Below are 55,120 nucleotides of genomic sequence, written 5' to 3' on the forward strand. Positions count from 1 at the left end.
GCCGAAGAAGTCGACGGAGAACGTCCGCAGCTGCTCGCCCTGCTCGGCGAGGTGCGGCGCGGCGAGACCGGTGACGGCGCTGGAGTCCAAGCCGCCCGACAGCAGCACGCAGCGCGGGACGTCGGCGACGAGCTGGCGGTGCACGATGTCGGTCATCAGCTCGCGGACGCGGGCGACCGTGGTCTCCTGGTCGTCGGTGTGCTGCTTCGCGTCGAGCTTCCAGTACGTGCGGGTGCGGACGCCCTCGCGGGACACGGTGACGATCGTGCCCGGCTGGACCTCCTCCATGCCCTTCCACAGCGACCAGCCGGGCCGCTTGGTGAACGCCATCAGCTCGCGCAGGCCGTCGGTGTCGACCACCTTGCCCGCCAGCGGGTTCGCCAGGATGGCCTTGGGCTCGGAGCCGAACAGGACGCCGTCGCGGGTCGGGTAGTAGTAGAACGGCTTGATGCCCATCCGGTCGCGGATCATGACGAGGCGGTCGTCGCGCTCGTCCCAGATCGCGAAGGCGTACATGCCGTTGAGGTGGTCGACGACCTCGTCGCCCCACTGCAGGTAACCGTGCAGGACGACCTCGGTGTCGCTGTCGGTCTCCCACTTGTGGCCGAGCTTGGTCAGCTCTTCCTTCAGCTCGGTGAAGTTGTAGGCCTCACCGCTGTAGACCATCGCGACGTCGCCGTTCGGCGTGTGCACCGACATCGGCTGCCGGCCGCCGGGCAGGTCGATGATGGCCAGCCGCCGGTGGCCGAGCGCGACGTGCTTGCGGACCCAGGTGCCCTCGTCGTCCGGGCCGCGGCAGGACATGGTCGCCGTCATGGCGTCGACCACGTCCTGGCGGCGGGTGAGGTCGGCGTCGTAGGAAACCCAGCCGGCGATACCGCACATAGGTGATCCCCTCTCCCAAAGATTTACTTAGCCGATACAACTATCGGTAACACAGGTGTAACACGGCCCGAAGATCTTGTCTGCCCGAATTGCACGTTCCGCACTTGTTCGGTCACTCGTTGTGTCGCGAGTCACTAACCAACTGCATACAGTGATTAATCGGCAAACGTTTGCGTGACGCCCGCCACCCGCCATAAAGACGGCGTAAATGGGTGTCAGGAACGCATCAAGAGGCCGTCAGCCGCAGGTCGGGACGGGGTCCCGCAGCCGCACAGTGAACTGTCCGGTCACCGAACCCGGTGACCCGTCTTGAGAGGTGCCCTGTGGCCGACTTGCTCTACGCCGTCCTGCTGATCGGCGTGTTCGTGGTGCTCGCGCTGGCGCTGCGCGGGCTGGAGAAGCTGTGAGCGGCGCCGGGACCGTGGCCAACATCGTCGGCGGGCTGCTGGCGCTCGGCCTGCTCGTGTACCTGTTCGTCGCCTTGATCAGGCCGGAGAAATTCTGATGTCCGACACGACGGCCGGGCTCATCCAGCTCGGCCTCCTCCTCGCCGCCCTCGCCGCGGTCTACAAACCGCTCGGCGACTACCTGGCGCGCGTCTTCTCGACCGAGAAGCACTGGAAGCTCGAGAAAGGGCTGTACAAGCTCTTCCGCGTCAACCCGGACTCCGAGCAGCGCTGGCCGACCTACGCCGCGGGCGTGCTCGGCTTCTCGTTCGTCTCGGTCGTCCTGCTCTACCTGCTGCAGCGGCTCCAGCCGCTCCTGCCGTGGAACCTGGGCCGCGGCTCGGTGAGCCCGGGCGTCGCGTTCAACACCGCGGTCTCCTTCGTCACCAACACGAACTGGCAGTCCTACGTCCCCGAGACGACGATGGGCCACTTCGTGCAGATGGCCGGGCTGACCGTGCAGAACTTCCTGTCGGCGGGCGTCGGCCTGGCCGTGGCGATCGCGGTCACCCGCGGGTTCGTCCGCGCGAAGACCGACCGGCTCGGCAACTTCTGGGTGGACCTCACGCGCGGCACGGTCCGCGTCCTGCTGCCGATGGCGTTCGTCTTCGCGATCGTGCTGATCGCGCTCGGCGTGGTGCAGAGCCTCAAGGCCGGCGTTGCCGTGACGAACCCGGACGGCAGCCACAGCACCATCGCGCTGGCTCCGGCGGCGAGCCAGGAGGCGATCAAGGAGCTCGGCACCAACGGCGGCGGCATCCTCAACGCCAACTCCGCGCACCCGTTCGAGAACCCCACCGCCTGGACGAACCTCATCGAGCTGTTCCTGATCCTGGTGATCCCGGTCAGCCTGACCCGCGCGTTCGGCAAGATGGTCGGCAAGCCCAAGCAGGGGTACGTCCTGCTCGGCGTGATGAGCCTGCTCTGGGCCGCGTCGCTGGCGATCATCTGGTTCTCCGAAGCCAACGCGAGCAACCCGGCGGCGCTGGCCGCGGGCGCGAGCATGGAAGGCAAGGAGCAGCGGTTCGGCATCGGGTTGACGTCGATCTTCGCCGACACCACCACGGGGACCTCGACCGGCGCGATCAACGGCGCCCACGACAGTCTCTCGGGCCTCGGCGGCGGGGGACCGCTGCTGAACATGCTCTACGGCGAGATCTCGCCCGGCGGCGTCGGCACCGGCCTCTACGGGATCCTGGTCATGGCGATCATCGCGATGTTCCTGGCCGGCCTGATGGTCGGGCGCACGCCGGAGTACCTGGGCAAGAAGCTCGGCAAGCGCGAGGTCACCGCCGCTGCGATCGCCATGCTCGCGATGCCGACCGTGGTGCTGCTCGGCTCCGGGATCACGCTGCTGCTGCCGGGCACGACGGGCGCGCTCGGCAACGGCGGCGCGCACGGCCTGTCCGAAATCCTCTACGGCTACGCGTCCACCGGCAACAACAACGGCAGCGCGTTCGGCGGCCTGACCGCGACGAGCGACTGGTTCCAGTCGTCGTTCGGCGTCGCCATGGCGATCGGCCGGTTCGTGCCGATCCTCGCCGTGCTCTGCCTGGCCGGTTCCCTGGCCGCGCAGCGCAAGGTGCCCGAAACCGCCGGCACGCTGCCCACCACCGGGCCGCTGTTCGCCACCATGCTCACCGGCACGGTGGTGCTCGTCGCGGCCCTCACCTTCATCCCGGCGCTCGCGCTCGGGCCCATCGCGGAGGCACTCGCATGACCGTCACCGAAGAACGACCCCAGGTGACTCCCGCCGAACCCGCCGGCCGGGTCGGCGCCGGGGTGTTCAGCCCCCGCCAGCTCTGGACGTCCCTGCCGGACGCGTTCCGCAAGCTCAACCCGAAGCACCAGCTCGGCAACCCGGTGATGTTCGTGGTGTGGGTGGGGTCCGCGCTGACCACGGTCTTCGCGGTCACCGACCCGAGCGTGTTCACCATCCTGATCGCCGTCTGGCTCTGGTTCACGGTGCTCTTCGCGAACCTCGCCGAGGCTGTCGCGGAAGGGCGCGGCAAGGCGCAGGCGGAATCCCTGCGGCGGTCGAAGAAGGAGACCGTCGCCCGCCGCCTCACGTCGAGCGGCTCGGAAGAGCAGGTGCCCGGCGTCGAGCTGAAGATCGGCGACCTGGTCGTCGTCGAGGCGGGCCAGGTGATCCCGGGCGACGGCGACGTCGTCGAGGGCATCGCGACCGTCGACGAGTCGGCCATCACCGGCGAGTCGGCCCCGGTCATCCGGGAGTCCGGCGGCGACCGCAGTGCCGTCACCGGCGGCACGACGGTGCTGAGCGACCGGGTCGTCGTCAAGATCACGACCAAGCCGGGCGAGTCCTTCGTGGACCGCATGATCGCGTTGGTGGAAGGCGCTTCGCGGCAGAAGACGCCGAACGAGATCGCGCTGACCATCCTGCTCTCGACGTTGACGATCATCTTCCTGCTCGCCGTCGTGGCTCTGCAGCCGATGGCCCGCTACTCCGGCAGCGAGCAGTCCGTGATCGTGCTGACCGCGCTGCTGGTCTGCCTGATCCCGACGACGATCGGCGCGCTGCTGAGCGCCATCGGCATCGCGGGCATGGACCGCTTGGTGCAGCGCAACGTCCTCGCGACGTCGGGCCGCGCGGTGGAGGCCGCCGGCGACGTCTCGACGTTGCTGCTCGACAAGACCGGCACCATCACCTTCGGCAACCGCCGGGCCACCGAGCTGATCCCGGTCGGAACGTCCACTATGGACGAACTCGCGCGGGCCGCCCGCCTGGCCAGCCTGGCCGACGAAACCCCCGAGGGACGCAGCGTCGTCGAGCTGACCGCGGCCCACGCGTCCCAAGACGAACGGGGCGAGTTCGTCCCGTTCACCGCGCAGACGCGGATGAGCGGCATGGACCTCGGCAGCCGGCGGATCCGCAAGGGGGCCGCGTCCGCGGTCCGCGCCTGGGTGCGCGACAACGGCGGCGAGTTCCCCGACGAGACCGAGCGCGTCGTCGACGAGATCAGCGCCCAGGGTGGCACGCCGCTGGTCGTCGCCGAGGAAACCGTGGTGCGCGGGGTGATCCGGCTGTCCGACGTCGTCAAGCCGGGCATGAAGGAGCGCTTCAAGGAACTGCGCGCGATGGGCATCAAGACGGTGATGATCACCGGCGACAACCCGCTCACCGCCAAGGCCATCGCCGCGGACGCGGGCGTCGACGACTACCTCGCCGAGGCCAAGCCCGAAGACAAGATGGCGCTCATCAAGAAGGAGCAGGAAGGCGGACGGCTCGTCGCGATGACCGGCGACGGCACCAACGACGCGCCCGCGCTCGCGCAGTCCGACGTCGGCGTCGCGATGAACACCGGCACGTCGGCCGCGAAGGAGGCCGGCAACATGGTCGACCTCGACAGCGACCCGACGAAGCTGATCGAGATCGTCGAGATCGGCAAGCAGCTGCTGATCACGCGCGGCGCGCTGACGACGTTCAGCGTCGCCAACGACCTCGCGAAGTACTTCGCGATCCTGCCCGCGATGTTCACCGGCATCTTCGCCCAGCTCGGCGCGCTCAACATCATGCACCTGGCCACGCCGAAGTCGGCGATCCTCTCCGCGGTCATCTTCAACGCGCTGATCATCGTCGTGCTGATCCCGCTGGCCCTGCGCGGCGTGCGGTACAAGCCGTCGTCGGCCTCGGCCCTGCTGCGCCGCAACCTGCTCGTCTACGGCCTCGGCGGCATCGTCAGCCCCTTCCTCGGGATCTGGCTGATCGACCTGCTCGTGCGCCTCATCCCTGGAATCGGGTGAACGTCGTGAACACTCTCGTCAAGCAGACGTGGGCCGGGCTGCGCGTCCTGCTCGTGATGACGGTCCTGCTCGGGATCCTCTACCCCCTGGCGGTGTGGGCGGTCGCCCGCATCCCCGGGCTGGAGGGCAACGCCGAAGGCTCGGTCGTCACGCAGAACGGCCAGGCGGTGGGGTCGTCGCTCATCGGCGTCGACCCCGTGCCGGCCGACCCGGCGCACGACCCGTGGTTCCACAACCGACCCTCGGCGCTTTCGAAGGACGCGCTCGGCCCCGGTGACCCGTCGACCTCCGGCGCGTCCAACAAGGGCCCGTACAACGAGGACCTGGTGAAGACCATCCAGGAACGGCGCGACCTCATCGCCCAGCGCGAAGGCGTGTCACCCGGTCAGGTACCGCCGGACGCGGTGACGGCGTCGGGCTCAGGCCTCGACCCGGCGATCAGCGTCGCCTACGCCGACCTTCAGATCGCCCGAGTGGCCCGCGTGACCGGGTTGCCGGTGGAGCGGGTGAAGCAGCTCGTCGAAGCGAACACCTCCGGCGCGGGAATCGGCGTCCCCGGCGTCAATGTGCTCCAGCTCAACTTGGCCGTGCAAGGTGCGGCCGGAGGGGCACACTGACAGCGTGACCACCGCGAACGCACCGAAGCCGCGCCGGGGAGAGCTGAGGATCTACCTCGGCGCGGCTCCGGGCGTCGGCAAGACCTTCGCCATGCTCGGCGAAGCGCGCCGGCGCCTGGACCGCGGCACGGACGTCGTCGTCGGGCTGGTGGAGACGCACGGCCGCGAGAAGACCGCGGTGCTGCTCGACGGCCTCGAGATCGTGCCGCGGCGCCCCGCCGGCCACCGCGGCCGCGAGTTCGACGAGATGGACGTCGACGCCATCCTCGCGCGTGCCCCGGAGGTCGCCGTCGTCGACGAGCTCGCGCACACCAACGTGCCCGGTTCGCGCAACGCCAAGCGCTGGCAGGACGTCGAGCAGCTCCTGGAAGCCGGGATCGACGTCCTGTCCACGGTCAACGTCCAGCACCTGCAGAGCCTCAACGACGTCGTCGAGCGGATCACCGGCGTCACCCAGCAGGAGACCGTGCCGGACGAGGTCGTCCGCCGCGCCGAACAGCTCGAGCTGGTCGACCTGACGCCGGAGGCGCTGCGGCGGCGGCTCGCCCACGGCAACATCTACCCGGCCGAGCGGATCGACGCCGCGCTCGGCAACTACTTCCGCCCCGGCAACCTCACCGCGCTGCGCGAGCTCGCCCTGCTCTGGGTCGCCGACCAGGTCGACGTCGCCCTGCAGCGCTACCGCGCCGAGCAGAGCATCACCGAGACCTGGGAGGCGCGCGAACGCGTCGTCGTCTCCATCACCGGCGGCGAGGAGAGCGAGACGCTCATCCGCCGCGCCAGCCGGATCGCCACCCGCGCCGGCGCCGAGCTGCAGGTCGTCCACATCCTGCGCGGCGACGGCCTCTCCGGGCTCGGACCGGCCGCGATCGCCCGCTGCCGGACGCTCGCCGAAGAGGTCGGCGCGACCTTCCACACCGTCGTCGGCGACGACGTCCCGACCGCCCTGCTGGACTTCGCCCGCGGCGTCAACGCGACCCAGCTGGTGATCGGCACTTCGCGGCGTTCGCGCGTGGCGCGGCTGTTCGACGAGGGCATCGGCGCCGGCGTCGTGCGGCAGTCCGGCTCGATCGACGTCCACATGGTCACCCACTCCGAGGCGGGCGGGCGCCTGCGGGCCCGGCTGAGCGCGAGCCCGCTGGGGTTCTCGCGGCTGGTCGCGGGCTGGGTGCTCAGCGTCGTGCTGCCGGTGCTGGTCACGGTCGTCGGGTTCTTCATCCCGGCCGGGCTCGACTTCGCCACCGACGTCATCTCCTACGTGCTGGCGACCGTCGTCGTGGCGCTGGTCGGCGGGCTCGGGCCGGCGCTGGTCGCGGCCGTGCTCGGCGCCGGGCTGCTGAACTTCTTCTTCACGCCACCGCTGTACACGCTGACCGTGCACACCCCGCAGAACCTCGTGACGCTGATCGCGATGGTCGTGGTCGCGGTGCTCGTCGCGCTGGTCGTCGACCAGGCGGCGCGCCGGGCCACGCAGGCGGCGCGGGCGCGGACGGAGGCGGCGCTGCTCGCCTCGTACGCCCGGACCGTGCTGACCCACGCGAACCCGATCGAGCGGCTGCTGGAGAAGGTGCGCGAGAACTTCGCGCTGACGTCGGTGACGCTGCTGGAGAAGCAGGACGGCGTCTGGCAGGGCGTCGCGACCGCGGGGGAGCACCCGTGCGCCGACCCGGACGAGGCCGACGTCGACATCGCCGTCACCGCCGACGTGCACCTGACGCTGCGCGGGCGGGCGTTGCCGGCGGCCGACCGGCGGGTGCTCGAAGCCGTGGCCGGGCAGGCCCTGCTCGCGCTGCGCCAGCAGCGGACGGCCGCCGCCGCGGCGCGCGCCGAACGCAAGGCCGAGGCGACCGAGCTGCGCACGACGCTGCTGTCCGCGGTCGGTCACGACCTGCGGACCCCGCTGACGTCGATCAAGGCGTCGATCGGCAGCCTGCGCGCGCCCGACCTCGCACTGTCCGAAGAGGACACCGCCGAGCTGATGGAGGCCATCGAGCTGTCGGCCGACCGGCTGGCCGGGCTGATCGACAACCTCCTGGACTCCTCGCGCCTGGCCACCGGCGCGGTGAAGCCGCACCTGCGCCCCGTCGGCTACGACGAGATCGTCGCCCACGCCCTGTCCAATGTGGACGCTTCCGACGCGGTGCGGGTGGCGGTCGACGACCGGCTCCCGGCGGTGCTCGCCGATCCGGGCCTGCTGGAGCGCGTGGTGGCGAACGTGCTGGACAACGCCCTGCGCCACGGCGGGGCGCCGGTGTCGGCGCGGGCTTCCGCGCACTCCGGCCACGTGGAGCTGCGGATCGTCGACCACGGCAAGGGGCTGCGCAAGGGGACCGCGGACTCGGCGTTCGCGCCGTTCCAGCGGCTCGGCGGCGACCGGGACACGACGCCGGGCGTCGGGCTCGGGCTGTCGGTGGCGAAGGGGTTCACCGAGGCGATGGGCGGCACGATCCGTGCCGAGGACACGCCGGGCGGCGGGCTGACAGTCGTGGTCTCGCTGCCCGCGTACAGCGTCGAGTTCCAAGAAGAGGGGGTGCGATGAGCGACACGGGCGCCACCGTGCTGGTGGTGGACGACGAGCCGCAGATCGTGCGGGCGCTGCGGATCAACCTGAACGCCCGCGGCTACAAGGTGATCACCGCGCACGACGGCACGGCCGCGCTCAAGGCGGTCGCCGAGACCAAGCCGGACGTCGTGGTGCTCGACCTCGGGCTGCCCGACCTGGACGGCACCGAGGTCATCGCGGGCCTGCGCGGCTGGACGACGGTCCCGATCATCGTGCTGTCCGCGCGCGGCGACTCGGCCGACAAGGTCCAGGCCCTCGACGCGGGCGCGGACGACTACGTCACGAAGCCGTTCGGGATGGACGAGCTGCTGGCCCGGCTGCGGGCGGCGGTCCGCCGCTCGGCGGTGACGGGCGCGGACGACGTGGACGCGGTCGTCGAGACGTCGTCGTTCAGCGTGGACCTGGCCGCGAAGAAGGTCCGCCGCACCGACGGCGTCGAGGTCCACCTGACGAAGACGGAGTGGGGCGTGCTGGAGCTGCTGGTCCGCAACCGCGGCCGGCTGGTGGCGCAGAAGCAGCTGCTGCACGAGGTGTGGGGCCCGTCGTACGAGCGGGAGTCCCACTACCTGCGGGTGTACCTGGCCCAGCTGCGGCGCAAGCTGGAGCCGGAGCCGTCGCGGCCCCGCCACCTGCTCACCGAGCCGGGGATGGGTTACCGCTTCGAGGTCTAGGACGCCGTCCGGCGGGGTACCTCACCGGCATGGACGGGTCGAAGACGTGGCTGCTCGGCGGTGAGCGCATCCCGCCGGTGATCGTGCTGACGCTGGCGGTCGGGGCGACCTTCGGGGTGACCGGCTGGATCCTCACGGCCTTCGACGGCGAAGAGGTCGGCTGGGCGAGGTGGCTGCGCATCGCGGCCGCGGGCGCCGGGGCGCTGCTGACGGTCTACCTGTGGAGGCTGTTCGCCCACCGGCTCCGCCGCGACGGCTGACCCCTGGGCTGGACATGCCGAAGGCCACCGCCGCGGCGGTGGCCTTCGCTGTTCGCTGTCTTACTGCGCGCGCGTGGTGCTTCCCGTCGGAGTCGACGATGTGCCGGTCGGAGCGGCCGTCGGCGAACCACCGGTGCTCTCGCCGCCGCCGGTCGTGGGCGTCGTCGGGGTGGTGGTGGGCGTCGTCGGGGTGGTGGTGGGCGGCGGGGTCGATTTCGTCGTCGTCGGGGGCGGCGTCGAGGTCACCGGGGGCGGGTTGCCCGTGTCGTCGCGGGGCGGCGGGGGCGGGTCGGCGTGGGTGACCACCGTGGTCGTCGTCTTGCCGTCCGGGCTGATCGACACGACCGTGCTCGGCGCGGTCGAGGACGTCGCCGACTCGCTCGACGTCGGCGCGCCGACGGTCGACGGACCGGCCGACGACGGGGTGTTCGGCACCGTCTGCAGGCCGGCCTGCGAAGTGCCCTGGCCGCCGGTGCCACCGGTGCCGCCCGCGGTGGTGGCGGGGTCCGGGCCGGCGAGCTCGGCGACGGCGGCGAACGCGGTCGCGACCACCAGGCCGGCCACCCCGAGCACGACGTACCCGGTGCGGTTCGGTTTGCTGCTCTTGGGCGGGGCGGTGTCGATCCTGCTCACGTGCGAGCTCGATGCGGACCCGTCGGGGCGGGGCATTGCAGGCTCCTCGGGGGGCTCGGGAGAGGCTGGGGATACGCCGTGCGAGGTCGTTAATCGATCACTGCTTTCCCGAGCGGGGGAACCCGGGAGGACGACCTCGGCGGCGAGGCTATCACCGTCGGTGCCTTATTCGCCCAGGTAGTGAGCTTGTGCGATCACTGTGTGCAGTCGAAGTGTCCGGAAGGGATGAAAGCGTGAGTGAGGGACAAACGAACACCAGATTGACGGCGTGGGTCCGCGGGCGCGTCCAGGGTGTCGGTTTCCGCTGGTGGACCCGTAGCCGGGCGCTCGAGCTCGGGTTGGTGGGCAGTGCCCGCAACATGCCCGACGGGCGTGTCGAGGTCATAGCGGAGGGTGATCGAGACCACTGTGAGCGGTTGCTGACCGCCCTGCGGTCCGGAGAATCACCCGGAAGTGTGGAGAACGTCGTCGAGCGCTGGTCCGACCCGAAAGGGGGACTCGGCGGCTTCCTCGAACGCTGACGCGGGCCTTGGTACTTCCGGGGCGGGTGTGACGCAGGAGGTTGCTGAGGCCTCCGAAGATGTGCTAAGGCGCGCCGATGAGGGGGCGCGTCCGGCGGTCCCCGGGAGCCCCCGGGTAGCCTGGGACGATTGAATCGCCAGTACCGGCAGCCAGAGGGGTCAGCACCCAGTGCACCTGAAAAGCCTGACGCTCAAGGGCTTCAAGTCCTTCGCCTCGGCCACCACGCTGCGCTTCGAGCCGGGCATCACCTGCGTGGTCGGGCCGAACGGCTCCGGCAAGTCCAACGTGCTGGACGCCCTGCGCTGGGTCATGGGCACCCAGGGCGCCAAGGACCTGCGCGGCGGCAAGATGGAGGACGTCATCTTCGCCGGCACCGCGGGCCGCGCCCCGCTCGGCCGCGCCGAGGTCACCCTCACCATCGACAACGCCGACGGCGCGCTCCCGATCGAGTACGCCGAGGTGTCGATCACCCGCCGGATGTTCCGCGACGGCGCGAGCGAGTACGAGATCAACGGCGACCGCTGCCGCCTGATGGACGTCCAGGAGCTGCTCTCGGACTCCGGTATCGGCCGCGAGATGCACGTCATCGTCGGGCAGGGCCAGCTCTCGGCGATCCTCGAGTCCAAGCCCGAAGAGCGCCGCGCCTTCATCGAAGAGGCCGCCGGCGTCCTCAAGCACCGCAAGCGCAAGGAACAGACCCTGCGCAAGCTGGCCAACATGCAGGGCAACCTCGACCGCCTCGGCGACCTCACCACCGAGCTGCGCCGCCAGCTCAAGCCGCTGGGCAAGCAGGCCGAGATCGCCCGCCGGGCCCAGGCCGTCCAGTCCGAGCTGCGCGACTCCCGCCTGCGCCTGCTCGCCGACGACCTGGTCACCCAGCGCAGCGCGATCACGCGCGACGAGGCCGACGAGAAGACCGCGCGCCAGCGTCGCGCCGAGGTCGAGCAGACCCTCGAGATCGTCTCCGCCGAGGAGACCGAGCTGGAGTCGTCGCTCGCCGAGGACGCGCCGCTGCTGCAGACCGCCCAGGAGACCTGGTACAAGCTTTCCGCGCTGGCCGAGCGCTTGCGCGGCACCGTCCGGCTCGCGATCGAGCGGCAGCGCCACCTGTCGGCCGACGTCTCGACGTCGACCGGCGGCCGCGACCCCGAAGAGCTGCTCGAAGAGGCCGAGCGCGTCGCCGAGCAGGAAGAGGAGCTCAACGAGGCCGTCATGGAGGCCCGTGAGCTGCTCGCCCAGACCGTGCTGCGCCGCGAAGACCTCGAACAGCGCGTCCAGGCCGCCGAGCGCGCGCACTGGGCCGCCGTCCGCGCCATCGCCGACCGCCGCGAGGGCATGGCCAAGCTGACCGGCCAGGTCGAGGCGCTGCGCAGCAAGAACGGCGCGACCTCCGACGAGATCGACCGCCTGAGCGTCTCCCTCGAGGAGTCCGCCGAGCGCGCCGAGATCGCCGTCGAAGAGCTCGAAGTGGCCAAGGCCGAGGGCGGCGTCGAGGAGTCCGACGATTCCGGCCTGATGGACCGCCACGACCGCGCGGTCGAGGCCAACAACGCGGCCAAGGCGCGCGTCGAAGAGCTGGTCAAGGCCGAACGCACCGCCGAGCGCGAGATCGCGTCCGAGAAGGCCCGCGTCGAGGCGCTGTCGATGGGCCTGAGGCGCAAGGACGGCGCGGGCGCGCTGCTCGGCGCGTCCCACGAGCTGCCGGGCCTGCTCGGCTCGGTCGCCGCGCTGCTGACTGTCGAGCCGGGGTACGAGGTCGCGCTGGCCGCGGCGCTCGGCCCGGTGGCCGACGCGGTCGCCGTCACCGGCGGCGAAGACGCCCTGCGCGCGCTCAGGTACCTGAAGGACACCGACTCCGGCCGCGCGGGCATCCTGCTCGGCGGGCCCGAGTCCACTGTGGACACGTACTCGTGGCCGTCGCTGCCGGAAGGCGCGCGCTGGGCCCGCGAGGTCGTCGCGGCGCCGGCGCAGCTGCGGCCGGCCGTCGAGCAGGCCCTCGACAAGCTGGCCCTGGTTCGCGACCTCGACGCGGCCCGCCACCTGGTCGCGGTGCACCCGGAGGTCCGGGCGGTCACCGCCGAAGGCGACGTCTTCGGGTCCCGCTGGGCGATCGGTGGCTCGGGCAAGCGCGAGAGCGTCATCGAGGTCCAGGCCGCCGTCGACGAGGCGGGGGAGCGGCTCCGCACGGCCGAACGCTCGCTGGAGCGCTACGCGGCCGAGCTGGAAGGAGCCCGCGCCGAGCAGCAAGCGCGTCGCGAAGAGGTTTCCCAGGCCAAGGACGCGCTCGGCGAGGCCAAGGTCCGCAAGGCCCGGTCGTCGGAGCGGCTGAGCCGGCTGCAGCAGGCGGCCCGCCAGGCCCAGGCCGAGGTCGAACGCTTCAGCGGCCAGCGCGCGAAGGTCGAGCAGAGCCGCGAGCAGGCCCTGGCCCAGCTCGCCGAGCTGGAGGAACGGCTCGCCGCCGTCGCCGAGCAGCCCGTCGAGGACGACCCGGACACCGCCGAGCGCGACGCCGCCGTCGAAGAGCTGGCCGTCGTCCGGCAGGAGGAGATGGAGGCGCGGCTCGCGCAGCGCACCGCCGAGGAGCGGGCGCGCAGCATCGCGGGCAAGGCCGAGGGCCTCCGCCGCGCCGCGCACGCCGAGCAGCAGGCCCGTGAACGCGCCGAGCGCGCGGCCGCGAACCGCAAGCGCGGCGCCGAGATCGCCAACGCCGTCGTCAACGGCGGCGAGATCGCCCTGGAACGCATCGAGCAGTCGGTCCAGCGCGCGGCCGCCGAGCGCGACCAGGTCCAGGCCCGCCGCCAGAGCCGCGAGGCCGCGCTGACCGGCGTCCGCGCCAAGGTCCGCGAGCTCACCGGCGAGCTGGAGAAGCTGACCGACGCCGTCCACCGCGACGAGGTGCTGCGCGCCGAGCAGCGGCTGCGGCTGGAGACCCTGGAAGCCAAGATCGCCGAGGACTTCGGCATCGGCCTCACCGACCTGGTCCAGGAGTACGGCCCGGACGTCCCGGTCCCGCCGAGCGCGGGCGAGATGGCCGAGTACGAAGCGGCGAAGGACCGCGGCGAAGACGTCACCCAGCCGCCGCCGATGCCGTACGACCGCGACACCCAGGCCCGCCGCGCCAAGCGCGCCGAGAAGGACCTTTCCCTGCTGGGCAAGGTGAACCCGCTCGCGCTGGAGGAGTTCGCGGCGCTGGAGGAGCGGTACAAGTTCCTCTCCACGCAGCTCGAGGACCTCAAGGACACCCGCAAGGACCTCGAGGCGGTCATCAAGCAGGTCGACGAGAAGATCCTCGAGGTGTTCGCCGGGGCCTACGCCGACGTGGCCCGCGAGTTCGAGACGGTGTTCAGCGTGCTGTTCCCGGGCGGTGAGGGCCGGATGGTCCTGACCGAGCCGGACGACCTGCTGAGCACCGGCGTCGACGTCGAAGCGCGCCCGCCGGGCAAGAAGGTGAAGCGGCTTTCGCTGCTGTCCGGTGGCGAGAAGTCGCTGGTCGCGGTCGGCATGCTGGTCGCGATCTTCCGCGCCCGGCCCTCACCCTTCTACGTCATGGACGAGGTCGAGGCCGCGCTGGACGACACCAACATGCGCCGGCTGATCGGGCTGCTGGAGCAGCTGCGCGACTCGTCGCAGCTGATCATCATCACCCACCAGAAGCCGACGATGGAGATCGCCGACGCGCTCTACGGCGTGAGCATGCAGGGCGACGGCATCACGAAGGTGATCTCGCAGCGCCTGCGCACGGCCGACGACGAACCGGTCGCGGTCGGCTGACGCGTCACATGTCGTCTTCGCGCGGCGCGCGGCGGTCGTCGCCCCGCACGCGCGGCTCGTACGTGCTCAGGTCGTTGCCGACGCTGCCGGCGTCGCCGATGGTCGGCCGCCGCCCGCCCGGCCGGAGCATTCCGTGCTTGACGCCGCGCTTGCGGTCGAGCCGGTCCATGACCAGGCCGACGACGAGCAGCACGGCGAGCACCACCCCGATGCCGATGAAGAACCCCATGTGAGACCCCCTTGCCCGCTCCCAGGTTACGGGAGCGGGAGGGGTGCCACATCCACTTATCCGGCGACCCAGAAGGCGTAGTCGGCCGAGTAGCGGACCGCGGTCTGCGCGCCGTCGGTGCAGGTCCCGGCCGGTGCCACCCCGCCGCGCGTGTTCAGGCGCTGGACGTAGGTCACCTTGCCGAAGATCCCGTCACCCGTGTTCAGGTTCGCCTTGAGCAGCACCTCCGGGATCGCGCCGTCCCGCGGGGCGGTGGCCACCGCTGCCGCGCCGACGGTGCTGCCGTCCACAATGGACGTCCAGACCGGGCCCTTGCTGTGCAGCGCCACCGGCTTGCCGTGTTTCGAAAGCACCGCCGCGGGCTGGATCAGCGTCCACGCGCCGGCGGTGCACCCGTAGATCTGCACGCCCTCGGCCGGGTAGCTCGCCAGCGCGCGGTTGCCGGCCGGGACCTTGATCGCGTCCGGGACCTTCGGGCCCGCCGGGCTGGCCGAAGCCGTCGCCGCGCCGCCGACCAGCAGGGCGCCGATCGCGAGCGCCACCGTCATCCGCTTCATGAACCCACCTTCGATTCCTCCCGCCGCTTCTCGGCGGGCTCCCGCACCTCGACACGGGAGCCCACCGGAAACGGTTCAAAAGGATCAGGCGGCGGGGACCTCTTCCGCTTCACCGACTGCGTTGGCCTCGGCCGCCTTCGGGTCCGGCGTCCGGTGCCGCAGCGACAGCAACCCGCCGACGACCAGCGTGATCACCACGCCCAGCAGCGTGTACCAGGGGTAGGCCAGTGCCACGCGATCCCCGGCCGCCTTGGAGAAGTCGATCCCGATCAGGCCGCCGGTCTTCGCGCTGAACTTCACCCCGAGGATCACGAACGCCATCACCACGACCGTGGCGACGAACGCGACGATCGCGTCCAGCTGCCGGGCCTTCTTGATCAGCAGACCGAGCAGGAACGACCCGAGCAGCGCGCCGTAGGTGTACCCGGTGATCGCGAGACCCAGCTCGATCACGGAGTTCTTCGTGGTCGAGAACAACGACGCGAAGAGCGCGAACACGACCGCCCAGATCAGCGTCCACATGCGACCGTGCTGCAGCAGCTTCGAGTCCTCGGGCGCACGCTTGGTGAAGCGCTGGTAGAGGTCGGCCACGGTCGACGTCGAAAGGGCGTTGAGCGCCGAGGCCAGCGCGCCCATGGTCGACGCGAGGACACCCGCGATGAGCAGGCCCGACACACCGACCGGCAGGTCGTCGATGATGAACCGGGAGAACACGTCGTCCGGACTCTGCAGGCCGAGCTGCGCGACCGACTTGCGGCCGTTGAACACCCACAGCATGGCCCCGACCAGCAGGAACAGCGCGAACTGGATGGTGACGATGATGCCGGAGCCGATGAGCGCCTTCTGGCCGTCGCGCAGGCTGCGCGTGGCCATCAGCCGCTGCGCGATCAGCTGGTCCGCGCCGTGCGAGGCCATCGACAGCGCCGCGCCGCCGAGCACCGCCGTGATGAAGGCGTACGGGCTGGTCAGCAGGTTCTTCGTGAAGTCGACGAGCATGAACTTGCCGTCGTCGGAGGCTTGGGTCATCCAGTCGCCGGGCAGCTTGTTCAGCAGCACGATCGCCGCCACCGCCGCGCCGCCGAGGTACAGCGTCAGCTGGATGACGTCGACCCAGACGACCGCCTTGATCCCGCCGATGTAGGCGTAGATCAGCGTCAGCGCGGTCAGGATCACCACGATCACCCAGTAGTCCAGGTGGATGTTGTAGTGCCCGAGGATCACCTTGATCGGGATCGCGCCGGCGAACAGACGGACGCCTTCGGCCAGCAGCCGGGTGATCACGAACGTCACCGACGCCGTGCCCTGCAGCCCGGAGCCGAACCGCTTGCCCAGGAACGCGTACGCGCTCACGAGGTTGCCCTTGAAGTACCGCGGCAGCAGCACGAACGCGGCGATGACCCGGCCGATGATGTAGCCGAAAGCCAGCTGCAGGAACAGGAAAGCGTTGCCGAAGACGAGCCCCGGCGTGCTGATCACGGTGAGCGTCGAGGTCTCCGTGGCCACCACGGACAGCATCACCGCACCCCACGGGAGGCTGCGCTCGCCGACGAAGTAGTCGGCCGCCGACCGTTGCTTCCGGCCGACGAGCACGCCTATCAGCGGCATCGCCGCCAGGTAGACCACGATGATGGCGAGGTCAACACCACGCATGGACTTCTCCTACTGTCATGTCATCCGGCCTTCTCCGAGACTCGCAACCGCGTCACGGTGCCCCCCAGCGGGGCGGGAAGGTTCAGGGGCCCGGCGCCCGGGACGAGCGCGCCGAGCAGGCGCGGCCCGCGGGCACCGGTGGCGGACGGCACCGTGCCGGGCACGCCGCACCAGGTGAGCCAGCCGAGCAGCGCGGTGAGGTACGCCTCCTTGCCGGCGCCGGGCAGGCCGAGGTCGTCGCTGGTCTTGAGCACCGCGTCCGGCAGGTTCCGCGCCAGCGCCGCCATCACGGCCGGGTTCGCGACCCCGCCGCCGGACGCGATCACCGTCGTGACGCCGTGGCGCGCGCACTCGCCGGCGACGGTCGCCGCGGTGAGCTCGGTCAGCGTCGCCAGGAGGTCGCCGGGGTCGACCGGCGGCAGCCCGGCGAGGGCGGCGTCGAGGTAGGGCGCGTTGAAGTACTCCTTGCCGGTGGACTTCGGTGGCGCGGCGGCGAAGTACGGGTCGGCGAGCAGCCGGCCGAGCAGGTCGGCGCGCACCGAGCCGCTGAGCGCGAGCCGGCCGTCGACGTCGCTGCGCCGCCCGGTGACGCGGTGGGCGGCGACGTCGAGCAGCGCGTTGGCGGGCCCGGTGTCGTAGGCGATCGCCGGTTCGCCGCCGGTGACGACGGTGATGTTCGCGATGCCACCGAGGTTGAGCGCGGCGACCGGCCGGCCGGTGTCCTGGGCCAGGCCGCGCAGCCACAGCTGGTCGAACGTGCTCGCCAGGGGCGCGCCGTGGCCGCCCGCGGCGACGTCCCTGGCCCGCAGGTCGGCCAGCACCGGCAGCCCGGTGCGCTCGGCGATCCAGGCGGGCTGGCCGAGCTGCAGCGTGCCGCGGACGTGACCGTCCTCGACCCAGTGGAACACCGTCTGGCCCAGCGACGCGACGAGGTCCGCGCGGCCGCCGGCCAGTTCTTCGACGCCGCGCGCGGCCGCGTCGGCGAACGCCCGGCCGACGCCGGTGTCGAGCCGGGTCAGCTCGCCGGCGGTGCAGGGGTTCGGCGGCAACGCGGCGAGCAGGCCTTCGCGCAGCGGCTCCGGGTAGGGGAGGTCGAGCTCGCCGAGCGGGGTGAGGACCACCGTGTCGTCCTCGGCGTGGAGTTCGGCGGCGGCCACGTCGATGCCGTCGACCGAGGTGCCCGAAATGAGCCCGATCACCCGGAAGCCGTGGCTCGCGCTTTTCCCCATCCGGAGGGGTTTAGTGCAGGGTCTCCGGTGGCGCAACCCCACATCGTGAAGTCTTGGCCCAATCGGGACCTACGTCGTTATGAATTGCCTGTGCGGACGGGGTGTCCGGCGCGGTGCGGTGCGGATGAAAGGATGGGCGGGTGTCGAGCACCTGGTTCCTGTTCGTAGTCCTCGCCGTCGTCGTGCTGGTCGCCCTCCTGGTGACCGGCCTGCTCGTCGCGCGCAAGCGCCGGATCACCCTGGACGCCCAGCGCGAGGTCGAAGCGAAACCGAAGGGCGGCTCCTACGCGGCCAGCGGGGGCATCGCACTGGCGCCCGGCGGGACGGCTCCCGAAGTCGAGCACCCCGTCGAGGACCGGCCTGAGACCGAGGGCCAGCCGGCGGTCGGCGACGACGCCGCGGTGCCGCGCGACTCGGCGCAGCGCACGGTCCGCGACGTCAAGCTCCCCGAAGAACCTTCCGCGCCCGCGCCCGCCCCGGTGCTCGAGGAGATCGACCCCGCGACCGGGCGCCTGGAGCGGCTGCGCGGCCGGCTGTCGAAGTCGCGGTCGGTGTTCGGGACCAGCCTGCTCGGCCTGCTCGGCGCCGGTGACCTCGACGAGGACTCCTGGCAGGACGTCGAAGACACGCTGCTGATGGCCGACCTGGGCGCGGCCACCACGACCCAGATCGTCGAGCGGCTGCGCGACGAGCTGTCCCGCCGCGCGATCCGGTCGTCGGCCGAAGCGCGCGAAGTGCTGCACGAGGTCCTGACGGCGCAGCTGTCCACCGACAGCGAGCGCGCGGTCCGGGCGCTGCCGCACATCGTCGACGGCAAGAAGCAGCCCGCGGTGGTCCTGGTGGCCGGCGTCAACGGCACGGGCAAGACGACGACCACGGGCAAGCTCGCCCGCGTCCTGGTGGCCCAGGACAAGTCGGTGGTGCTGGGCGCGGCGGACACGTTCCGCGCGGCGGCGGCCGACCAGCTGCAGACGTGGGCCGAGCGCGTGGGCGCGGAGGTCGTGCGCGGCAAGGAGGGCGCGGACCCGGCGGCGGTGGCGTTCGACGCGGTCAAGCGCGGCGTGGACACCGGCGTGGACGCGGTCCTGATCGACACGGCGGGCCGGCTCCACACGAAGACGGGCCTGATGGACGAGCTGGGCAAGGTCAAGCGCGTCGTGGAGAAGCAGGCGAAGGTCGACGAGGTCCTGCTGGTGCTGGACGCGACGACGGGCCAGAACGGCCTGATGCAGGCACGCGTGTTCGCCGAGGTCATCGACGTGACGGGCATCGTCCTGACGAAGCTGGACGGCACGGCCAAGGGCGGCATCGTGTTCCAGGTCCAGCGCGAGCTGGGCGTGCCGGTGAAGCTGGTCGGGCTCGGCGAGGGCCCGGACGACCTGGCACCGTTCGAGCCGGGCGCGTTCGTGGACGCCCTGCTCGGCTAGGTGATCGTTCCCGAGCAGGTGCCGGGTGGGCGCGGCCGGCGTCTCGAGTACGACGACCGTCTTCCGCCGCGGGTCGGCGAACCGGTTGGTGAGCCGGTCCCCGCCGTTCTCGACCCCGATTTTCGGTATCAGAGCCGGAAGAGCGGTGTCCCGTCCGCCTTGCGCAGGCCCAGCTGCAGCAGCACCGGCGCCGTCGGGCGGTTCGCCGGGATGAGGCACGGGGACGTCCGGCGAGCCGCCACGGTCAGCCGCGACCAGCCGATGCCCTGCAGGGTGCGGCGGCGCGGGTCGACCACCATCGCCGCGCCGAAGTAGGCGCCGCCCGGGACCGCGATGCGGGCCGTGTTCCCCAGGACGACCGAGAACACCGTGCCTGTGCGGCTGCCGTCCTCCTGCAGCGTCAGGATCACCGGCGTGCGCCCCTTCGCGGTGGCGTGGTGCCGCACGGTGATTTCGACCGTCCCCGCCGCGGTCTTGGGCGGGCGTGGCCACGCGGGCGGCGGCGGCGAGCCGTCGAGCGCGCGGTCGACCAGGCGGTCCAGCAGGTTCGAAGCGGCACCCTGTGCGAGCCAGGTCAGAGCGCCGGTGTGCGTGTCCATGCGGCCTCCGGCGATATTCAGGTGACGGGCGCCCGCGCGGCGGCGCACACTCCCGGGATGCCCGGTTGACGCAGCGCGCTTTTCGCCCGTGCCCCTCCTCGTAACAGACGCCCCGAAGCCGTCATTCGCTACGAGAGAGGACCCATCATGACCGTCATCACCGGCGAACGGGTGCGGTTGCGCCCGATCGTCGCAGCGGACCGCGCCCGCTTGCGCGAGATCCTGGCCACCCCGGAGGTCGCCCGCTGGTGGGGCGACCCGGACGTCGAGACCGAAGGCCTGTACACCGTCGAAGAGGGTTACTCGCCTTACGTCATCGAACTCGGCGGCGTGGTCGTCGGGCTGATCCAGAGCTGCGAGGAGGTCGACCCGCTGTACAAGCACGCGGGCATCGACATTTCGGTCCACCCGGACTTCCACGGCCGCGGCGTCGGCACGGACGCGCTGCGAGCGTTGGCCCGCCACCTGTTCGAAGCCGGTCACCACCGCCTGACGATCGACCCGGCGGCGTCCAACGAGACGGCGATCCGGGTGTACACGAAGGTGGGATTCCGCCCGGTGGGCCTGATGCGCGACTACGAGCGCGCCCCGGACGGCACCTGGCACGACGGCCTGCTGATGGACATGCTGAAGGGGGAGCTGACCTAGATGTAGTGCCCGGTGAGGTTGGGGGCGCGGCTGGCGGGTGGTTTGCCGCCGAGTGCGGTGTGGCCGCGATGGTGATTGTAGGTGTGCAACCATCCCGGGTAGGCCTCGCGTCGCTCGCGGTCTGAGCGGTAAGGGCGCGCGTAGGCCCACTCCTCGAGCAGGGTGCGGTTGAACCGCTCCACCTTCCCGTTCGTCTGCGGCCGGTAGGGACGCGTGCGTTTGTGGGCGATGTCCGCGTCGCGCAGCGTGTCGCGCCAGAGATAGGACTTGTAACAGGACCCGTTGTCGGTCAGCACCCGCGCGACGGTGATCCCGGCAGCGGCGAAGAACGCCTGAGCTCGTGCCCAGAACGCGACCGCGGTTTCTTTGGTCTCATCCGGCAGGATCTCACTGTAGGCAAGCCGGGAATGATCATCCACCGCGTTGTGCAGGTAACTGGACCCGATCTTCGGTGTGCCGTGGCGGTAACGAGCTGCGGTGGTGGCTTTCTTGTTCTGCAGACCGACGGCCCGGCCGGCGACCCGGTGCCCGCCGCCGTCGGGGATGTTGCCCAGCTTCTTGATGTCCACGTGCACCAGGTCGCCGGGTGCGGGATGTTCATAGCGGCGGACCGGTCGGCCGGTGGCACGGTCGAGATGCGAAAGCCGGGAACAGCGATAACGGACCAGGACCCGGTGCACCGTGGAGGGATTGAGCCCGAGCAGGTAAGCGATCCGCGAGGGTCCCCACCGGCGAAGCACCCGGACCTTGACGATCCGCCGCTCCACTCTGCTGGGGAGGCGGTTCGGGCTGATGTGCGGCCGGCTGGAGTGGTCGGTCATCCCGGCTTCGCCGTGCTCGCGGTAGCGGCTGGCCCACCGCAGGGCGGTGGATACCGACACCTGGAACCGCTCCGCGGCACGCCGCAGCGGCCAGCCATCGTCGACGACACACCGGGCAAGCCGTGCCCGCCCGGCCGGGGTCAAGGGTGCGTTAGCGTGGGTCACGAGGGCCTCCGTTGCTCGGGGTAGATGTCGCAATCCACACCGAACCCGGAGGCCCTCCTCACGCCAAGATCATCCGATCACGTGTCGCCACGATCGCAACCTCCCCGGGCACTACACCTAGACCGTGACGCTCGCCTGGGAGAGGCTCGCGCCCAGGGCGTCCGCCACCCGCTGGACCGCCGGGGCGATGTGCGCCACCGCCTCGGCGGTCAGCCTCCCGGACGGCCCGGACACCGACACCGCCGCGGGCACCGGGGCCCCCGGCACCGCCACCGCGACGCACCGGACACCCAGCTCCTGCTCCGCCTCGTCCAGTGCGTACCCCTGCGACGCGATGCGCGCCAGCTCGACGGCCAACGCGTCCGCGTCGGTGAACGTGTGCTCGGTGTACGCCGGCATCCCGGTCCGCTCCAGCAGGGCCCGCACGTCACCCGGGGGCAGGTGCGCCAGCATGGCCTTGCCCACGCCGGTGCCGTGCGGCAGCAGCCGCCGGCCGACCTCGGTGAACATGCGCATCGAGTGCTTCGAAGGCACCTGGGAGACGTACACCACCTCGTCACGCTCCAGGACCGCCAGGTTCGCCGTCTCGCCGACCTCCTCGACCAGCTCCGCCAGCAGCGGCCGCGCCCACGCGCCGAACTGCATGCTCGCGTTCTCACCCAACCTGATCAGCCGCGCGCCCAGCGCGTAGCGGCGGTTGGTGTTCTGCCGGACGTACCCCAGGTCGACCAGGGTGCGGATCAGCCGGTGGATCGTCGGCATCGGCAGCCCGGACAGTGTCGCGAGCTCGGACAGACTGGCCTCCCCGCCGGTGTCCGCGAGGTGTTCCAGCAGCTCGAAGGCGCGCTGCAGGGACTGGACGCCACCGTCGCGCCCGTTCTTCTCCGCTGCCACCGGTGGTCCTCCTTACGTCGGCGTTGAGGTTCCGCTATGCAGAAACTATAGTCCGGCTGGTAGAAAACCGTAGGGCCGTTATCCAAAGATCCGAACCTTCGAGGTGTTTCCCCATGTCTTCTGAAGTCCAGGTCCTGGGCGAGCCGGTCGAGCGCGGCGACGAGATCCTCACCCCCGAGGCGCTCGACTTCCTCGCCGGCCTGCACGACGCCTTCGCCGGCCGTCGCGACGAGCTGCTCCAGGCGCGGAGCAAGCGTCGCGAGGAGGCCCGGACCACCGGCAGGCTCGACTTCCTGCCGGAGACGAAGGAGATCCGCGAGGGCGACTGGCAGGTCGCCGGCGCCCCGCCCGCGTTGCGCGACCGCCGCGTCGAGATCACCGGGCCGACCAGCCGCAAGATGACCATCAACGCGCTCAACTCCGGCGCGAAGGTGTGGCTCGCCGACCTCGAGGACGCCAACACCCCGCACTGGGCGAACGTCGTGTCCGGCCAGGTCAACCTGTACGACGCCGTCCGCGAGACGATCTCGCTGGAGAGCGGCGGCAAGAGCTACGCGCTGAAGGACGACGTCGAGCACGCGACGATCGTGGTCCGCCCGCGTGGCTGGCACCTGCCCGAGCGCGGCCTGTCCTTCGGCGGCCGCGAAGCCGTCGGCGCGCTCGTCGACTTCGGCCTGTACTTCTTCCACAACGCGGCCGAGCTGCTGAAGCGCGGCAAGGGTCCGTACTTCTACCTGCCGAAGATGGAGAGCCACCTCGAAGCGCGGCTCTGGAACGACGTCTTCACCCACTCGGAGAAGGCGCTGGGCATCGAGCACGGCACCGTCCGCGCGACCGTCCTGATCGAGACGATCCCGGCCGCGTTCGAGATGGAGGAGATCCTCTACGAGCTGCGCGAGCACGCGTCGGGCCTCAACGCGGGCCGCTGGGACTACCTGTTCAGCGTGATCAAGTACTTCCGCGACGCGGGCGAGAAGTTCGTGCTGCCGGACCGCAACTCCGTCACCATGACCGCGCCGTTCATGCGCGCCTACACCGAGCTGCTCGTGCGCACCTGCCACAAGCGCGGCGCGTTCGCGATCGGCGGCATGGCCGCGTTCATCCCGAGCAAGGACCCCGAGGTCAACAAGGGCGCCTTCGACAAGGTCCACGCGGACAAGTCCCGCGAGGCCGGCGACGGCTTCGACGGCTCCTGGGTCGCGCACCCGGGCATGGTCGAGCTCTGCAAGGAGGAGTTCGACAAGGTCCTCGGCGACGAACCGAACCAGCTCGGACGCACCCGCGACGAGGTCAGCGTCACCGCCGACCAGCTGCTGGACGTCGCCTCGACGCCAGGCGGCGCGACGGCGGCCGGCCTGCGCGCCGCGGTCGACGTCGGCGTCCGCTACATCGCGTCCTGGCTGAGCGGCAACGGCGCGGCGGCCATCCACAACCTGATGGAGGACGCGGCGACGGCGGAGATCTCGCGGTCGCAGATCTGGCAGTGGGTCAAGAACGGGACCACGCTCGACACCGGCGACGTCGTGACGTCGGAGCTGGTGCGCGGCGTGCTGGCCGACGTCCGCGGCGAGCTCGCCCGCGAGCTGCCCGCCGACCGGCTGCTGCCGGCCGTCGAGCTGTTCGAGCAGGTCGCGCTGGCCGACGAGTTCCCCGACTTCCTGACGCTGCCGGCCTACGAGCGGATCAAGTAGGTGCGTCTTCCCGAAGACGTCTACGACGCCGCCGACGCGCGCTTGGCCGAGGCCGACGCGCGCGTCGCGGCGGCGTACCCGGGGGAGCGGCCGGGGCGCCAGCCGGTGCACACGGTGTATGTCCCGGCGTCGCAGTACCGGACCCGCCTGGTCGCCGACTGGGGCAAGCAGGCGATGCGCGTCTTCATCGAGCACGCCGAGCTTCTGGGTGTCGAGGACGACGTGTACGAACGCGTACGCGCGAAGCTGCTCACCGAGCCGATCGAGGACCTGCGGATCGACTTCGAGGACGGCTTCGGCCGCGTGCCCGACGACGTCGAGGACGCGGCCGCGCGGGCGGCGGGCCAGACCCTGGCCACCACCGGCGGGACGCCGTTCTGCGGCATCCGCTTCAAGAGCTTCGAGGCGGCGACCCGCCGTCGTGGCATCCGCACACTCGACTTGTTCTTGGGCTCGTTGCTCGAGAACGGGCCGCTGCCGCCCGGGTTCGTCGTCACGCTGCCGAAGGTGACGGCGGTCGAGCAGGTCTCGGTGGCCGCGGAAGTCTTGGAGCGCTTGGAATCCGCGTACGGGCTCACCGCGGGGACGCTGCGGTTCGAGGTCCAGATCGAGACGGCCCAGTCCATTGTGGACCTCGACGGGACGCTGTCGGTGGCGCGCATCGTGCAGGCCGCGGCGGGCCGGTGTTCCGGCCTGCACTACGGGACGTACGACTACAGCGCGGGCCTGGGCATCGCGGCGGCGTACCAGAGCATGGAGCACCCGGCGGCGGACCTGGCCAAGGGCCTGATGCAGGTCGCGGCGGCGGGCACCGGCGTCCGGTTGTCCGACGGGTCGACCAACCGCCTGCCCATCGGTGACGCGCTGCCGGAGGCGTGGGCCGAGCACCTGCGCCTGGTGCGCCGGTCCTTGGAGCGCGGCTTCTACCAGGGCTGGGACCTGCACGCGCACCAGCTGCCGACGCGCTTCGCGGCGACGTACACGTTCTACCGCTCGGGGTTCCCGGCCGCGGTGGAGCGGCTGCGGGCGTACGCGGAGAAGACGTCCGGAGGAGTGCTGGACGAGCCGGCGACGGCCCAGGCGCTGGCGGTGTACCTGCTACGCGGCCTGGACTGCGGGGCGCTGGACGAGGGCGAGCTGCCGTTCGGGCGGCCGGAGCTGGAGAAGTACGCGCAACGCTTGGCGTGACCGCAGCCGGGGGAGCACCGCCCGAGTGGCGGGCTCCCTCGGCTGCCGTGGTCAGACCGGCATCGGACCGGAGGCATCCCGGCGATGCGCGAACACCGACACGAGCACCAGCACGGCGAGCTGAACCGCGACCGTCCCGGCCGTCGCCCACGTCGGAAGGGCGGCCGGAACCGCCTTCAACGTCAGCGTCGGGCCGAGAACGGCTCCGAACACCACCAGCACGTCCAAGACCGTGCTGAGCAGCCGGGAAGTCTGGCTCGAGGGGACCACTTTTCGTGGCCGCGGCTCTCGCCGCGGCCGGTTACCGGCCGGCGATTGCTGCCCCTCCCCTTTGGGGCGGTCGCCGTCCGGCTCCCGGAGTCTCTGCCGCGAGGAGGCGTGGCCCTGCTTCCCGATCGCTCGGCCCGCCAGCAGGAAAGGCAGGTCCGCGCCACAGGTGGCCCTCGGCTGAGGAGAACCGGCCCGCGGCGGTCGATCGCGTCAACGTCGCGTTGATCGCAGAGGCGGTCGACGCACTGGTGAAACTGCAAGGGTGTACGGGCCTGAAGAAGGTCGACCTCGTTAACCGGGCTCTGCGGTAGTCACTCACCGAGCCGCGCGCGGTCCGCGGCCGACCGCCCGGCGTGCCAGCCTTCGTGGCTGCGCACGGTCACCGATTTGCCCACGACCTGCGGAAAGAGCCTGCTGAACGCCGCGTTCACCTTCAGCTCGTGCGACGCCAGCACCGGCAGCAGCCGGTCCGCGTCCGGCGACTCCGCGATGGTCGCTTCGGCGGCCTGGTCGAGGCGCTCGCCGACCCGCGTGGCGTAGGCGACGAGGAACGACTTCCGGAACGCCCGGTCCCGGCCGGCCGGGTCGGCGATCATCGCCCGCGTCGCCTGGACCAGCAGGGACGTCGTCAGCAGCGCGACCGCGTCCAGGTCGTCCTCGTCGCCGACCACCGTGACGAAGTCCCACTGCGCGTCGAAGACGGCCCGGCAGCGGTTGGCCTTCGCGACCACGTGGACCAGCAGCGACTTCGCGTCGACGTAAGGGGTTTCGAGCCAGATCCGCCGGGACGCGGGCAGCTCGGGCCCGGCTTCGACCAGCACCCGGTCGAGCGCGTGCCGCGTCATGAGCTCCTGTGCCTTCGCCGAAAGGGCTTCGGCCTCCTCCGGAAAAGAACTCGACTCGGCCTTGGCCAGCAGCGCGCGGACCCGGCTCAGCTTCTTCTCGTCCACCGTGTGGCGGGCCGGTGCCGCGGTTCCCGGCGGAACGAGGTTCGGCAACGTCATCAGGAAGCCCAGGGCTTCGATGACGGAGGTCAGCGCCTCGGCCGGGGTCAGGATGTGCTTCGCCGCCCACTGAGGCAGGTGCGGCGTCCCCGGCCCGGCCAGGGTGTCGAGCGCGTAGGACCGGGCGAACTCGTCGACGCGCCGCCGAGCCGCCTGGTCGAGGTCCTCGGGCAGCCAGCCGCCCCGGTGGACCCGGGAAATCACCTGCTGCCCGGCCAGCCGCGCGCCTTCGGCCGCTTCCACCGGCAGCTCGAGATCCGGCGCCAGCCGGTTCGCGTGAGCCCTGGCCGCGCCGCGGACTCCTCGTGCGACGTCGGAAGCGGCGGCCAGCAGCGCGTCGCCGAACTCCTCGGCGGTCCCGGGCCTCGGGGTTTCCCCGGCCCGTCGCTTCTGCTTGCCCACGGGCCGAGTGTGCCGCAGCCCGGTCACCTTCCCGGCGCCCGCCCCGTCGGGAAGGCATGCACCTCGCCGTCGTCCTCACCACGATCGTCCTGAACGCCGGAATCGGCCTCGCCGACCTGGTCAAGGCCCCGTTCGTCCTGGCCACCTCGAAAGCCGTCGACGTCCCGCCGAGCTGGCTGCCCCTGCTCGGCACGCTCAAGCTCGCCGGCGCGGCCGGTCTGCTCATCGGCCTGCTGGGAGCCGAACCGCTGGGCGTGGCCGCCGCGATCGGCCTGATCCTCTTCTACACCGGCGCGATCGTCGCGCACCTGAGAGTCCGCAAGGTCGCCACCGGCGCCGCCCCGCTGCTCTTCCTCGGGCTGGCCGCGGCGACGTTGCTCTAACGCAGCCGCGGGAGGGCGTCCCGCGCGGCGTGGCTCAACGTCCGCAGGTCCTCGGCGAACCGGTCCCGGTGGTCCGGCGGCAACGGCCGGAAGAAGAACTGCTCGATGTTCTCGACGTGCAGCCGGCTCGCCCGCACCGTGGTCTCCTCGCCGAGCGGGGTCAGCCGCACGAGCTGGACGCGCCGGTCGCGCGGGGACGCCGTGCGCGTCACCAGGCCGAGCGACTCCATGCGGTCGACCAGCCGGGTCGCCCCGCCCGTCGTGAGCACCTGTTCCTGCGCGATCGCGCGCATGGTCAGCCCGCCGGTCCCCGTGCGGCCCACGATCAGCAGCACCTCGTACATCAGGTGCGTGACCCCGCATTCGCGCTCCAGCGCCCGCCCGAGCAGGTACTCGAGCCGGTTCGCCGCACCCTGCAGCCGCCCGAAGGCCAGCACGCGCGGGTCGTACCCCGCCTGCCGGGCCGAAGTGATTTCGGGTTCCACTTCACTCCTCCATGCTCAGCGCGAGGTAGACGTCGAGCTGGTCGGTGAACTCCGTCAGGTCCGCGCCGAGCAGCTCGCCGGCCCGGCCGATGCGGTAGCGCAAGGTGTTCACGTGGACGTGCAACGCCTTCGCCGCGCGCGTCGGCGAGCTCGAACACTCGAGGAACACCCGGACCGTGTGCACCAGGTCCGAGTGCTGCTCGGCGTCGTAGTCCAGCAGCGGCCCCAGCACCCGCCGCCGCACAGCCGCACGCAGCCCGTCCGGGGCGCCGGCCAGCAGCAGCTCGTGCGCGGTCACCTCGCCGGCGGCGACCAGCGTGGCCCGCCGCCGCACGGCGACCGCCATCGCGTACCGCGCGGCCGCGAACGCCTCGGTCCGCGGCGCCGGATCGCTCACCCCGCAGAAGATCCGCTTCGCCCGCAGCAACGGCGCCACAGTGGACAGTGCGGTCGCGTCCGGCGACAGCGTGGTCGCCGCGAAGGAAGTGTCCCCTGTGGACTCGAGCAGGAGCCCGTCCGGCAGCAGCTCCCGCAGGACGTCCCGGCTTTCGTCGCTGCCTTCGGTCCGCAACGCGACGACGCGCGCTTCACCGGGCAGCTCGGCGCCAGGGTCGGCCATCCGCGCCCGGGTGACCCCCACGAGCCCGGAAAGCTCTTCGGCCAGCTCCGCCTGCGCGGTGCTCAACGGCCCGCCGACGGCGATCAGCCACGGCACGGCGTGCCGTCCCTCGACCGGCACCACGGTCAGCGACCCGGACTCCTTGGCCGCGTACCGGCGGACGACGTCGGGGGCCGGCACCGGCAGCGGCGCCGCCCCGGCGATCACCCGGCCGAGCCCCGACAGCACCCAGCACGGCAGCCCTAGCTCCGCCGACGCCCGCTCCAGCAGCGTCTCGACCGGGGCGTCCGCGGCGGCCTGCAAACGTTTGCGCGCGCTTTCGGACGCGGCCGCGAGCGCCAGCACCACCTGCTCGGTGATCACCGAAAAAGACAGGTCGGTGGGCACTTCCAGCAGCGGGATCCGGTGCCGTTCGCAGGCGTCGACGACGTCGGCGGGGATGCCGCCGGAGTCGGCGCCGGACGCGGCCAGCGCCGCCGCGCCCGCCCGGGCCAGCGCGGCCACGAACGGCTCGGCGTCACCCGGGCGCCGCCACCAGAGCAGGCCGGACAGCACCAGCTCACCCGCCGACAGGTACCGTCCGGGGTCGGGCAGCTCCGTGACGTAGATGCGCGTCACCGGCCGGTCGAGCAGGTCGGCCCCGGCCAGCGGGCGCAGCCGCAGCCCCGGCAGGCCGAGCAGAGTTTTCACGGTCGTCATGAGGCTTGTAGGAAAGCACAAACGACCCGTGTTTCGCTCCTGTGCGTTTCATGGTCGGTGCCGTTGCCGCCCACCCCCGGTCCGGCGTCTACTGGTCTATCGCCCTTCATCCGGCGAAGGAGCACTTCTTTCAAGGAGAAACAGTGGAGTTCCTGCGTCCCGCGACGCTCGCCGAGGCCCTGGCCCTCAAGGCCGAGCGGCCCGACGCCGTGCCGATCGCCGGCGGCACCGACGTCATGGTCGAGCTGAACTTCGACCACCGGCGCCCGGACGCCCTGCTGGACCTGACCACGGTCGGCGAGCTGACGGAGTGGTCCACATCGGACGGGACGGTCCGGCTCGGCGCCGGCGTCCCGTACACCCGCGTCATCGCTGAACTGGGTGATTCCGTCCCGGCGCTGGCCATGGCGTCGCGCACGGTCGGCTCGCCGCAGATCCGCAACCGCGGCACGGTCGGCGGCAACCTCGGCGCGGCGTCCCCGGCCGGCGACACCCACCCCGTGCTGCTGGTCCTCGACGCCCGGATCGAGGTGGCCTCCGTCCGGGGGACCCGGCTCCTCCGCGCGGAGGAGTTCTACGTCGGCGTGAAACGCCACGCCCTCGCCCCGGACGAGCTGATCACCGCCGTCCACCTGCCCGCGCACGCCGGACCGCAGCAGTTCGCCAAAGTCGGGACGCGCAACGCCATGGTCATCGCGGTCTGCTCGTTCGCGCTCGCCCTGCGCGACGGCGAGGTCGGCGCGGCCATCGGGTCCGCCGCACCCACTCCGCGCCGGGCGAAAGCAGCCGAGGAGTTTCTCGCCGCCGAACTGCCCTGGGGCTCGTCGGACGCGTTGCCGGACTCCCTGAAGCGCCGCTTCGGCGAGCTGGTGGCCGAAGCGACGTCGCCGATCGACGACGTCCGGGGCAGCGCCGCGTATCGGAAGCACGCGCTGGGGGTACTCGCGCGACGGACGCTGACGTGGGCTTGGGAAGAACACCGGACGGGGGAGCGCGCATGCGCCTGAATGTCAGGATCAACGGCGAGCAACGGCAGGCGGACGACGTCTGGGAGGGCGAAAGCCTGCTCTACGTCCTGCGTGAGCGGCTCGGCCTGCCGGGCTCGAAGAACGCCTGTGAGCAGGGAGAATGCGGCTCCTGCACGGTCTACCTCGACGAAGTCCCGGTCTGCGCCTGCCTGGTCGCGGCGGGGCAGGCCGAGGGCCGCGTGGTGCGCACGGTCGAGGGACTGGCCGACGGCGACCGGCTCGACCCCGTCCAGCAGTCCTTTGTGGAGGCCGGCGCGGTCCAGTGCGGGTTCTGCACGCCGGGGCTGGTCGTCGCCGCGCACGACCTGCTGAACCGCGTCCCCGATCCGTCCGACGAGGAGATCCGCGAAGCCCTGGCCGGCAACCTGTGCCGCTGCACCGGTTACGAAAAGATCCTCGACGCCGTGCGCGCGGTGGCGAAAGGTGGTGTCGCGTGAAGACCCTCATCGCGAACGCCGCGATCGCCACCGTCAGCGGCCCCGAGTACGCCTCCGGCCACGTCGTCATCGACAACGACCGCATCGCCGAAGTCGGCGAAGGCGTCTACACCGGTGAGTTCGACGAGCGCGTCGACGCGTCGGGCTGCCTGGTCACGCCCGGCCTGATCAACACCCACCACCACCTCTACCAGTGGGCGACCCGCGGGATGGCCGCCGACCACACGCTCTTCGAGTGGCTGGTCGCGCTCTACCCCGTCTGGGGCCGGCTCGACGCGGAGATCACGCACGCCGCGGGCACGGCCGGGATGGCCCGGCTCGCCCTGACCGGCTGCACGACCGTCGCCGACCACCACTACGTCTTCCCGCGCGACGGCGGCGACCAGGTCGCGGCGCTGGCCTCGGCGCGGCAGCGGATCGGCGTCCGGCTGCACGTCGTGCGCGGGTCGATGGACCGCGGCGAGTCCGACGGCGGGCTGCCGCCGGACAACCTCGTCGAGGCGACCGAGGAGGCGCTGACCGGCACCGAAGCGGCGATCGCCCGCTTCCACGACGCCGCTCCGGAAGCGCACCTGCAGATCGCCGTGGGCCCGTGCTCGCCGTTCTCGGTCACCGAGCGGCTGATGTCCGGCGCGGCCGAGCTGGCTCGCCGCAAGGGCGTCCGCCTGCACACGCACCTCGCCGAGACCGTCGACGAGGAGAAACAGTGCCTCGCCGAGGTCGGCTGCACGCCTGCCGAGTACGCCGACAAGCTCGGCTGGCTCGCCGACGACGTCTGGCTCGCGCACACGATCCACCTCGCACCCGACGCGATCCGCCGCTTCGGCGCCACGGGCACCGGCTCGGCGCACTGCCCGACGTCGAACGGCCGCATCGGCGCCGGCATCGCCCCGGTCCGCGACCTGCTCGACGCCGGCGTCCCGGTCGGCCTCGGCGCCGACGGAGCCGCGTCCAACGAGTCCGGCGGCCTGGGCGAAGAGCTGCACCAGGCGTTGCTGCAGGCCCGCCAGCGCGGCGGGCCGCGCGGGCTGACCACGCGCGAAGCGTTGTGGATGGGCACCATGGGCGGCGCCCGCTGCCTCGGGCGGGGCGCCGACCTCGGGTCGATCGAACCCGGCAAGCTCGCCGACCTCGCCGTCTGGGACCTGACCGGCCTGAACTACGCCGGGATCACCGACCCGGTCGCGGCGCTGGTGCTCGGCACCACGCCGCCGGTGCGGCGGCTGTTCGTCGGCGGCAAGGCCGTCGTCGAGGACGGCACGCTGCGCGAAGCCGACGAGTCCGCCATCGCCCGCGAGCTGGCGGCCGCGAGCGCCCGGCTGAGGGAGGACCGATGACCACCACGGTCGGCACGCGGACGGTCGACGGCGTCGGCACGTCGCCGCAGCGCCCCGACGGCATCGTCAAGGTCCGCGGCGAGTTCGCGTACTCCTCCGACCTGTGGCACGAGGACATGGTGTGGGGCGTGACCCTGCGCAGCCCGCACCCGTACGCGCGGATCACGGCGATCGACATCACCGAAGCCCTGACCGTGCCCGGCGTGTACGCGGTGCTGACGCACGAGGACGTCCCCGGCGTGAACCGCTACGGGCTGGAGCACTCCGACCAGCCGGTGCTCGCGGCCGAAGTCGTGCGCTACCAGGGAGAACCGGTCGCGCTGGTCGCCGCCGACCACCCGGAGACCGCGCGCCGCGCGATGAAGCGGATCGTCGTTTCCTACGAAGAGCTTTCGCCGGTGACGGACTCCGAAGCCGCCGTCGCGGGCGAAGGGCCTTCACTGCATGACGGCGGCAACGTCGTGCGGCACGTGAAGATCCGCCACGGCGCTCAGGACGTCTCGGCCGACGTCGTCGTCTCGGGCGTCTACGAGGTCGGCATGCAGGACCAGGCGTTCCTCGGCCCGGAGTCGGGGCTCGCGGTGCCGGACACCGAAGGCGGCGTCGACCTGTACGTCGCGACGCAGTGGCTGCACGTCGACCAGCAGCAGATCGTCGCCGCGCTGGGCCTGCCGGTCGAGAAGGTGCGGCTGACGCTCGGCGGCGTCGGCGGCGCGTTCGGCGGCCGCGAGGACCTGTCGATGCAGGTGCACGCGTGTCTCCTCGCGCTGCACACCGGCAAGCCGGTGAAGATGGTCTACAACCGCGAAGAGTCCTTCTACGGTCACGTCCACCGCCACCCGGCGAAGATGTACTACGAGCACGGCGCCACTCACGACGGGCGTCTCGTGTACGTGCGCACACGCCTGTATCTCGACGGAGGCGCGTACGCGTCTTCGACGGGCGCGGTCGTCGCGAACGCGGCTACTTTGGGCGTCGGACCGTACAAAGTGGACAGCGCGTCGGTCGACTGCTGGGGCACGTACACGAACAACCCGCCGTGCGGCGCGATGCGCGGGTTCGGCGCGGTGCAGGCGGCGTTCGGCTACGAGTCGCAGATGGACAAGCTCGCGGCCGCCTGCGGGCTGGACCCGGTCGAGATCCGCGTCCGCAACGCCATGAGCGAAGGCGACCTGATGCCGACCGGCCAGGTCGTCGACTCCGCCGCGCCCGTCGCGGAGCTGCTGGGCCTGGTCCGGGACAAGCCGATGCCCCCGGAACGGCCGTTCGACCTGCGGCACATGCCGGGCGGCGTCTCGAACACGACGCACGGCGAAGGCGTCGTCCGCGGCGTCGGGTATGCCGTCGGGATCAAGAACGTCTGCTTCTCCGAGGGCTTCGACGACTACTCGACGGCCCGGGTGCGCCTGCAGCTGGTCGGCGGCGAGCCGGCCGCGACCGTGCACACGGCGGCCTGCGAGGTCGGCCAGGGCCTGGTGACGATCATGCAGCAGATCGTCCGGACCGAGCTGGGCGTCGAGCAGGTGACGGTCCTGCCGATGGACACCTCGATCGGCAACGGCGGCTCGACGTCGGCGTCCCGCCAGACCTACGTCACCGGCGGCGCGGTCCAGGCCGCCTGCGTGGCGGTGCGGGCACGCCTGCTGTCCCGCTTCGACGCGAAGGTGCGCGTGGTCGGCGGCAAGCTCGTCGCGGCCGACGGCCAGGTGCTCGCCGACCTGGTGGACGTCCTCGGCGACGACGTCTACGACGAGACGATCGAGTGGCGGCACCGGCCCACTTCTTCGTTGGATCCGGAGACCGGCCAGGGCACCGCGCACGTGCAGTACGCGTTCGCCGCGCACCGGGCGGTCGTCGACGTCGACACCGAGCTGGGCCTGGTCAAGGTGGTCGCGCTGGACTGCGCCCAGGACGTCGGCAAGGCGCTGAACCCCCAAGCCGTGCTGGGCCAGATCCAGGGCGGGTCGGCGCAGGGCCTCGGGCTGGCCGTGATGGAGGAGATCCAGACCGCCGGCGGCAAGATCCGGAACCCCTCCTTCACCGACTACCTGATCCCGACGGTCCTGGACATGCCGCCGATGAGCATCGACGTCCTGGAACGTCCGGACCCGCACGCGCCGTACGGCCTGCGCGGGGTGGGGGAGCCGCCGACGATCTCGTCGACCCCGGCGATCGTCGCGGCGATCCGGGCCGCGACCGGGCTCGCGCTCCCGCGCGTCCCAGTCCGGCCGGAGCACCTCACGGGGACTTGAGCTTATTTGAGCTGCCAGTTCTGGTTGGCGTCGTCGTTGCAGCCCCAGAGCTCGAGCTGGACGCCGTTGACGTTGCCGGCGGGCTTGTCGCCGCCGGTGACGTCGACGCACAGGCCGGTCTGGGTGCCGGTGATCGAGCCGTCGGGGTTGAGCTTGAACTGCTGGTTCGCGCCGCCATGACAGGTCCAGACGATGAGCTTGGTGCCGGCCGCGGTGCCGCCCTCGTTGGCGTCGAGGCAGAGGCCGTTGGCCTTCAGCTCGCCGGCGCTGGTGAACGTCCAGGACTGGTTGGCGCCGCCGTCGCAGTCCCAGATGTCGACCTTGGTGCCGGGCGTGGTGACGTTGCCGTTGATGTCGATGCAGCGTGACGAGGACGCGCCCTGCAGCGGCTGGGCGGTGCTGCTGCCGCTGGCATTGGCCTTGACGCGGTAGATGACGGTGCCGTGCGACGGGACGTTCGCGCTGATCGCGCCGGTGCTCGTGGTCTGCTCCTTCGACCACAGGTTGGTCAGCCGGTAGTTCGACGCGCTGGGCAGTCCGGCCGCGGCGGCCGTCGTCGAGACGGTCTTGGTGGTCCCGTTTTCGTTGAACAGCACGACGGCGACGTCACCGTTTTGGAGTGGCTTCTTGAGCACGTCCAGGCCGCCGGACGACGAGATCCGCGTGGCCTGCTTGCCGAGCGGGTCCTGGTCGACGGCGATGACGTCGGCGTTGAGGTAGGTCGAGAAGGTGGCGACGCTGGCGCTGCGGAGGTCGGCGCCCGCGATCAGCGGCGCGGCCATCGCGGCCCACAGCGTGAAGTGGGCGCGGTCTTCCTGGAAGTCCATGCCGTCGCCGACTTCGAGCATGTCGGGGTCGTTCCAGGCGCCGGGTTTCGCGGCGGAGGCGAGCCCGACGTTCTGGCGGTAGATCGAGTCGATGCTGCCCCAGTTGTTGGTGATGTCCCCGGTGGTGCGCCACAGGTTGCCGACGTCCGGCGCCCAGGTCGACGGGGAGAAGTTGCCCCATTCGCAGATGCTGTAGGCGATCGGGCGGCCGGTGGCCTTGAGCGCGTCCCGCATCGCGGAGTACCGGCGGACGTAGTCCTGCTGGGTTTCGCCGGCGGGGCTGCCGCAGTTGTCGTACTTGAGGTAGTCGACGCCCCAGCTCGCGTAGCTGTTGGCATCGGTCTGTTCGTGGCCGAGGCTGCCGGGGTAGTGCTGGCAGGTTTCGGTGCCGGCGCTCTCGTAGATCCCGAACTTCATCCCGCGCGCGTGGATGTAGTCACCGAGCGCCTTGAGGCCGCTGGGGAACTTCGCGGGATCGGCGACGAGGTTGCCGGCGGCGTCGCGGTTGCGGGTCATCCAGCAGTCGTCGAGGTTGACGTAGGTGTAGCCGCGGTCGCGCATCCCGGAGCTGACCATGAGGTCGGTGGTCTGCTTGACCAGCGTTTCGTTGATGTCGCACTCGAAGGTGTTCCAGGTGTTCCACCCCATGGGCGGTGTTCGGGCGAGCCCGTTTTCGAGGGCGTGGGCGGGTGTGCTGACGAGGGTCGCCGCCGCGAGGGCGGTGGCGAGGACGGCGAGGACTCGGCGCATGGCGGCTCCAACCGAACGACGGTGTTGAGGCAGGAGGACTAGACCACTCCGTAGCTTCGATGTCCGATGCTGGGTGGTCAAGCGCCATGTTGAGTATTCTTGTTGGATTCCCGACTAAAGTTGCGTGCTTTCTTGAAGCAGTCGCCGCGCGACATCGACGCTGGTCGCGCCGGCAACGGCCATGGCCTCGGTATCCCGAAGAGCGCGGCAGAGGACGAACGCACCTTCGAGGCTGTTGACGACGGAGATGGTGAGCGTCCGGGCGGCCTCTTGGGTGAGCCCGAACTTCGCGAACTTTTCGGTCCCGGCGTCGATCCAGGCGGTGAAGACATCAGCGGTGGCTTCCCGCAGCGGCTCATTGGTACTGGCAACCTCGAGGGCGACGGTAGCGATCGGGCAGCCTTCGACGTAGTCGGTGGCTTCGAGCGTCGCGATCCCGGCGGCGAAGAAGGCTTCGATCCCACTGATCAGATCGGGCGCAGGCGCGATGAAGAGGTCGAAGAGCTGGATGTAGGCGAGCCCGGAGGTCCGGATGACCTCCTGCCCGAGCTGCTCTTTCCCACCGGGGAAGAAGTGGTAGAGCGACCCGAAGGGAGCATTCGCCTCAGCGACGATCTGCTTGAGCCCGGTACCGCTGTAGCCATTGCGCCGAAACAACTCGGCCCCGGCGGCCATGATGCGTTCTTTGGTCCCTGCCACAGGATCAAGGATACGCGGTGGTTAGAGCGTTCTACCGAGTCCGGCTTGTCCACACCCCCGCGGTGATGTGGACAAGCCGGCGCCGGAGAGTCGTTTTCCCAGGTCCCGTCGGCGGCCCCCGATACACTGGATGCGGGGCCGGTCCCCCGGAGAGGGCGGGGGCTGCGTTGGGGCGGCGGCTGGGCCTGCTACTCGATGTCCCAGGCCGGGCCCGGGTCTCGGCAAAAGTCAGGTTTGCGTGGCCTGCCAGAGCAGCGGCGATGTCATGGACGGCCCGTTCACCTCGCCCGGTGCCACGAAAGAATCGTTCATGACGTTCGGGCCGCCGATCGGCGGGCACTGCCATCTCTGCGCCGACGCGGCGACGTGCCGAACGTGGTGTCCCAATGGCTCGTTGGAACCTCCGACGCTCCCAACAAGCCATTCGCGACCTCGCCCAAGCTGTCACCTGCTCGCCGGTGATGGTCGAGGAAGCTGGAGCTGCCGGACACGATCCTCGGCGAGGGGGCGAGCCTCGTTCGGCGACTCTGCCGGGACCCGCTGAAGAGGGCGGCTGGGCCCCGCTACTGGATGTCCCAGGCCGGGCCTGGGTCCTCGGCGTCGTCGCGCAAGATCGTGCCCTCGATCAGGCCGTACGGCCGGTCCGCCGCGTAGAACACCTCGTTGTCGTTCTTCAGCCCGAACGGGCTCAAATCGACCAGGAAGTGGTGCTTGTTCGGCAGCGACAGCCGCACCTCCGCCACCTCCGGCCGTGCCTCCAGCACCGCCGAACCCATCGCGTACAGCGTCTGCTGCAGCGAAAGGCTGTGCTTCGTCGCGAAGGTCTCCAGCATCAGCCGGCGGATCTCGCGGTGGCTCTCCGCCCAGTCGATGTCTTCGCCCTGGTAACGCCACTTCGCCGTGACCGCCGTGGCGAGAATTCGGTCGCCGGTCTCGGCGAGCGTTGTGTACTGGTCGCGCGGGAAGCCATGGAACTCCGAACCGGTGGACTTGAGCAGCGTCAGGCCGTCGATGCCGGATACGACCCACTCGCGGCCGTCCCGGATCGTCACCGCCGTCGTGCGTCGTTCGTCGCCCGAGCGGCTGAACGCGTGGTCGTGCGGCTCGCCGCCGACGGCGATCCGGTCCCAGCCGTGCTCGTCGACCTTGACCCGGGCGCCGGTGATGTTCCCCTGCGTGCCGGTGAAGTGCCGCGCCAGGCGCAGCGCGAAGTCCTCGATCTCGCCGACCGGCGCCTCCTTCGCGAAGGCGTACACGGTGTTCTTCTGCGTGTCGGTCGCGAGCACGCCCGCGTTGTCGCCGGTGAGGTGCGTCGCGGCGAGCTCGCCGCGCAGCGACGTCGACACGGTGAGGTCCTTCAGGTGGTGCACGGGGCCGTCGCGGCGCACCGTCACCAGGCGGACCTCCGCCTTGCCGTACTGGTTGGGGCCCAGGGTGATGGCCACGGTTCAGCTCCCTCGGTAGGTCGAATAGGCGAACGGGCTGAGCAGGAGCGGCACGTGGTGGTGCGACGTGCCGTCGGAGATCCGGAAGGTGAGCGCCACCTCCGGGAAGAAGGCGTCCGGGCCGAGGTAGGCACCGGTGTCGAAGACCAGGCGGTAGACGCCGGAGTCCAGGGTTTCGGGGCCGAGGTCGCGGACTCGGCCGTCGTCGTCGGTGCGTCCGTCGGCGATCGGCTTTCCTTCGGCGGTTTCGAACCGGACGGCGATCCCCTTCGCGGGACGGCCGGTCGCCGTGTCGAGGACGTGGGTGGTCACGAGGCTCACGCGGTCACCGCTTTCGCGAGTCGGAGTTCGGCGATCTTCAACAGTTCCCGCCCGGCGACGGCCAGTTCGGTCGCCGGGTCGTTGTCGAGCCGGCTTTCGAGGATCTTCAACAGCTCTTCCCCGCTGCGGCCACTGGCGCAGACGAGATAAACGTGCCCGAACTTGGCTTCGTACCGGGCATTCGCGGCGGCGAACGCGTCGGCGTTGTCCACACCGGACTGTTCGGACCGCGACCAGTCGGCCTCGGTCCCTTGCTGCTTCGGCTTTTCGCCGATCCGGGGATGGGCGGCCATGGCCTGCCGGATCTCGTCGCTGCTCAACGGCAGGTCTGCGGCGACGGTCAGCGCGTCCCGGCTCGCGTAGGGCCGGTGGTCGAGAATCGCGTCCACCCATCGGGGGACGGCGAGACAGGCGGTCAGCGCCGGACGGACATCGTCGGCGCCGGCGGCGTTGAAGTCGGTGAGGGTGAGCGGCACGGGGAACTCCTCGTGAGTGGCGTCCCGCTGACCGTACGTCGGCGCCGGAGTTCCGTCAACAGTTTGTTGAAAGCCCTGGTCAGTCGGCTTCCCGGTTGAGGTAGTTGTAGACGGTGAACCGCGTGACCCCCAGCGCGTCGGCCACCGACGAGACGGATTTCCGCAGCCCGAAGGCCCCGCGTTCCCGCAGGACGCGCACGGCTCGCTGCTTGCCGGCGCGATCGAGCTCTCCCAGCTTGGCGCCCATTTCGCGCTCGACGTCGGCGATGAGCCGGGCCAGCGCGTCGGTCAGTTCGACGGCCGGGCCGGCCGTTTCGGCGGGCCTTTCGCTCGCTTCGGCGCGCCCCGGCTCGGCCTGGCGCACTTGCAGCGTCACCTGGGTCGCGCCCCCGTCGAGGGCGGCCCGCGCGATCGCCGGAAGCGCGCCGAGCAGCTCCTTCGCCTCGCCACGGGCGAGCGTCCCCAGTGGCCCGAAGTCGGTCTCCAGTCCCGCTTCCGCGGCGGCGTCGCGCGCGGCGACGGCGTGCTCGGGTGGCGAACCCTCGCCGTGGAACGGTTCGGTCGTGAACTCCGCTTCAAGCCGCACGAGGATGACCGTAACGCGCGGCTGCCGTCGTTGACGAGTGGCGCGCGCCGTGGTTACTGTCGTTGTGCGAAACCGTCTTTCCGTACTGTGAAATCGGCGGTGGTTCAATCCTCCCGGAGAAGGGTTTTCGGATGGATCTTGTGGTGCGCGCAGCCCGGGCCGTGACGGCCGAGGGCGAGGTTCCGGCGACCCTCGGAGTCGACGGCGGCCGGATCGTCGCGGTCGAACCCGGCGGCGCTTCGCTGTCCGGCGATCGCGTGCTCGACCTCGGCGACGACGTCGTGCTGCTGCCGGGACTCGTCGACACACACGTCCACGTCAACGACCCCGGCCGCGCCGAGTGGGAGGGCTTCGAGACGGCGACCCGCGCGGCCGCCGCGGGCGGGGTGACCACGATCGTGGACATGCCGCTCAACAGCCTGCCGCCGACGGTCGACGTCGCGGCGCTGGAGGTCAAGCGCAAGGCGGCGACCGGCCGCGTGCACGTCGACGTCGGGTTCTGGGGCGGCGCGATCCCGGGCAACGTCGGCGATCTGCGTGGCCTGCACGACGCCGGGGTGTTCGGCTTCAAGTGCTTCCTGCTGCACTCGGGCGTGGACGAGTTCCCGCCGCTCGACCCGGCGGGGCTCGACGAAGCGTTGCGGGAGCTGAGTTCCTTCGACGCGCTGATGATCGTCCACGCCGAAGACGCGCACGAGATCGACGAAGCGCCGGAGCCGCACGGCGGTCGTTATGTCGACTTCCTGCAGTCCCGGCCGCGCGCGGCGGAGAACCTCGCGATCACGCACGTCATCGAGGCGGCCCGCCGCAACGACGCCCGCGCGCACATCCTGCACCTGTCCTCGGCGGAGGCCCTGCCGCTGGTCGCTTCGGCGCGCCGCGACGGGGTGGCGCTGACGGCCGAGACCTGCCCGCACTACCTCAGCTTCATCGCCGAGGAGATCCGCGACGGCGCGACGCAGTTCAAGTGCTGCCCGCCGATCCGTGAGGCGGCCAACCGCGAACTGCTCTGGCGAGGGCTCGCCGACGGCGTGATCGACACCATCGTCAGCGACCATTCGCCGTGCACGCCGGAGCTGAAACGCTTCGACAGCGGCGATTTCGGGCTCGCGTGGGGCGGGATTTCCAGCCTGCAGCTGGGACTGCCGGCGATCTGGACGCAGGCGCGGCAACGCGGGTTCGCGCTCACCGACGTCGTCCGCTGGATGGCCGAGCGCACGGCCGCGCAGGCCGGGATGCGCCGCAAGGGCCACCTCGCGGTGGGCTACGACGCCGACTTCTGCGTGTTCGCGCCGGAGGAGGCGTTCGTGGTCGACGTTGCGAAGCTGAAGCACCGCAACCCGGTCAGCGCGTACGACCGGCGGCCGCTCGCCGGCGTCGTGCGTTCGACCTGGTTGCGGGGCACCGAAATCACCGGCGACGAGCCCCTCGGCGCGTTGCTGACCCGGGGAGACTGCTGAAGTGGAGGCCGCCTTGTCCGACCGTCCTGAGTGGACTGAACTACCCGACCTCGCGTCACGCCGTTTCGGCGGGACGGTGATGTGGGCGACCGACGAGCTGTTCGCCGAGAAGGAGAACCTGGTCAACCCGTGGACGCCGGCGCACCGCGCCGAGACGTTCGGCCCGAAGGGCCAGGTCTACGACGGCTGGGAGACCCGCCGCCACCGCGAACCGGGCGACGACCAGGCGGTGGTGCGCCTCGGCCTGGCCGGCACGGTCACCGGCGTCATCGTCGACACGGCGTTCTTCAAGGGCAACTACCCGCCGTTCGTCTCGGTCGAGGCGACGTCGGTACCGGGCTACCCCAGCGCGTCGGAGCTGGCGTCAGCGGACTGGGACGTCCTGGTCGACCGCGCCCCGGTGGCCGGCCACACGGAGAACTTCTACGCGATCATGGGTTCGCGCCGGTACACGCACGTACGGCTGACCCAGCACCCGGACGGCGGAGTGGCGCGCCTGCGCGTGCACGGCACGCCGATCCCGGACCCGGAGTTGCTCGATCTCGACGCGCTCGACCTCGCGGCCCTGGAGAACGGCGCGCTGGTCACGGGCTGCAGCAACAAGTTCTATTCGTCGCCGAACAACGTGCTCTCGCCAGGGCTGGCGGCCCACCAGGCCGAGGGCTGGGAGACGGCCCGCCGCCGCGACGACGGCAACGACTGGCTGACGCTGCGCCTGGCCGGCGCGGGCATCGTCCGGTTCGCCGAGCTGGACACGAGCAACCTCAAGGGCAACGCGCCGGGCTGGGCGTCGGTCAGTGGCCGCGACACGTACGGCGAGTGGGTGACGTTGTTGCCCAAGACCCGCCTGCAGCCGGACACGCGCCACCGGTTCGCACTGAAGGACGGCCCGGAGGTGACGGAAGCCCGCCTGGACATCTACCCGGACGGCGGGCTGGCGAGGCTGCGCCTGTTCGGCCGGCTCACCGAAGCGGGCCGGACGAACGTGAAGGCCCGCTTCTCCAAGACGCGCTGACATGGCGCGAGCCGTCGGCCTCGGCACCCAGTTGCCGGCGGCTCGCGCTCAGCCCGCGTTCGGCCGGTTGAGGTAGGCGGAGGCCAGCGACAGGACGCAGGCGCAGCCGATGATGGCGCTCACCCACCACTCCAGCCCGGCCACGACGCTCCAGACGAAGGCCGCCGCCGCCAGCACGGCGACGAGGATGTTCCGGAACTGCAGCGGGGTCGGCTTGGCCATGCGACCAGCCTCTCACGGGCGCGAGTCCACCCATCGCGCGCCTGGGGAGGACACGTCGGGACCGGCGCCGGTCGCTCCCGCGGAACGTTGCGTCGGGACTGCCGCGGGCTGCAGCCGGGGTGCCTTGCGTCGGGGCTGGCGCTTGGCCGCTGCCCGAGGTGGCTTGCGTTGGGACTGGCGCTTGGCCGCTTCCGGGGTGGCGTGTGTCGGGACTGCGGCGGGCCCCATCCGAGGTGTCTTGTGTCGGGGCTGGCGCACGGCCTTTCTGTGGCGACTTGCGTCGGCTGATGTCGGTCCCTCCCGCGGTGCCTCCGCCCGGACCGACGCCGGCTCTCCCCGCGGCCGGTGTCACCTCCGGGTGTCTCGCGAGCTGCGGCCAACCCCTCCCGTGCTCGTGGGCAGGCGTCAGACTGGTGTCCTCTCGGTCGAGTCCGCCGCGCTCCCGGGCCGGCGTCAGATCTCCGCGCGCTCGCCGGGCTCGAGCAGCACGAGCCGGTCGGTGAGGCCGGCCGTCTCGAACTCCTTCCGCAGTGTGTCCGGTCCTTCGCTGAAGTGCTGCCAGCCGCGGAAGTGCAGCGGCACCACCTTCGCGGCGCCGAGTACCTTTGCCGCCTCGACGGCGTTCGCGCTGGTCAGCGTCAGGGGAGCGCCGTCGAAGAGTGCCGTCCGGGCGGCGCCCGCGAACAGCACCGCGATGTCGATGCGGAACCGCGACGCGATCTCCCGCACCAGCTCGACTGACGCGTTGTCCCCGCTGACGTACACCGTCGGCAGGCCGTCGCCGCTCAGGACGAACCCGGTGACCTCGCCGGTCGTCGGTTCGGCGCCCTCCGGCCCGTGCAATGCCGGGACGGCGGTGACCGTCAGCCGTCCGACCTGCGTCTCCTCCCACGGCTTCAGACCTCGCGCGGTCCCGCCCAGCCGATCGGCCCCGCTGGGCGTGATCAGCGTCAGCGGTACCGTCCCCAGGTACGCACGGCCGCGGTCGTCCAGGTTGTCGGGGTGCTGGTCGTGGGACAGCAGGACGGCGTCCACCACGCCGACCGCGGCTTCGGTCAGCACCGAGTCCTCGGTCTTGACGAGTACGCGATCGCCGATGGGATGGTCGCCGGGCGCGTCGAAGGTCGGGTCGGTGAGCAGCCGGACCCCGCCCAGCTCCAGGAGTGCGGTCGGGCCCCCGGACAGGGTGATCCCCAGGTTCTCGGTCATACCTCCGGCCAACAGTGGGAACGGACGTTCTCTTCCCTAGGGTGCCGACTGCCTCCGGGAACTGATCACGCCAGTGTTGAACCCCGCCAGATGGAGCCCGCCCGCGAAGCGCGCGTGTTCGATCTTCACGCACCGGTTCATCACGACGTCCAGCCCGGCCGCCCGCGCCCGCTCGGCCACCGGCTCGTGCCACAGCCCGAGCTGCAGCCACAGCGTCCGCGCGCCGGCGTCGATCGCCTCTTCGGCCACCTGAGGCAGGTCGTCGTGCTTCCGGAACACGCTGACCAGATCCGGTTCTTCCGGCAGGTCCTTGAGCGAGGCATACACGGGTTTCCCGAACAGCGTGTCCAATCGCGGGTTCACGAAGTTGACTTCGTAGCGCGTCGACGAGAGCAGGTACGTCGCCACGAAGTAGCTGGGCCGCGCCGGGTTGTCGGACGCGCCCACCAACGTCACCGACTTGGTCCGGTTGAGGACCGCGCGCCGCTCGACCGCTCCCACCGCGTACGTCATCCGGCCACCGCCTTGCCCAGCGCCTGGTCGAGGTCCCAGACGATGTCCTCGACGTCTTCCAGGCCGACCGACAGCCGGATCAGGTCGGGCCCGACACCCGCGGCCGCGAGCTGGTCCTCCGACAGCTGCGCGTGCGTGGTCGACGCCGGGTGGATCACGAGCGTCCGCGCGTCCCCGACGTTCGCCAGGTGTGACAGCAGCTCCACCGATTCGACGAACTTCTCACAGGCCGCCCGGCCGCCGTCGATGCCGAACGAGAACACCGCGCCCGGCCCGGCGGGCAGGTACTTCTTCGCCAGGTCGTGCTGCGGGTGGGAGGGCAGCCCGGCGTACGACACCCAGGCCACCCGCGGGTCCGCTTCGAGGTACTCGGCGACCGCCCGGGCGTTGGCCACGTGCGCGTCCATCCGCTGCGGAAGCGTCTCGACCCCTTGCAGCAGCAGGAAAGCCGAGTGGGGCGACAGGACCGCGCCGATGTCCCGCAGCTGCTCGGCGCGCAGCCGCGTGCAGAACGCATACTCCCCGAAATTCTCCCAGTACCGCAGGCCGCCGTAGCTCTCCACGGTCTCGGTCATCCGCGGGAACTTCCCGTTGCCCCAGTCGAACTTCCCGGACTCGACGACGATCCCGCCGAGCGTCGTCCCGTGGCCGCCGAGGAACTTCGTCGCCGAGTGCAGCACGATGTCGGCGCCGTGCTCGATCGGGCGGCACAGGTACGGCGTCGCCAGCGTCGCGTCCACCACCAGCGGGATGTCGTGGGAGTGCGCGAGATCGGCCAGCGCCGCGAGGTCGGCGATGCCACCGCCGGGGTTGCCGATCACCTCGGTGTAGAGCAGCCGGGTCCGGTCGGTGATCGCGGCCGCGTAGTCGTCGATTCCGCCGCTGACGAACGTCGTCTCCACGCCGAACCGCCTGAGCGTGCCGGTGAGCTGGGTGACCGTGCCGCCGTAGAGGCCGCTCGCCGACACGATGTGGTCGCCCGCCTCGGTGAGCGCGCTGAAGGTGAGGAACTCCGCGGCCTGCCCGCTCGCGGTCGCGACGCCACCGATGGCGCCCTCGAGGCTGGCGATCCGCTCCTCGAACGCGGCCACGGTCGGGTTCCCGATGCGGCTGTAGATGTTGCCGTACTTCTGCAGCGCGAAGAGGTTCGCCGCGTCGGCGGCGTCCTCGAAGACGAAGCTCGTGGTCTGGTAGATCGGCACGGCTCGCGCGCCGGTCGCCGGATCAGGGGTGCCGCCCGCGTGCAGTGCTCGGGTGCGGAAGCCCCAGGTGCGTTCACTCATCGGTTCTCACCGTAACCGTCCTCCCCGTCGGATGGCCACGCCTCTCAGGTGATGGGCGGGACCATTTCGTGCCGCCGAGCGTAGCACGTAATAGGATTACGTGCGCTACACTCGAAAGCATGAAATGCGCCGCGTGTGGCAAGCCGCTGCCACCTCGCCAGGGATCAGGGCGAAATCGCCAGTACTGTGACGCCACTTGTCGGAGCGCCGCCCGCCGGCAGCGCGAACACGTAAAGAATGACTTGACAAACCCGGGTCGTCAATTCATTCTTGACAGCGTGCCGAAGCACGGACCACTGGCCGAAGTCGGCGAGGCGTTGCGGAAAGTCCGCGCCGCCGAGGCGACGTTGCGGGAAGCCGTGGAAGCGGCCAGGGAGGCCGGGCACACCTGGCAAGAGATCGGCGATCTGCTGGGAACCAGCCGGCAGGCCGCCTTCCAGCGGTTCGGCCGGCCGGTCGATCCGGCGACGGGGGTGTCCATGGTGGAGCTGAACCCGCCCGACGCGATCCACCGCGCCGAAGGGCTCGTGGCGGAGCTCGTCAGTTGTCAGTGGCACGAGGTGCGCCGGGACTTCGACGACCGCATGCAGGCAGCGGTCGGCGAGGACGAGCTGCGGCTCGCCTGGGCCCAGCTGGCCGGGTCGGTCGGACGGTACGAGCGGATGGGGGAGCCGTATGCGCGGTCCACGGGTGACTACACGGTCGTCCACATGCCGCTGGCCTTCGAGGCCGGCGAGCGGACCGTGCAGGTGACCTACCGGGAGGACGGCCGAGTGGCCGGGTTGTGGATCCGGCCGCCCGAGGGGTAGCCGGTGATCAAGGGGGAACGATGGAAGCACAGGGGGAAAGATGAAGACAGCGATAGCGGGCGTGCTCGTGATCCTGGCGCCGCTGGTGGCTCCGGCGGCCCAGGCCGCCGAGCTGCCCACGGCGACGGACCAGCTCGAGTGGGTGGTCGACGCGACCGCGCGCGTTCCGGTGACCGATGCCGAAGTGCGCGAGCACGTCGCCCAGGTCCTGCTGACGGCCGCGGGTGGCACGGCGGGAGTCAACGGTGCGCTCGCCAAGCTCGGCCCGATCGAGGTGAAACGGATCGTCACCGAGGCCCCGGACCACGTGGCGGCGGCGGTCCACGGACCCGCTGACGACTACCTGCTCGACCTCCACGTCGACCAGGCCGGGCTGATCGACGGACTGAAAGCGAGCCCGGACGACCCGGTCCCGGCGTCCTGGCCGGAGGTCGACGCGCAGCTCGCGGCGCTCGGCGCCCGCGTGTCGTTCGGCGCGTCGGAGATCCTTCCGGACGGGCGTTGCCGGGACGTGCACGGCGTCCGCGACGACGTGCAGCGGCCGCTGGGTTCGGCTTTCAAGCTCTACGTTCTGGGCGCGCTCGGCAAGGCGGTCGCCGAGCACAAGGCGTCCTGGAGCGAGCAGCTGGCGATCCGCGACGACTGGAAGAGCCTGCCATCCGGGGTGTTGCAGAACGAACCGGCCGGTACGCGGCTCCCGCTGACCGAGTACGCCGACAAGATGATCTCGATCAGCGACAACACCGCGACCGATCACCTGATCCACCGGCTCGGCCGGGACGCCGTGCAACGGCAGGTCACGGCGTTCGGCAACCAGCGGCCGTCGGCGAACGTCCCGTTCCTGACCACGAAGGCGATGTTCGAGCTCAAGGCCACGCAGTACCCGGCTCGCGCGGATGCCTACCTGGCGCTGCCACGCTGGGCGCGTCCCGCGGCGGTCGCCGGACTGGAACGCCTTCCGCTCACCGGTCTCCAAAGCTGGCAGGCGCCCGAGAAGATCGACGACATCGAGTGGTTCGGTTCGCCGGACGACATCTGTCGTGCGTTCTCGGGGCTGCAGAAGGAGAACCAGCCGGAGATCGGGCACGCGCTGTCGCTGAACGACGGTGGCCTGGGACTCGACCGGGCGAAGTTCCCGGAGGTCTGGTTCAAGGGCGGTAGCGAACCCGGCGTGCTGACGTTGAACTACCTGGCGCGCACCGCGGACGGTCGCTCGCTGGTCACCAGCGTCATGGTGTCGGACCCGGTCGCGCCACTGGACGAAAACCACGTCGCGGCACGGGGAATCGCCGTCGCGAAGGGTGCGGTGGCGCTTCTCGCGGCTACGCTTCGTCCGTGACGGTGCGGTGGAGCGTGACGATCGACTGCGCGGGGCCCCGCGCCCTGGCGAGGTTCTGGGCGGTGGCCCTCGGCTACATCGAGCGGCCACCACCCGCCGGGTTCGCCAGCTGGGAAGCCTGGTTCTCGCACCACGACGTGCCCGAAGCGGAATGGGACGACGGCGCGTACCTGAGCGATCCGGAAGGCGTACTGCCGAACCTGAGCTTCCTCAAGGTGCCCGAGGAGAAGGTCGTGAAGAACCGGCTGCACCTGGACGTCCAGGCCGGCGGCGGGCGCGAGGTTCCGTGGGAGACGCGGTGGGAGCGGGTCGTCGAAGCGGTCGCCCGGCTCACCGCCGCGGGCGCGGTGGTGGTGCGGGAGTACGAACTGGACGGCCGTCCGGACCACTTCCTGATGGCGGATCCGGAGGGCAACGAGTTCTGCGTGCTCTGAGCTGTCGATCCGGGCGCCACCAGTTCGTGTAGGAGGTGGATCCGGGTCACGAAGGAGCGCTCATGACATTCACCGCCGAAGAGATCGACTACCTGCGTTCGCAGCCACTCGCCCGCGTGGCGACGCTCGGTGCGGAGGAGCAGCCGGACGTGGTCCCGCTCGCGTTCGAGTTCGACGGCGAGCACTTCTGGGTCGGTGGCGTCGGCGCGGCGGTGGCGGCGACGCGCAAGTTCCGCAACGTCGCCGCCGGTCGCCGGAAGGTTGCCCTGGTGGTGGACGACCTGGTGTCGCTGCGGCCGTTCATCGCCCGGGCGATCCGCGTGTACGGCGACGCGGACGAGCCCGTGGAACGGACGGGCTTGGTCGGGCCGGGGTGGTACTCCCGGATCACCCCGCGGGTTTCGTGGAGCTGGAACATGGCGGGGGAGCCCGCGGGCGAGACGTGGTACGAGCCGAGGAAGGTGGTTCACGGATAGCTGATCGGATCGCCGGGATGACCGGGATCACTCACGGTGTCGCGCGTTCTCGTCACATCGGCCGCCGTCGCGGGGTCTACTGCTACGACTGCGGCGCGGGAAGGAACGGGACACGGTGGACACGCTGACCGAACGGTTCGAGCAGGAGCGGGCGCGGCTGCGCGCGGTCGCCTACCGGATGCTCGGATCGGCGAGCGAGGCCGACGACGCTCTCCAGGAGGCCTGGCTGCGGTTCGACCGCACCGACACAGGTGAGGTCGAGAACGTCGGCGCGTGGCTGACGACCGTCGTCGCGCGGGTGTGCCTGTCCATGCTCCGGACGCGGCGCAACCACCGTGAGGAGCCTCTGGACGGCCGGCCCGAACAGGGTGAGGACCGCCGGGACCCCGAGCAGGAGGCGGAGCTGGCCGACTCGGTCGGGCTGGCGCTGCTGGTGGTGCTCGACGCGCTGGCGCCGGCCGAGCGGGTCGCGTTCGTGCTGCACGACATGTTCGCCGTGCCGTTCGACGAGATCGCGCCGATGATCGACAAGACACCGGCGGCGGCCCGGCAGCTCGCGAGCCGTGCCCGGCGGCGGGTCAAGGGCGGCACCGCGGTGGACGCGGGCCTGCCCCGGCGGCGCAAGGTCGTCGAGGCGTTCCTGGCCGCGTCGCGGGGTGGCGACTTCGATGCGCTGCTCGCGCTCCTCGATCCGAACGTCGTGCTGCACGCGGACCGGTTCGTCGGTCCGAGCCCGGCGCCGGTCGTGCTGCGCGGCGTGGAGAACGTGCGCAAGGGCGCGGTGCTGGCGTCCGAACGGGCCCGTGCCAGCGAGCTGGCCCTGGTCGACGGCTCGCCCGGGCTGCTGTGGGTGCTGGAGGGCCGGCTGTCGGTCGTCCTGGCGTTCCAGGTGGACGGCGACCGGATCACCGGGATCGAGGTCATCGCCGACCCGGAGCGGCTGCGCGGGCTGGAGCTGGCCGTCCTCGACTGAGGCGGGTCAGCGCAGGGCGGCGCGAAGCCGCGCGTCGCGCTCGGCCGGCGTCTGGCGGGGGCAGCTCACGCATTTCGGGTTGCCGACCTCGTAGATCAGACAGCACGACGCGCGACGCACAGCAGGTGCCCGGCCGACCCGGACGAAACGGGGCTTCGGCAGGCCCAGGCCGATCGCGGCGACGAGCGGCTCGGCCAGGGCCATCGCGCGCTCAGGGTCGGGTGTCCACAGCAGCCGGTTGCCGATCGAGTCGGTGGCGATGGCGCCGAGGGCGCGCGCACGAGCCCCGGTGACGCCGGCGATCGTGGTGATGGCGGCCCCGAGCGCCTCGCCGAACGCAGCGCCCAGCTCGGGTAGCCCGCCGGAGAGGGAACGGGTGGACCGGGCGCCGAGGAACCGGCCGTCGGCGACGAGGTCGATCTCCATGGCGTCGAGCGATGGGTCGGCCAACTGGAACCGAGGGGACCGGCGGGCGGCCGGCTGATCGGCCGGTGCGGGCGGTGGGGAATGGGTGGCGGCGAGTTGGTCGGCCGGAGGACGGGCGGTCCCCGACTGGTCAGCCGGTGCCGAGCCGGCCGGCTCGCTCGCCGAGTGCTGCATCCAGCCGGCCGAAAACGGGTCGGTGACGCCCTCTGTTGCGGCGACCAGGCTCTCCAGCGCCGGGGCCACGAGCACCGACGAGAGCGAGTACCACCAGATCGTGCCGAGGACCTCCGGCGGGGCGCAGCCGTAGAGCTTGGCCGCGCCGCCGATGCGGGCGCGGACCCACTCCGCGTCCGCGAGCAGGGTCGCGGGTGCGGTCCAGTCGGGCTTCACGTCGCCCAGCCTTCCAGACCTTCGCGACGGGGGCCGGTGAGATCGACGACTGCGGAGCCTTCCAACACGCCTTCACAGCCGCCGGTAGGTGGCGACCGTGAAGGACACCGTCACCGACTGGGGCTCGGTCAGCGCGTCCAGCCGGGCACGACGGCCGCCGCGGTCCAGGTGGAATGCCGTCGGGCCCATCTCCACCGCCTGGCGGATCTGCTGGGGGTTGAGCTGCGCCGTCCGGCGGACCTCCGTCCGGCTGGTGCGGGCGAAGTACTCGCCGAGGGTGGCGTCCAGGCGCTCGTCCTTGCGATCGTCGACCGACAACACCAGGTCGCCCAGCTCGCGGAGGTGGTCCGGGGCCGGGGACGCGACCGTCAGCAGACCGCCGGGACGCAGGACGCGGTGGAACTCCGGCCCGTTGCGCGGCGCGAAGACGTTCAGCACCACTGACGCCACCTCGTCGCCCACCGGCCACGGCTCCCACAGGTTCCATACCGCCGCACCCAGCCGGTCATGGGCGCGGGCCGCGCGCCGCAACGCCACCGCGGAGACGTCCAGCGCCAATCCCAAGCTGCGCGGGGCCGCCTCCAGGACGTGCGCCAGGTAGTAGCCCGTTCCGGCGCCCGCGTCGATCACGAGACCCTCGGCCTCCGCGCACACGCGGGCCAGTTCGTCCGCGAGCGGCCGGTACGCGCCCGACGCCAGGAAGTCCGCGCGGGCCGTGACCATCGGTGCCGTGTCCGCCGTCCCGGCCGGGATTCGCGCGTGCAACAGGTTCACGTAACCCTGTCGAGCTAGATCGAACGAGTGACCCTGCGCGCAACGCAGTGTGCGATCTACGGCCTCCAACGGAGCGCCGCACACCGAACAGCGCAACGCTTCCACGACCCTTGGTGGCAGTGGGTCATTCCCGTGGTCACTCGAGGTCATGGGGATATTCGACCACGACGTAACGCAACCGGACACTCCAGGACACGTCCCGGGAAACCTGGCCGTAACAACCGGGCACGGACAGTTCACGCGGGCGAAACCTCTCGCGCCGCCTCGTGAAACACCGCGAGCCAAAACTGCCTTCGCAGGACACCCAGGGCACGGGAGGACGATGTGCTGAACGCAGGAGACACCGCATGGGTACTGGCCAGCGCCGCGCTGGTCATGCTCATGACACCAGGATTGGCGTTCTTCTATGGCGGCATGGTCCGCGCGAAGAGCGTCTTGAACATGCTGATGATGAACTTCATCGCGCTGGCCGTGGTGGGGGTGCTCTGGGCCCTGTACGGCTTCTCGATGTCGTTCGGGGACGACGCCTTCGGCGGCCTCGTCGGTAACTTCCACTTCGCCGGCTTGGAGAACACCTTCGGGAAGCTCGCCGGCTTCGCGGTCGCCGCCACCGACTCGGCGCCCGCCGTCGCGTGGCCCGGCACCGACGCGCTGCCGGTGCTCGCGTTCGTCATGTTCCAGCTGATGTTCGCCATCATCACGCCCGCGCTGATCTCCGGCGCCATCGCCGACCGCGCGAAGTTCTGGGGCTGGACGCTGTTCGTCGTCGTCTGGGTGACGGTCGTGTACTTCCCTGTCGCGCACTGGGTGTTCTCGTTCAACGGCTTCGTCGGTGAGAACGCGGTCGGTGGCTGGATCGCCAACAACCTCAAGGCACTCGACTTCGCCGGTGGTACCGCGGTCCACATCAACGCCGGTGCCGCGGGTCTCGCGCTGGCGATCGTGCTCGGCAAGCGCAAGGGCTGGCCGAAGGACACCGGCCGCCCGCACAACGTGCCGTTCGTCCTGCTCGGTGCGAGCCTGCTGTGGTTCGGCTGGTACGGCTTCAACGCGGGTTCGGCGCTGGCCGCCAACGACCTCGCCGCCGTCGCGTTCACCAACACGACCGTCGCCACCGCGGCCGCCGTCCTCGGCTGGCTGATCGTGGAGCAGCTCAAGTTCGGCAAGCCGACCACCCTCGGTGCGGCTTCCGGTGCGGTCGCCGGCCTGGTCGCCATCACCCCGGCGTGTGGTTTCGTGAGCCCTCTCGGGGCGATCGCGATCGGCCTGATCGCCGGTGTGCTCTGCGCGCTGGCCATCTCGCTCAAGTTCAAGTTCGGCTTCGACGACTCCCTTGACGTCGTGGGCGTCCACCTGGTCGGCGGCATCGTCGGCACGCTGCTGATCGGCTTCTTCGGCACCACGAGCGTCAACGCGCTCGGCGCCGACGGTCTCTTCTACGGCGGCGGGTTCACCCAGTTGGGTCGTCAGGCGGCGGCCGCCGGTGCGGTGCTCGCGTACTCCTTCCTCCTGTCCTTCATCATCGGCTTCGCGATCAAGAAGGCGGGCGGTTTCCGCGTCAGCACCGAGGACGAGGTCACCGGCATCGACGAGGCTCAGCACGCGGAGAGCGCGTACGACTTCACCGGGTTGTCCGGCGGTGGCGCTCCGTCCACCATCCCGGTCAAGACCGCCCCGGCCGCGAAACTCGAGGAGAGCAAGGCATGAAGCTCATCACGGCGATTGTGAAGCCGTTCACGCTCGACGACGTCCGCTCCGCGCTCGAGCAGCTGGGCGTGCTGGGTATGACGGTCAGCGAGGTCCAGGGCTACGGCCGGCAGAAGGGCCACACCGAGGTCTACCGCGGCGCCGAGTACTCGGTGGACTTCGTGGCCAAGCTGAAGATCGAGGTCGTCACCGACGACACCAACGTGGAGAAGGTCCTCGAGGCCATCACCACGGCCGCGCACACCGGCAAGATCGGCGACGGCAAGCTGTGGGTGACGCCGGTCGAGACGGTCATCCGGGTACGGACCGGTGAGCGCGGCACGGACGCTCTATAGGCGTCTGGGATGGCCGACGGGGGCGAACTGGTCAAGGCCACCGAGCGTTTGCTCGAGGGCAGGCACGGGAGGCTGGGGGCGTCCGCACTGCGGGCGGCCCTGGTCGACCTCTACGAGTTCTGGCTGGGCAGGGGCGCTTCGGCGGCCGGCGTCGACACCGCGGAACCGGGTGTCGCGCTGGTCGCCGTGGGCGGGCTCGGCCGCCGGGAGCTGGTGCCGTTCTCCGATCTCGACCTGGTGCTGGTGCACAACGGCAACAGCAAGGTCGGCGAGATCGCGGACGCGCTCTGGTATCCCTTGTGGGACGCGAAAGTCGGGTTGGACCACTCGGTCCGCACACCCGGCGAAGCGCTGAAGGTCGCTTCGGAGGACCTTCGCACGGCGATGGGCCTGCTCGACGCCCGGCACCTCTCCGGGGACGCCGAGCTGACCGGCAGGCTGGTTTCCGCGGCGCGCGACCAGTGGCGCCGCACCGCGCGCAAGCAGATCCCGGACATGACGGCGTCGGTCCGGCAGCGCTGGGCCCGCAGCGGCGAGATCGCGCAGTCCGCCGAACCCGACCTCAAGCACGGGCGGGGCGGGCTGCGGGACTTCGCCGTCCTGGAAGCACTGGCCGCGGCGCAGCTCACCGCGCGGCCCGGCGAAGAGCTCCTGGAAGCCAAGGAGCTCTTGCTCGACGTCCGCACCGAGCTGCGGCGCGAGATCCGGCGCGAGCGGGATATCCTGTCCGCGCCGGAGGCCGAGCTGGTGGCCGCCGAACTCGGCTTCGGTGACCGTTTCACGTTGGCCCGCAAGCTTTCCGGTGCGGGACGCACGATCGCGTACGCGCTGGACGTCGCGCTCCGGTCCACTGTGGAGCCGCCGAAACCGCGCTTCGGGCGACGGCCGTCCCGCACTCCGCTCGCCGAAGGCGTGGTACTGCACGGGAACGAGGTCTCCCTGGCCCGTGACGCCGTCCCGGCGAAGGACCCGGCGCTGCTGCTGCGGGTCGCCGCGGCGTCGGCGCGCACGGGCAGGCCCATCGCGCTCGGCACGCTCAAGGCGCTGGCGGAATCGGCGCCGGAGCTGCGGGCGCCGTGGCCGCCCGAGGCGTTGAACGCCCTGGTCGAGCTGCTGGGCGCGGGGGAGGGGCTGGTCGACGCCGTCGAGTCGCTCGACCGGACCGGCCTGTGGGCCCGGCTGTTCCCCGAGTGGGGCGCGGTCCGCGACCTGCCGCCACGCTCACCGGTGCACCAGTGGACGGTCGACCGGCACCTCGTGCGCACCTGCGTCGAGGCGGCCAAGCTGACCACCACGGTGCCACGGCCGGACCTGCTGCTGATCGGCGCGCTGCTGCACGACATCGGCAAGGGCCGCGACGCCGACCACTCGGAGCTGGGCGCCAAGATCTCCCTCCAGGTCGCGACGCGGCTCGGGCTGAGCCCGGCGGACGCGGCGACGGTGTCGGCGATGGTCCGTCACCACCTCCTGCTGCCGCACACCGCGACGCGCCGCGACATCAGTGAGCCGGAGACGGTCGCGCGCGTGGTGAAGACCTTGGACAGCGACCTCGTCCTGGTCGAGCTGCTGCACGCGCTCACCCAGGCCGACTCGCTCGCCACCGGTCCCGGCGTCTGGACCGACTGGAAGGCGCGGCTGCTCGCCCAGCTCGTCACCGGTTGCGAAGAGGTGTTGCACGGCAAGGGGTTCACCGCGCCCGAACCGATGGACGACGAACAGCGCGAGCTCGTCGCCCAAGCGGTGGCCTCGGGGACCGGCGAGATCCGGATCAGTGCCCAGGGCAAGGTCGTCACGGTGCTGCTGGCCGTGCCGGCCCGCGCGGAGCTCCTGGCGCCGGCGGCAGGCGTGCTGGCGCTGAACTCCCTGGAAGTGCACTCGGCGGTGCTGCGCGGCCACGACGGCGGGCGCGCCGGCGTCTTCACAGCGTCCCCGAAGTTCGGCTCGTTGCCGGACGCGACGCTGTTGCGCGAGCAGTTCGCCCGCGCGGTCGCCGGCACCCTTCCGCTTACCCAGCGGCTGGCGGCGAAGGAACGCGACTACGGCTCGCCGGACGCGGCCCCGGTCGCGCCGAAGGTGCTCTGGTTCGACGACGAGACGAGCGGCCCCGACACGGTGGTCCTCGAACTGCGCGCCGCCGACCGGATCGGCCTGCTGTTCCGGGTCGCGGGCGCGCTGCGCCGGTGCAACGCGGAGGTCCGCTGGGCGAAGGTCTCGACGCTGGGCGGGGCGGTGGTGGACTCGTTCGCGGTGACGCCCCGCGGCGGCCGCATCGAGCCGGGCTGGCGGCGCGAGGTGGAGCAGGCGATCGTGGCCGCGGCTTCCTGAGCCGGCGAGCCCTCGGCTCGGTTCACTCGACATCGGGTGAACCGAGCCGGTGGCTCAGGCACGTGGTGGCGGGCAGGCTTCCCCCGAGCCGAGCCGAGCCGAGCCGAGCCGAGCCGAGCCGAGCCGAGCCGAGCCGAGCCGAGCCGAGCCGAGCCGAGCCGAGCCGAGCCGAGCCGAGT

At 71.1% G+C, this 55,120-nt stretch carries 53 protein-coding genes (1 of these 53 running past the window's edge); 28 read left to right on the plus strand and 25 right to left on the minus strand.

Annotation, left to right across the window (positions count from 1 at the left end; genetic code table 11):
* On the minus strand, positions 1 to 885 hold the start of the coding sequence (gene asnB, locus ACZ7OU_RS45190) for an asparagine synthase (glutamine-hydrolyzing) (RefSeq protein WP_470259986.1). 957 nt of this gene lie to the left of the window's left edge; the window shows 885 of its 1,842 coding nt (coding positions 1-885); it begins with the start codon at positions 883 to 885; its stop codon lies beyond the left edge, outside the window.
* Between the two features lie 403 nt (positions 886 to 1,288).
* Between asnB and kdpF the strand changes: the two genes are divergently transcribed.
* From kdpF to ACZ7OU_RS45225, 7 genes are read left to right on the plus strand one after another with little or no spacing between them, the layout of a single operon-like run.
* Positions 1,289 to 1,390, plus strand: a complete 102-nt coding sequence (gene kdpF, locus ACZ7OU_RS45195) for a K(+)-transporting ATPase subunit F (protein WP_328443292.1) — start codon at positions 1,289 to 1,291, stop codon at positions 1,388 to 1,390.
* Positions 1,390 to 3,051, plus strand: a complete 1,662-nt coding sequence (kdpA, locus tag ACZ7OU_RS45200) for a potassium-transporting ATPase subunit KdpA (RefSeq protein WP_470259987.1) — start codon at positions 1,390 to 1,392, stop codon at positions 3,049 to 3,051. The genes kdpF and kdpA overlap by 1 nt, the downstream gene beginning before the upstream one ends.
* Positions 3,048 to 5,096 carry a potassium-transporting ATPase subunit KdpB gene (gene kdpB, locus ACZ7OU_RS45205; RefSeq protein WP_470259988.1) on the plus strand — a complete coding sequence of 683 codons (2,049 nt, stop codon included), beginning with the start codon at positions 3,048 to 3,050 and terminating at the stop codon, positions 5,094 to 5,096. Before kdpA ends, kdpB begins: the two co-directional genes overlap by 4 nt.
* 5 nt (positions 5,097 to 5,101) lie before the next feature.
* Complete coding sequence (locus tag ACZ7OU_RS45210; RefSeq protein WP_470259989.1) at positions 5,102 to 5,713, plus strand: potassium-transporting ATPase subunit C; 612 nt, start codon at positions 5,102 to 5,104, stop codon at positions 5,711 to 5,713.
* A 4-nt stretch (positions 5,714 to 5,717) separates the two neighbouring features.
* On the plus strand, positions 5,718 to 8,252 hold the full coding sequence (locus tag ACZ7OU_RS45215) for a sensor histidine kinase (RefSeq protein WP_470259990.1): 2,535 nt from the start codon (positions 5,718 to 5,720) through the stop codon (positions 8,250 to 8,252).
* On the plus strand, positions 8,249 to 8,947 hold the full coding sequence (locus ACZ7OU_RS45220) for a response regulator (protein WP_470244992.1): 699 nt from the start codon (positions 8,249 to 8,251) through the stop codon (positions 8,945 to 8,947). The genes ACZ7OU_RS45215 and ACZ7OU_RS45220 overlap by 4 nt, the downstream gene beginning before the upstream one ends.
* Before the next feature lie 29 nt (positions 8,948 to 8,976).
* A complete protein-coding gene (locus ACZ7OU_RS45225) occupies positions 8,977 to 9,207 on the plus strand; it encodes a hypothetical protein (RefSeq protein WP_470244991.1) in 231 nt (76 codons plus the stop codon).
* A gap of 60 nt (positions 9,208 to 9,267) precedes the next feature.
* On the opposite strand, the gene ACZ7OU_RS45230 is transcribed toward ACZ7OU_RS45225, so the two are convergent.
* Positions 9,268 to 9,840 (minus strand): hypothetical protein, encoded by a 573-nt coding sequence (locus ACZ7OU_RS45230; protein WP_470259991.1) that lies wholly within the window; start codon positions 9,838 to 9,840, stop codon positions 9,268 to 9,270.
* 233 nt (positions 9,841 to 10,073) lie between these two features.
* Here ACZ7OU_RS45230 and ACZ7OU_RS45235 point away from each other — a divergent pair, with 233 nt between their 5' ends.
* Entirely contained in the window at positions 10,074 to 10,361 is a 288-nt protein-coding gene (locus ACZ7OU_RS45235; protein WP_470244988.1) for an acylphosphatase, read from the plus strand.
* A 169-nt stretch (positions 10,362 to 10,530) separates the two neighbouring features.
* A complete protein-coding gene (gene smc, locus ACZ7OU_RS45240; protein ID WP_470259992.1) occupies positions 10,531 to 14,133 on the plus strand; it encodes a chromosome segregation protein SMC in 3,603 nt (1,200 codons plus the stop codon).
* A gap of 4 nt (positions 14,134 to 14,137) precedes the next feature.
* Here the strand turns inward: smc and ACZ7OU_RS45245 are convergent, their stop codons facing one another.
* The 4 genes from ACZ7OU_RS45245 to ACZ7OU_RS45260 all read right to left on the minus strand — a co-directional run bounded on the left by ACZ7OU_RS45245 (position 14,138) and on the right by ACZ7OU_RS45260 (position 17,798).
* The gene (locus ACZ7OU_RS45245; RefSeq protein ID WP_470259993.1) at positions 14,138 to 14,362 is read right to left on the minus strand and encodes a hypothetical protein; all 225 of its coding nucleotides are present in this window, start codon (positions 14,360 to 14,362) and stop codon (positions 14,138 to 14,140) included.
* A gap of 56 nt (positions 14,363 to 14,418) precedes the next feature.
* Positions 14,419 to 14,919, minus strand: a complete 501-nt coding sequence (locus ACZ7OU_RS45250; RefSeq protein ID WP_470259994.1) for a DUF3455 domain-containing protein — start codon at positions 14,917 to 14,919, stop codon at positions 14,419 to 14,421.
* Between the two features lie 84 nt (positions 14,920 to 15,003).
* Complete coding sequence (locus ACZ7OU_RS45255) at positions 15,004 to 16,569, minus strand: sodium:solute symporter (RefSeq protein WP_470259995.1); 1,566 nt, start codon at positions 16,567 to 16,569, stop codon at positions 15,004 to 15,006.
* Between the two features lie 20 nt (positions 16,570 to 16,589).
* Positions 16,590 to 17,798 (minus strand): anhydro-N-acetylmuramic acid kinase, encoded by a 1,209-nt coding sequence (locus ACZ7OU_RS45260; protein WP_470259996.1) that lies wholly within the window; start codon positions 17,796 to 17,798, stop codon positions 16,590 to 16,592.
* A 140-nt stretch (positions 17,799 to 17,938) separates the two neighbouring features.
* Here ACZ7OU_RS45260 and ftsY point away from each other — a divergent pair, with 140 nt between their 5' ends.
* The gene (gene ftsY, locus ACZ7OU_RS45265; protein ID WP_470244982.1) at positions 17,939 to 19,225 is read left to right on the plus strand and encodes a signal recognition particle-docking protein FtsY; all 1,287 of its coding nucleotides are present in this window, start codon (positions 17,939 to 17,941) and stop codon (positions 19,223 to 19,225) included.
* A gap of 128 nt (positions 19,226 to 19,353) precedes the next feature.
* Here ftsY and ACZ7OU_RS45270 read toward each other — a convergent pair whose 3' ends face one another.
* A complete protein-coding gene (locus ACZ7OU_RS45270; protein WP_470244981.1) occupies positions 19,354 to 19,824 on the minus strand; it encodes a hypothetical protein in 471 nt (156 codons plus the stop codon).
* 147 nt (positions 19,825 to 19,971) lie between these two features.
* Here ACZ7OU_RS45270 and ACZ7OU_RS45275 point away from each other — a divergent pair, with 147 nt between their 5' ends.
* Positions 19,972 to 20,472, plus strand: coding sequence for a GNAT family N-acetyltransferase (locus ACZ7OU_RS45275; protein WP_470259997.1), 501 nt, complete (start codon positions 19,972 to 19,974; stop codon positions 20,470 to 20,472).
* Here the strand turns inward: ACZ7OU_RS45275 and ACZ7OU_RS45280 are convergent.
* Complete coding sequence (locus tag ACZ7OU_RS45280) at positions 20,469 to 21,458, minus strand: IS481 family transposase (protein ID WP_470259999.1); 990 nt, start codon at positions 21,456 to 21,458, stop codon at positions 20,469 to 20,471. The two genes, ACZ7OU_RS45275 and ACZ7OU_RS45280, sit on opposite strands and share 4 nt — an antisense overlap.
* 117 nt (positions 21,459 to 21,575) lie before the next feature.
* A complete protein-coding gene (locus tag ACZ7OU_RS45285) occupies positions 21,576 to 22,352 on the minus strand; it encodes an IclR family transcriptional regulator (RefSeq protein WP_470260000.1) in 777 nt (258 codons plus the stop codon).
* Between the two features lie 113 nt (positions 22,353 to 22,465).
* Between ACZ7OU_RS45285 and aceB the strand changes: the two genes are divergently transcribed.
* Both aceB and ACZ7OU_RS45295 read left to right on the plus strand, forming a co-directional pair.
* Complete coding sequence (aceB, locus tag ACZ7OU_RS45290; RefSeq protein ID WP_470260001.1) at positions 22,466 to 24,043, plus strand: malate synthase A; 1,578 nt, start codon at positions 22,466 to 22,468, stop codon at positions 24,041 to 24,043.
* On the plus strand, positions 24,044 to 25,231 hold the full coding sequence (locus tag ACZ7OU_RS45295; RefSeq protein WP_470260002.1) for a DUF6986 family protein: 1,188 nt from the start codon (positions 24,044 to 24,046) through the stop codon (positions 25,229 to 25,231).
* A gap of 51 nt (positions 25,232 to 25,282) precedes the next feature.
* On the opposite strand, the gene ACZ7OU_RS45300 is transcribed toward ACZ7OU_RS45295, so the two are convergent.
* Positions 25,283 to 25,459, minus strand: coding sequence for a hypothetical protein (locus tag ACZ7OU_RS45300; protein WP_470260003.1), 177 nt, complete (start codon positions 25,457 to 25,459; stop codon positions 25,283 to 25,285).
* Between the two features lie 353 nt (positions 25,460 to 25,812).
* Positions 25,813 to 26,907, minus strand: a complete 1,095-nt coding sequence (locus ACZ7OU_RS45305) for a DUF2786 domain-containing protein (RefSeq protein WP_470260004.1) — start codon at positions 26,905 to 26,907, stop codon at positions 25,813 to 25,815.
* A gap of 56 nt (positions 26,908 to 26,963) precedes the next feature.
* On the opposite strand from ACZ7OU_RS45305, the gene ACZ7OU_RS45310 reads away from it, so the two are divergent.
* A complete protein-coding gene (locus ACZ7OU_RS45310; protein ID WP_470260005.1) occupies positions 26,964 to 27,290 on the plus strand; it encodes a DoxX family protein in 327 nt (108 codons plus the stop codon).
* Here the strand turns inward: ACZ7OU_RS45310 and ACZ7OU_RS45315 are convergent.
* Together ACZ7OU_RS45315 and ACZ7OU_RS45320 are read right to left on the minus strand one after the other, a co-directional pair.
* The gene (locus ACZ7OU_RS45315) at positions 27,287 to 27,775 is read right to left on the minus strand and encodes a MarR family winged helix-turn-helix transcriptional regulator (RefSeq protein WP_470260006.1); all 489 of its coding nucleotides are present in this window, start codon (positions 27,773 to 27,775) and stop codon (positions 27,287 to 27,289) included. The genes ACZ7OU_RS45310 and ACZ7OU_RS45315 overlap by 4 nt on opposite strands.
* Before the next feature lies 1 nt (position 27,776).
* Entirely contained in the window at positions 27,777 to 29,093 is a 1,317-nt protein-coding gene (locus tag ACZ7OU_RS45320; protein ID WP_470260007.1) for a PucR family transcriptional regulator ligand-binding domain-containing protein, read from the minus strand.
* A 143-nt stretch (positions 29,094 to 29,236) separates the two neighbouring features.
* On the opposite strand from ACZ7OU_RS45320, the gene ACZ7OU_RS45325 reads away from it, so the two are divergent.
* From ACZ7OU_RS45325 to pucD, 4 genes are read left to right on the plus strand one after another with little or no spacing between them, the layout of a single operon-like run.
* A complete protein-coding gene (locus ACZ7OU_RS45325) occupies positions 29,237 to 30,100 on the plus strand; it encodes an FAD binding domain-containing protein (protein WP_470260008.1) in 864 nt (287 codons plus the stop codon).
* Entirely contained in the window at positions 30,091 to 30,558 is a 468-nt protein-coding gene (locus ACZ7OU_RS45330; protein WP_470244971.1) for a (2Fe-2S)-binding protein, read from the plus strand. Before ACZ7OU_RS45325 ends, ACZ7OU_RS45330 begins: the two co-directional genes overlap by 10 nt.
* A complete protein-coding gene (locus tag ACZ7OU_RS45335) occupies positions 30,555 to 31,895 on the plus strand; it encodes an 8-oxoguanine deaminase (protein ID WP_470260009.1) in 1,341 nt (446 codons plus the stop codon). Before ACZ7OU_RS45330 ends, ACZ7OU_RS45335 begins: the two co-directional genes overlap by 4 nt.
* A complete protein-coding gene (pucD, locus tag ACZ7OU_RS45340; RefSeq protein ID WP_470260010.1) occupies positions 31,892 to 34,147 on the plus strand; it encodes a xanthine dehydrogenase subunit D in 2,256 nt (751 codons plus the stop codon). Before ACZ7OU_RS45335 ends, pucD begins: the two co-directional genes overlap by 4 nt.
* A 2-nt stretch (positions 34,148 to 34,149) precedes the next feature.
* Here pucD and ACZ7OU_RS45345 read toward each other — a convergent pair whose 3' ends face one another.
* The 6 genes from ACZ7OU_RS45345 to ACZ7OU_RS45370 form a co-directional block, all read right to left on the minus strand.
* Positions 34,150 to 35,724 carry a glycoside hydrolase family 27 protein gene (locus ACZ7OU_RS45345; protein WP_470260011.1) on the minus strand — a complete coding sequence of 525 codons (1,575 nt, stop codon included), beginning with the start codon at positions 35,722 to 35,724 and terminating at the stop codon, positions 34,150 to 34,152.
* A 114-nt stretch (positions 35,725 to 35,838) separates the two neighbouring features.
* A complete protein-coding gene (locus tag ACZ7OU_RS45350; RefSeq protein WP_470260012.1) occupies positions 35,839 to 36,423 on the minus strand; it encodes a TetR/AcrR family transcriptional regulator in 585 nt (194 codons plus the stop codon).
* A 563-nt stretch (positions 36,424 to 36,986) separates the two neighbouring features.
* Positions 36,987 to 37,868 carry a factor-independent urate hydroxylase gene (gene pucL / locus ACZ7OU_RS45355; RefSeq protein ID WP_470260013.1) on the minus strand — a complete coding sequence of 294 codons (882 nt, stop codon included), beginning with the start codon at positions 37,866 to 37,868 and terminating at the stop codon, positions 36,987 to 36,989.
* A 3-nt stretch (positions 37,869 to 37,871) separates the two neighbouring features.
* Complete coding sequence (gene uraH / locus ACZ7OU_RS45360) at positions 37,872 to 38,189, minus strand: hydroxyisourate hydrolase (RefSeq protein ID WP_470260014.1); 318 nt, start codon at positions 38,187 to 38,189, stop codon at positions 37,872 to 37,874.
* Positions 38,186 to 38,665: a 2-oxo-4-hydroxy-4-carboxy-5-ureidoimidazoline decarboxylase gene (uraD, locus tag ACZ7OU_RS45365; protein ID WP_470244964.1), complete on the minus strand. Its 480-nt coding sequence runs from the start codon at positions 38,663 to 38,665 to the stop codon at positions 38,186 to 38,188. The genes uraH and uraD overlap by 4 nt, the downstream gene beginning before the upstream one ends.
* 79 nt (positions 38,666 to 38,744) lie before the next feature.
* Positions 38,745 to 39,251, minus strand: a complete 507-nt coding sequence (locus ACZ7OU_RS45370; protein WP_470260015.1) for a helix-turn-helix domain-containing protein — start codon at positions 39,249 to 39,251, stop codon at positions 38,745 to 38,747.
* A gap of 131 nt (positions 39,252 to 39,382) precedes the next feature.
* On the opposite strand from ACZ7OU_RS45370, the gene allB reads away from it, so the two are divergent.
* Complete coding sequence (allB, locus tag ACZ7OU_RS45375; protein WP_470260016.1) at positions 39,383 to 40,711, plus strand: allantoinase AllB; 1,329 nt, start codon at positions 39,383 to 39,385, stop codon at positions 40,709 to 40,711.
* A gap of 1 nt (position 40,712) precedes the next feature.
* On the plus strand, positions 40,713 to 41,726 hold the full coding sequence (gene alc, locus ACZ7OU_RS45380; RefSeq protein WP_470260017.1) for an allantoicase: 1,014 nt from the start codon (positions 40,713 to 40,715) through the stop codon (positions 41,724 to 41,726).
* A 48-nt stretch (positions 41,727 to 41,774) separates the two neighbouring features.
* On the opposite strand, the gene ACZ7OU_RS45385 is transcribed toward alc, so the two are convergent.
* The 4 genes from ACZ7OU_RS45385 to ACZ7OU_RS45400 form a co-directional block, all read right to left on the minus strand.
* A complete protein-coding gene (locus ACZ7OU_RS45385; RefSeq protein ID WP_196425520.1) occupies positions 41,775 to 41,948 on the minus strand; it encodes a hypothetical protein in 174 nt (57 codons plus the stop codon).
* 453 nt (positions 41,949 to 42,401) lie between these two features.
* The gene (locus tag ACZ7OU_RS45390) at positions 42,402 to 43,157 is read right to left on the minus strand and encodes an MBL fold metallo-hydrolase (protein WP_470260018.1); all 756 of its coding nucleotides are present in this window, start codon (positions 43,155 to 43,157) and stop codon (positions 42,402 to 42,404) included.
* Positions 43,158 to 43,193: 36 nt separating this feature from the next.
* A complete protein-coding gene (locus ACZ7OU_RS45395; protein ID WP_470260019.1) occupies positions 43,194 to 43,670 on the minus strand; it encodes a CoA-binding protein in 477 nt (158 codons plus the stop codon).
* Positions 43,667 to 44,953, minus strand: coding sequence for an O-acetylhomoserine aminocarboxypropyltransferase/cysteine synthase family protein (locus ACZ7OU_RS45400; protein WP_470260020.1), 1,287 nt, complete (start codon positions 44,951 to 44,953; stop codon positions 43,667 to 43,669). Before ACZ7OU_RS45400 ends, ACZ7OU_RS45395 begins: the two co-directional genes overlap by 4 nt.
* A 278-nt stretch (positions 44,954 to 45,231) precedes the next feature.
* On the opposite strand from ACZ7OU_RS45400, the gene ACZ7OU_RS45405 reads away from it, so the two are divergent.
* The 5 genes from ACZ7OU_RS45405 (at position 45,232) to ACZ7OU_RS45425 (ending at position 48,984) form a co-directional block, all read left to right on the plus strand.
* Positions 45,232 to 45,762: a DUF3887 domain-containing protein gene (locus ACZ7OU_RS45405; RefSeq protein WP_470244957.1), complete on the plus strand. Its 531-nt coding sequence runs from the start codon at positions 45,232 to 45,234 to the stop codon at positions 45,760 to 45,762.
* Between the two features lie 40 nt (positions 45,763 to 45,802).
* A complete protein-coding gene (locus tag ACZ7OU_RS45410; protein WP_470260021.1) occupies positions 45,803 to 47,101 on the plus strand; it encodes a serine hydrolase in 1,299 nt (432 codons plus the stop codon).
* Complete coding sequence (locus ACZ7OU_RS45415) at positions 47,098 to 47,535, plus strand: VOC family protein (protein ID WP_470244955.1); 438 nt, start codon at positions 47,098 to 47,100, stop codon at positions 47,533 to 47,535. The genes ACZ7OU_RS45410 and ACZ7OU_RS45415 overlap by 4 nt, the downstream gene beginning before the upstream one ends.
* A 62-nt stretch (positions 47,536 to 47,597) precedes the next feature.
* Entirely contained in the window at positions 47,598 to 48,011 is a 414-nt protein-coding gene (locus ACZ7OU_RS45420) for a PPOX class F420-dependent oxidoreductase (RefSeq protein WP_470244954.1), read from the plus strand.
* 115 nt (positions 48,012 to 48,126) lie between these two features.
* Positions 48,127 to 48,984, plus strand: coding sequence for a sigma-70 family RNA polymerase sigma factor (locus tag ACZ7OU_RS45425; protein WP_470244953.1), 858 nt, complete (start codon positions 48,127 to 48,129; stop codon positions 48,982 to 48,984).
* A gap of 6 nt (positions 48,985 to 48,990) precedes the next feature.
* On the opposite strand, the gene ACZ7OU_RS45430 is transcribed toward ACZ7OU_RS45425, so the two are convergent.
* Positions 48,991 to 49,584 (minus strand): (2Fe-2S)-binding protein, encoded by a 594-nt coding sequence (locus ACZ7OU_RS45430; protein ID WP_470260170.1) that lies wholly within the window; start codon positions 49,582 to 49,584, stop codon positions 48,991 to 48,993.
* A 288-nt stretch (positions 49,585 to 49,872) separates the two neighbouring features.
* On the minus strand, positions 49,873 to 50,724 hold the full coding sequence (locus tag ACZ7OU_RS45435) for a putative RNA methyltransferase (RefSeq protein ID WP_470260022.1): 852 nt from the start codon (positions 50,722 to 50,724) through the stop codon (positions 49,873 to 49,875).
* Positions 50,725 to 50,898: 174 nt separating this feature from the next.
* On the opposite strand from ACZ7OU_RS45435, the gene ACZ7OU_RS45440 reads away from it, so the two are divergent.
* The 3 genes from ACZ7OU_RS45440 to ACZ7OU_RS45450 are packed head-to-tail and all read left to right on the plus strand — an operon-like array spanning position 50,899 to position 54,941.
* Positions 50,899 to 52,281: an ammonium transporter gene (locus ACZ7OU_RS45440; RefSeq protein WP_470260023.1), complete on the plus strand. Its 1,383-nt coding sequence runs from the start codon at positions 50,899 to 50,901 to the stop codon at positions 52,279 to 52,281.
* Positions 52,278 to 52,616, plus strand: coding sequence for a P-II family nitrogen regulator (locus tag ACZ7OU_RS45445; RefSeq protein ID WP_086855863.1), 339 nt, complete (start codon positions 52,278 to 52,280; stop codon positions 52,614 to 52,616). The genes ACZ7OU_RS45440 and ACZ7OU_RS45445 overlap by 4 nt, the downstream gene beginning before the upstream one ends.
* A 9-nt stretch (positions 52,617 to 52,625) precedes the next feature.
* Positions 52,626 to 54,941: a [protein-PII] uridylyltransferase gene (locus tag ACZ7OU_RS45450; protein ID WP_470260024.1), complete on the plus strand. Its 2,316-nt coding sequence runs from the start codon at positions 52,626 to 52,628 to the stop codon at positions 54,939 to 54,941.
* Positions 54,942 to 55,120 lie beyond the last annotated feature (179 nt).

The sequence above is a fragment of the Amycolatopsis sp. NPDC114505 genome, assembly GCF_055633615.1.

Bases quoted from the DNA above. Each gene is read 5' to 3' on its own strand.
- ACZ7OU_RS45310 (WP_470260005.1), top strand. From the start codon at position 26,964: ATGCACCTCGCCGTCGTCCTCACCACGATCGTCCTGAACGCCGGAATC.
- ACZ7OU_RS45255 (WP_470259995.1), bottom strand. From the start codon at position 16,569: ATGCGTGGTGTTGACCTCGCCATCATCGTGGTCTACCTGGCGGCGATG.
- ACZ7OU_RS45400 (WP_470260020.1), bottom strand. From the start codon at position 44,953: ATGAGTGAACGCACCTGGGGCTTCCGCACCCGAGCACTGCACGCGGGC.
- ACZ7OU_RS45395 (WP_470260019.1), bottom strand. From the start codon at position 43,670: ATGACGTACGCGGTGGGAGCGGTCGAGCGGCGCGCGGTCCTCAACCGG.
- ACZ7OU_RS45225 (WP_470244991.1), top strand. From the start codon at position 8,977: ATGGACGGGTCGAAGACGTGGCTGCTCGGCGGTGAGCGCATCCCGCCG.
- ACZ7OU_RS45430 (WP_470260170.1), bottom strand. From the start codon at position 49,584: ATGCAGCACTCGGCGAGCGAGCCGGCCGGCTCGGCACCGGCTGACCAG.
- ACZ7OU_RS45260 (WP_470259996.1), bottom strand. From the start codon at position 17,798: ATGGGGAAAAGCGCGAGCCACGGCTTCCGGGTGATCGGGCTCATTTCG.
- ACZ7OU_RS45445 (WP_086855863.1), top strand. From the start codon at position 52,278: ATGAAGCTCATCACGGCGATTGTGAAGCCGTTCACGCTCGACGACGTC.
- kdpB (WP_470259988.1), top strand. From the start codon at position 3,048: ATGACCGTCACCGAAGAACGACCCCAGGTGACTCCCGCCGAACCCGCC.
- ACZ7OU_RS45420 (WP_470244954.1), top strand. From the start codon at position 47,598: ATGACATTCACCGCCGAAGAGATCGACTACCTGCGTTCGCAGCCACTC.
- kdpA (WP_470259987.1), top strand. From the start codon at position 1,390: ATGTCCGACACGACGGCCGGGCTCATCCAGCTCGGCCTCCTCCTCGCC.
- ACZ7OU_RS45390 (WP_470260018.1), bottom strand. From the start codon at position 43,157: ATGACCGAGAACCTGGGGATCACCCTGTCCGGGGGCCCGACCGCACTC.
- ACZ7OU_RS45450 (WP_470260024.1), top strand. From the start codon at position 52,626: ATGGCCGACGGGGGCGAACTGGTCAAGGCCACCGAGCGTTTGCTCGAG.
- allB (WP_470260016.1), top strand. From the start codon at position 39,383: ATGGATCTTGTGGTGCGCGCAGCCCGGGCCGTGACGGCCGAGGGCGAG.
- ACZ7OU_RS45345 (WP_470260011.1), bottom strand. From the start codon at position 35,724: ATGCGCCGAGTCCTCGCCGTCCTCGCCACCGCCCTCGCGGCGGCGACC.
- ACZ7OU_RS45275 (WP_470259997.1), top strand. From the start codon at position 19,972: ATGACCGTCATCACCGGCGAACGGGTGCGGTTGCGCCCGATCGTCGCA.
- ACZ7OU_RS45245 (WP_470259993.1), bottom strand. From the start codon at position 14,362: ATGGGGTTCTTCATCGGCATCGGGGTGGTGCTCGCCGTGCTGCTCGTC.
- aceB (WP_470260001.1), top strand. From the start codon at position 22,466: ATGTCTTCTGAAGTCCAGGTCCTGGGCGAGCCGGTCGAGCGCGGCGAC.
- ACZ7OU_RS45385 (WP_196425520.1), bottom strand. From the start codon at position 41,948: ATGGCCAAGCCGACCCCGCTGCAGTTCCGGAACATCCTCGTCGCCGTG.
- ACZ7OU_RS45330 (WP_470244971.1), top strand. From the start codon at position 30,091: ATGCGCCTGAATGTCAGGATCAACGGCGAGCAACGGCAGGCGGACGAC.
- pucD (WP_470260010.1), top strand. From the start codon at position 31,892: ATGACCACCACGGTCGGCACGCGGACGGTCGACGGCGTCGGCACGTCG.
- ACZ7OU_RS45250 (WP_470259994.1), bottom strand. From the start codon at position 14,919: ATGAAGCGGATGACGGTGGCGCTCGCGATCGGCGCCCTGCTGGTCGGC.
- ACZ7OU_RS45410 (WP_470260021.1), top strand. From the start codon at position 45,803: ATGAAGACAGCGATAGCGGGCGTGCTCGTGATCCTGGCGCCGCTGGTG.
- ACZ7OU_RS45270 (WP_470244981.1), bottom strand. From the start codon at position 19,824: ATGGACACGCACACCGGCGCTCTGACCTGGCTCGCACAGGGTGCCGCT.
- ACZ7OU_RS45220 (WP_470244992.1), top strand. From the start codon at position 8,249: ATGAGCGACACGGGCGCCACCGTGCTGGTGGTGGACGACGAGCCGCAG.
- ACZ7OU_RS45320 (WP_470260007.1), bottom strand. From the start codon at position 29,093: ATGACGACCGTGAAAACTCTGCTCGGCCTGCCGGGGCTGCGGCTGCGC.
- ACZ7OU_RS45435 (WP_470260022.1), bottom strand. From the start codon at position 50,724: ATGACCTCGAGTGACCACGGGAATGACCCACTGCCACCAAGGGTCGTG.